40 protein-coding genes (2 of these 40 cut by a window edge) are annotated in these 57,671 nt (G+C 72.1%); 14 read left to right on the forward strand and 26 right to left on the reverse strand.

The genetic code is table 11. From position 1 onward, the window contains the following. The 3 genes from CAP_RS12715 to CAP_RS12725 form a co-directional block, all read right to left on the reverse strand. Nucleotides 1-480 carry the 5' portion of a PM0109 family protein gene (locus CAP_RS12715; protein WP_044240347.1) on the reverse strand. It extends 129 nt beyond the left edge of the window, so only the first 480 of its 609 coding nucleotides appear in the window; its start codon is at nt 478-480; its stop codon lies off the left edge, out of view. 2 nt (nt 481-482) lie between these two features. Then, the gene (locus tag CAP_RS12720; protein ID WP_044240349.1) at nt 483-1,217 is read right to left on the reverse strand and encodes a hypothetical protein; all 735 of its coding nucleotides are present in this window, start codon (nt 1,215-1,217) and stop codon (nt 483-485) included. A 125-nt stretch (nt 1,218-1,342) separates the two neighbouring features. Further along, nucleotides 1,343-1,912 carry a hypothetical protein gene (locus CAP_RS12725; protein ID WP_156040738.1) on the reverse strand — a complete coding sequence of 190 codons (570 nt, stop codon included), beginning with the start codon at nt 1,910-1,912 and terminating at the stop codon, nt 1,343-1,345. Nucleotides 1,913-2,113: 201 nt separating this feature from the next. Here CAP_RS12725 and CAP_RS12730 point away from each other — a divergent pair, with 201 nt between their 5' ends. Together CAP_RS12730 and CAP_RS12735 are read left to right on the forward strand one after the other, a co-directional pair. After that, a complete protein-coding gene (locus CAP_RS12730) occupies nt 2,114-5,020 on the forward strand; it encodes a DUF4175 family protein (protein WP_044240351.1) in 2,907 nt (968 codons plus the stop codon). Beyond that, a complete protein-coding gene (locus tag CAP_RS12735) occupies nt 5,017-6,546 on the forward strand; it encodes a peptidase MA family metallohydrolase (protein ID WP_044240353.1) in 1,530 nt (509 codons plus the stop codon). The genes CAP_RS12730 and CAP_RS12735 overlap by 4 nt, the downstream gene beginning before the upstream one ends. A gap of 79 nt (nt 6,547-6,625) precedes the next feature. Here CAP_RS12735 and CAP_RS12740 read toward each other — a convergent pair whose 3' ends face one another. The 3 genes from CAP_RS12740 to CAP_RS12750 all read right to left on the reverse strand — a co-directional run bounded on the left by CAP_RS12740 (nt 6,626) and on the right by CAP_RS12750 (nt 10,171). Next, complete coding sequence (locus CAP_RS12740) at nt 6,626-8,332, reverse strand: FG-GAP repeat domain-containing protein (protein WP_044240355.1); 1,707 nt, start codon at nt 8,330-8,332, stop codon at nt 6,626-6,628. A 100-nt stretch (nt 8,333-8,432) separates the two neighbouring features. Then, nucleotides 8,433-9,242: a hypothetical protein gene (locus CAP_RS12745; protein WP_231511404.1), complete on the reverse strand. Its 810-nt coding sequence runs from the start codon at nt 9,240-9,242 to the stop codon at nt 8,433-8,435. Next, nucleotides 9,239-10,171 carry an ABC transporter permease subunit gene (locus CAP_RS12750; RefSeq protein WP_044240357.1) on the reverse strand — a complete coding sequence of 311 codons (933 nt, stop codon included), beginning with the start codon at nt 10,169-10,171 and terminating at the stop codon, nt 9,239-9,241. The genes CAP_RS12745 and CAP_RS12750 overlap by 4 nt, the downstream gene beginning before the upstream one ends. 71 nt (nt 10,172-10,242) lie before the next feature. On the opposite strand from CAP_RS12750, the gene CAP_RS44385 reads away from it, so the two are divergent. From CAP_RS44385 to CAP_RS44395, 4 genes are all read left to right on the forward strand, one after another. Further along, entirely contained in the window at nt 10,243-11,130 is an 888-nt protein-coding gene (locus tag CAP_RS44385) for a GNAT family N-acetyltransferase (RefSeq protein ID WP_052374968.1), read from the forward strand. Between the two features lie 116 nt (nt 11,131-11,246). Then, nucleotides 11,247-11,846: a hypothetical protein gene (locus tag CAP_RS12760; protein WP_044240360.1), complete on the forward strand. Its 600-nt coding sequence runs from the start codon at nt 11,247-11,249 to the stop codon at nt 11,844-11,846. A 224-nt stretch (nt 11,847-12,070) separates the two neighbouring features. After that, complete coding sequence (locus CAP_RS44390) at nt 12,071-13,357, forward strand: PAS domain-containing protein (protein ID WP_052374970.1); 1,287 nt, start codon at nt 12,071-12,073, stop codon at nt 13,355-13,357. A gap of 231 nt (nt 13,358-13,588) precedes the next feature. Further along, nucleotides 13,589-14,899 (forward strand): PAS domain-containing protein, encoded by a 1,311-nt coding sequence (locus tag CAP_RS44395; RefSeq protein WP_052374972.1) that lies wholly within the window; start codon nt 13,589-13,591, stop codon nt 14,897-14,899. 18 nt (nt 14,900-14,917) lie between these two features. On the opposite strand, the gene CAP_RS12775 is transcribed toward CAP_RS44395, so the two are convergent. The 9 genes from CAP_RS12775 to CAP_RS44400 all read right to left on the reverse strand — a co-directional run bounded on the left by CAP_RS12775 (nt 14,918) and on the right by CAP_RS44400 (nt 25,398). After that, nucleotides 14,918-15,460 (reverse strand): hypothetical protein, encoded by a 543-nt coding sequence (locus CAP_RS12775; protein WP_156040740.1) that lies wholly within the window; start codon nt 15,458-15,460, stop codon nt 14,918-14,920. Further along, nucleotides 15,450-17,348, reverse strand: a complete 1,899-nt coding sequence (locus CAP_RS12780) for a winged helix-turn-helix transcriptional regulator (protein WP_156040741.1) — start codon at nt 17,346-17,348, stop codon at nt 15,450-15,452. Before CAP_RS12780 ends, CAP_RS12775 begins: the two co-directional genes overlap by 11 nt. 149 nt (nt 17,349-17,497) lie before the next feature. After that, on the reverse strand, nt 17,498-18,007 hold the full coding sequence (locus CAP_RS12785) for a thrombospondin type 3 repeat-containing protein (protein ID WP_044240365.1): 510 nt from the start codon (nt 18,005-18,007) through the stop codon (nt 17,498-17,500). Beyond that, nucleotides 17,994-19,160: a hypothetical protein gene (locus tag CAP_RS12790; RefSeq protein WP_197041144.1), complete on the reverse strand. Its 1,167-nt coding sequence runs from the start codon at nt 19,158-19,160 to the stop codon at nt 17,994-17,996. The genes CAP_RS12785 and CAP_RS12790 overlap by 14 nt, the downstream gene beginning before the upstream one ends. A gap of 70 nt (nt 19,161-19,230) precedes the next feature. Beyond that, on the reverse strand, nt 19,231-20,172 hold the full coding sequence (locus CAP_RS12795) for a hypothetical protein (RefSeq protein WP_044240369.1): 942 nt from the start codon (nt 20,170-20,172) through the stop codon (nt 19,231-19,233). 131 nt (nt 20,173-20,303) lie between these two features. Continuing rightward, nucleotides 20,304-20,846 carry a YceI family protein gene (locus CAP_RS12800; protein WP_197041145.1) on the reverse strand — a complete coding sequence of 181 codons (543 nt, stop codon included), beginning with the start codon at nt 20,844-20,846 and terminating at the stop codon, nt 20,304-20,306. A gap of 250 nt (nt 20,847-21,096) precedes the next feature. Next, entirely contained in the window at nt 21,097-21,915 is an 819-nt protein-coding gene (locus CAP_RS12805; RefSeq protein WP_156040743.1) for a hypothetical protein, read from the reverse strand. 120 nt (nt 21,916-22,035) lie between these two features. Further along, nucleotides 22,036-22,965: a hypothetical protein gene (locus tag CAP_RS12810; protein ID WP_197041146.1), complete on the reverse strand. Its 930-nt coding sequence runs from the start codon at nt 22,963-22,965 to the stop codon at nt 22,036-22,038. 72 nt (nt 22,966-23,037) lie between these two features. After that, entirely contained in the window at nt 23,038-25,398 is a 2,361-nt protein-coding gene (locus CAP_RS44400; protein WP_052374974.1) for an NHL repeat-containing protein, read from the reverse strand. Between CAP_RS44400 and mutM the strand changes: the two genes are divergently transcribed. Further along, nucleotides 25,388-26,473: a bifunctional DNA-formamidopyrimidine glycosylase/DNA-(apurinic or apyrimidinic site) lyase gene (gene mutM / locus CAP_RS12820; protein ID WP_231511406.1), complete on the forward strand. Its 1,086-nt coding sequence runs from the start codon at nt 25,388-25,390 to the stop codon at nt 26,471-26,473. The genes CAP_RS44400 and mutM overlap by 11 nt on opposite strands. Here the strand turns inward: mutM and CAP_RS44405 are convergent. Further along, entirely contained in the window at nt 26,448-28,937 is a 2,490-nt protein-coding gene (locus tag CAP_RS44405) for a serine/threonine-protein kinase (protein WP_052374976.1), read from the reverse strand. The genes mutM and CAP_RS44405 overlap by 26 nt on opposite strands. A gap of 383 nt (nt 28,938-29,320) precedes the next feature. Then, the gene (locus CAP_RS12830; protein ID WP_044240379.1) at nt 29,321-29,935 is read right to left on the reverse strand and encodes a hypothetical protein; all 615 of its coding nucleotides are present in this window, start codon (nt 29,933-29,935) and stop codon (nt 29,321-29,323) included. A gap of 93 nt (nt 29,936-30,028) precedes the next feature. Here CAP_RS12830 and CAP_RS44410 point away from each other — a divergent pair, with 93 nt between their 5' ends. The 4 genes from CAP_RS44410 to CAP_RS44415 all read left to right on the forward strand — a co-directional run bounded on the left by CAP_RS44410 (nt 30,029) and on the right by CAP_RS44415 (nt 35,589). After that, nucleotides 30,029-30,955 (forward strand): formylglycine-generating enzyme family protein, encoded by a 927-nt coding sequence (locus CAP_RS44410; protein WP_197041147.1) that lies wholly within the window; start codon nt 30,029-30,031, stop codon nt 30,953-30,955. 117 nt (nt 30,956-31,072) lie between these two features. After that, entirely contained in the window at nt 31,073-31,855 is a 783-nt protein-coding gene (gene purN / locus CAP_RS12840; protein ID WP_081864832.1) for a phosphoribosylglycinamide formyltransferase, read from the forward strand. Continuing rightward, on the forward strand, nt 31,852-33,477 hold the full coding sequence (locus tag CAP_RS12845) for a hypothetical protein (protein WP_044240582.1): 1,626 nt from the start codon (nt 31,852-31,854) through the stop codon (nt 33,475-33,477). Before purN ends, CAP_RS12845 begins: the two co-directional genes overlap by 4 nt. Nucleotides 33,478-33,546: 69 nt before the next feature. Further along, the gene (locus CAP_RS44415; protein ID WP_052374980.1) at nt 33,547-35,589 is read left to right on the forward strand and encodes a hybrid sensor histidine kinase/response regulator; all 2,043 of its coding nucleotides are present in this window, start codon (nt 33,547-33,549) and stop codon (nt 35,587-35,589) included. Nucleotides 35,590-35,611: 22 nt separating this feature from the next. Here CAP_RS44415 and CAP_RS12855 read toward each other — a convergent pair whose 3' ends face one another. Both CAP_RS12855 and CAP_RS12860 read right to left on the reverse strand, forming a co-directional pair. Beyond that, complete coding sequence (locus tag CAP_RS12855) at nt 35,612-36,751, reverse strand: response regulator (protein ID WP_081864844.1); 1,140 nt, start codon at nt 36,749-36,751, stop codon at nt 35,612-35,614. Between the two features lie 5 nt (nt 36,752-36,756). After that, nucleotides 36,757-38,712 (reverse strand): ATP-binding protein, encoded by a 1,956-nt coding sequence (locus tag CAP_RS12860; protein WP_052374985.1) that lies wholly within the window; start codon nt 38,710-38,712, stop codon nt 36,757-36,759. Nucleotides 38,713-39,148: 436 nt separating this feature from the next. Between CAP_RS12860 and CAP_RS44420 the strand changes: the two genes are divergently transcribed. Further along, nucleotides 39,149-43,309 carry a transglutaminase domain-containing protein gene (locus CAP_RS44420; RefSeq protein ID WP_231511408.1) on the forward strand — a complete coding sequence of 1,387 codons (4,161 nt, stop codon included), beginning with the start codon at nt 39,149-39,151 and terminating at the stop codon, nt 43,307-43,309. 9 nt (nt 43,310-43,318) lie between these two features. Here CAP_RS44420 and CAP_RS12870 read toward each other — a convergent pair whose 3' ends face one another. From CAP_RS12870 to CAP_RS12890, 5 genes are all read right to left on the reverse strand, one after another. Further along, complete coding sequence (locus tag CAP_RS12870) at nt 43,319-45,286, reverse strand: hypothetical protein (protein ID WP_052374988.1); 1,968 nt, start codon at nt 45,284-45,286, stop codon at nt 43,319-43,321. Nucleotides 45,287-45,460: 174 nt separating this feature from the next. Further along, on the reverse strand, nt 45,461-46,681 hold the full coding sequence (locus CAP_RS12875; protein ID WP_231511409.1) for a serine/threonine-protein kinase: 1,221 nt from the start codon (nt 46,679-46,681) through the stop codon (nt 45,461-45,463). Nucleotides 46,682-46,897: 216 nt separating this feature from the next. Next, on the reverse strand, nt 46,898-48,139 hold the full coding sequence (locus tag CAP_RS12880) for a GNAT family N-acetyltransferase (protein ID WP_044240381.1): 1,242 nt from the start codon (nt 48,137-48,139) through the stop codon (nt 46,898-46,900). A gap of 38 nt (nt 48,140-48,177) precedes the next feature. Beyond that, nucleotides 48,178-48,939 (reverse strand): metallophosphoesterase family protein, encoded by a 762-nt coding sequence (locus tag CAP_RS12885; protein WP_231511411.1) that lies wholly within the window; start codon nt 48,937-48,939, stop codon nt 48,178-48,180. Between the two features lie 19 nt (nt 48,940-48,958). Then, on the reverse strand, nt 48,959-50,101 hold the full coding sequence (locus CAP_RS12890; protein ID WP_197041149.1) for a carboxylate--amine ligase: 1,143 nt from the start codon (nt 50,099-50,101) through the stop codon (nt 48,959-48,961). Nucleotides 50,102-50,389: 288 nt separating this feature from the next. Between CAP_RS12890 and CAP_RS12895 the strand changes: the two genes are divergently transcribed. Next, nucleotides 50,390-51,592: an exo-beta-N-acetylmuramidase NamZ family protein gene (locus CAP_RS12895; RefSeq protein ID WP_231511413.1), complete on the forward strand. Its 1,203-nt coding sequence runs from the start codon at nt 50,390-50,392 to the stop codon at nt 51,590-51,592. A 68-nt stretch (nt 51,593-51,660) separates the two neighbouring features. Here the strand turns inward: CAP_RS12895 and CAP_RS12900 are convergent, their stop codons facing one another. Together CAP_RS12900 and CAP_RS12905 are read right to left on the reverse strand one after the other, a co-directional pair. Beyond that, entirely contained in the window at nt 51,661-56,241 is a 4,581-nt protein-coding gene (locus CAP_RS12900; protein WP_044240391.1) for a VIT domain-containing protein, read from the reverse strand. 4 nt (nt 56,242-56,245) lie between these two features. Further along, complete coding sequence (locus tag CAP_RS12905) at nt 56,246-56,833, reverse strand: RNA polymerase sigma factor (protein ID WP_231511415.1); 588 nt, start codon at nt 56,831-56,833, stop codon at nt 56,246-56,248. Nucleotides 56,834-57,007: 174 nt separating this feature from the next. Between CAP_RS12905 and CAP_RS12910 the strand changes: the two genes are divergently transcribed. Next, on the forward strand, nt 57,008-57,671 hold the start of the coding sequence (locus tag CAP_RS12910; protein ID WP_081864836.1) for a S1C family serine protease. 680 nt of this gene lie beyond the right edge of the window; only the first 664 of its 1,344 coding nucleotides appear in the window; it begins with the start codon at nt 57,008-57,010; the stop codon falls past the right edge of the window.

Consider the following 57,671-nt stretch of genomic DNA (forward strand, 5'->3'; position numbering starts at 1 on the left):
GTGGGGACCACCCTGCTCCCAGCCCTGCACGCTCTTCAGGAGCGTCTGCGCGGCTTTCCAGTCGACCCGCTTCGTGTGAGCCGACCACAGCCCGACGTGGATCTCGGTCGCCGAGGCCGACTCGTCCTGGAAGGTGGCCGGATCCGGCTCGCCGTCGTTCACGGTGGTGTAGCCCGTGTCGGCGATGACCTCCACGATCACGCAGCGCGCGTGCCCCTTCGTGCTCTGCTCCCAGGTGCAGCGCACCTGGTAAGCGGGCGTGAGGTCCCACGCCCATATCTCCGGCCTGAAGAACGGTTTGCGGCGCTTCGGCAGGCGGTACACGTTGAGGGGCCCCCAGTCGACGAACGCGAGGCCCTGCGCAGTGACGGCCTCGTCGAAGGTCTGGAGCAGATCGCAGACGCGGCGATGGTAGACCTGCAGGAGGCGGTAGGCGCGGCGCACGTCGGCGAGTGCCGGCGCGAGGTCTTCGGGCTGCATGCTCACGGCAACCTCCAGGCCTGGAGCGCCGCGGCCGTGGTCTTCAGCCGGTACCGATGGGCATACCTGGGCAGAGAGCCGAGTTCCTGGCGGCGGCGGTAGCCCCACGCCGCGAGTGCCGCGAGCATGTCGCGCAGGATGGCGGCGGTGCCCGGCGCGCGCGGGGTGCGGAGGAGGTCGTGGATCGTCTCGACGAGCAGCTCCCAGCGCACGCGCAGGAGGGCCGTGGGCTCGGTCCCGACCGCCTTCGCGAACTCGTCGCGCTGGGATGCGGTGGACGCGGTGGAGAGGAGGTCGTGACCGCCGACCGCCATCATCCAGAGCTGCTTGCCGGCGCGGTCCGGGGCGGCGCGCGCGGCGCGCACCTGCTCGATCCACTGGGCCACGTGTTGACTTCCCGCGTGCTTGGCCTCCACGAGGATCACCAGCTCTCCCCAGGAGATCAGCAGGTCAGGCTCCACGTAGCGGGCGTTCCGCGCCAGCGCGCCAGGCGCGAGCCGGGGCCAGAACGACCAGGTGGTCAGGCCCGCGGGCATCGCCTCGGGGAGGGGAGGGCCGTGCAGCGGCTCGCTCGCGCTCCGGAGCAAGGTCCACGCGATCGCCGGGTCCAGGTACGAGAGGCGCTCTCCCACTGCCGAGACGAGCTGGTCTTCGCGGCGGATCGCGACCTCCGGATCGTCCTCGGCGCGCTCCGCCGGTCCCCCGCGCATCTTGCGGTGAAGCAGTGCCTTGAGCATGCAGGGCGAGCTTATCCGAGCGGTCCCGGTCGACCAACAGCGACCTGCTCCTCAGTAGCGCGCGAGTCCGATGCGCGCGAGTCCGATGCGCGCGAGCCCGGTGCGCGCGAGCCCGGTGCGCGCGTTCATGGGGACGGCGCGGCTTCCGCAGGAAGCGTGAGCAGTCGGAAGGAGCGGAAGAAGCGCTCGGTGCCTGCGTGGAGCGCGTCCCCCGAGGGGCCCACCACGCTCACCTCGAAGAGCCGCTGCCCGTCGACGATGAAGTTCCGGTAGCGGCCCTCGCGCGCGTCCGGCAGGGCGAGGCGCAGCTCCGCCGCGGGGGTGCCGCTCACCTCCACGCGCCGCCGCTCCACGATGCGGGTCCCGGGCGGCGTGCTGATCCAGCGCTCGACCTGCGCGAGCATCTCGGCGCGGCCAGAGGCGTCGAGTGCCTCCGGCAGGTCGAAGCAGGCGATCTCGTACCGGCTCCCGTCCACGTCCTTGCCCCAGGCGACGCGCGCGTAGGTCGGACCTTCCTGCATCCCGCGTTCGCGCACCGGGCCGGGCATCTCCGCGATGGCGCCGCACGCAGTGGGGTGCGCGCGCCACGCGACGGGGCCCGGAGGCTCCGCCTCGCTCCGGGCTGCTGCGGAGCAACCCACCACGAAGGGCAGGGACAGGGAGAAGACGATGCGCGCGTCGAGCGTCGTGGGCACGATCCCGCCGTGGGCCCTGGACCACGGTCCCGGGCCGGAGACCGGACGCACGAGACCATGACGGGCCATGGCCTGCAAGCGAGGTCGCGCGGCCGATCCAGGCAAGCCGCGGGGGGGCACGCCGAGAGCACCGGTCGACGTCGCGCGCGGCCGCTGCTTCCGCTGGATCCCCCAGACGCGCCAGCTACCCTTGCCTCCCGCATGGACCACGCCGCGCACCACCTCGCCCTGGCCCGCCTCCGGGCGCTCTGGGACGCCGAGGTCCGCCCCTCCACGCGCCAGGCGCTCACGGCCCTCGCCGTGGCAGGCCTGCTCGCCGCCGCGCACGTCGCCCGCGCAGGGACCCCGCGCGCCCGGATCCTCGCGGCAGCCGGGCTCGCGGTCCTTTACCTCGGTCTCCTCGTCCGCGCGCTGGTCGTCCGGCGGCGCCGCGCCGATCCCCGGCGCACCGTCCGGAAGGTGGTGGGCACCGTTGATCCGGACCTGGCCGCGTCGACGCTGCGCGCCCTCCGCCTCGCGGAGCGCGCCGTGGTCGACCCCAGCGTGGGCTCGCCCTCTCTCGCGCGGCTGCACCTCGACCGGGCCATCGCCCGCGCGCCCCTCGACCGCATCCGCGCCCGCGCGGCGCGCATCGCCGGCCGCTGGGCCTTCGGGGGCCTCGGGCTCGCGGGCGCCTGCGTCGCCGCGACCGCGCTCGATCCCCTGCGGGTGCTCGAAGGCCTCGACGTCCTCGCGGCCAGGGCGGGCACGGCGCCGGTGCCGCTCACCTGGATCGAGGAGGTCAACGTCCTCGCCACGCCGCCGGAGTACCTGCGCCAAGGCAGCGAGATCCTCTACCCCTTCACGCCCACCCTGCAGCCGCGCGGCGCGGTGGTCGAGGTGCACGGCAAGCCGCTGCACCTCGGGCGCACCCTGGTGCTCACCGACGGGCGCTCCGAGGTACCCTTCGCCGACGACGGCGCCGGGGGCGTGGTCGCGCGCTGGACCCTCGGCGAGTCGGCGACGCTCCGGATCGCGGCGCGGTTCGGGGCGGTGCTCATCCCCCAGGCCGACGAGCAGCGGGTGGGCTCGATCCCCGATGACGCGCCGCGGGTGCTCCTCGTCGGCACGCCGCGCACGGTACGCCTCCTCGACGAGCCGAGCATCTCCCTTCGCTACGAGGTCAGCGACGACCACGGGCTGCGCGAGGTGGACCTCGTCCTGCGCGCCGGCACCCGCGAGGAGCGCCGCGTCCTCTCCCGCCCCGCCGCCGACGCGCTCGCCGACCGCGGCGGCTACGAGCTGCGCAGCAAGGATCCGTTCTTCCGGCGCGTCTACGTGCCCGTGGAGATCCGGGTGGAGGCCCGCGACAACGATCCGGTGACGGGGCCCAAGTGGGGGCGCAGCGAGCCGCTGATCGTCATCCCTCCCCAGGTGGGCGAGCCCGAGGCGCTGCGCTATGCGGCGATGGTCGAAGCGCGCGCGGCCCTCATCGACCTGCTCGCCGAGCGCATGGTGCAGCCTCCGCCGGCCACGACTGGCGCGGGCGCGAAGGGCGGCGCGGGGCACGCCGCGCAGGAGGCGGCCATGCAGGAGAAAGCCGTCGCCGTCATCGCGAAGGCGCTCGGGGGCGACTACGGGGGCCTCAAGGTCCGCGGCCGCGCGGCCACGCTCGTCCGGGGTCAGCTCACCCGCCTCGCCAGGGCGCTCGACGCGGAGCGCCAGAAGCCTGGGCGGGAGACCCACGACGCGCTGCTCGCCGAGACCGAGGGCGCGCTGCTCGCGTTCGACGCCGGCGTCCGTGGGCTCGGGGCCCGCGACTCCCAGCTCGTGGCGCGTCGCCTCGCCGAGGTCGCCGACGAAGCGGCGAACGGGGCGGTCGCGGTGATCGGCGGAGACAAGGCGGCAGGGGCGGCGCGCCTCGATGCCTCCACCCTGGTGCTCGACGGAGGTGGAAAGCAGCTCCTCCGCCTCGGCGATCTCGGCCTCGACCTCGGGGAGCTGATCGCGAACGACCTGCGGCGTATCGCCCGGGCGCGCGCCGCGGAGGACTGGCCGCACACCGAACTCGCCGCGCGGGATCTCGCCGCGCGTCTCCGCAAGCCCGATCCGAGCTTCATGGGCGGCGGGGGCGGGGGCGGCGTCGGTGATGGCCACGGGCACGGCGGCGTCGAGGCCGGGGGACCTGGCACGCCCCAGCCAGGCGAAGGCTCCGAGGCCGACGAGGAGGCCGCGGAGATAGGGCGCGAGCTGGAGGAGCTGGCCCGCGACCACGCGGGTGAGGTGGAAGCCGTGCAGGACTCGCTCGAACAGGCGATGTCCCCCGAGGAGATGCGCGCCCTGCGCGAGGAGGCGCGGCGCCACGCCGAGGCCATCCGCGAGGCCGTGGGCAAGCTGCCGCGCTCCGACGCGCCCCAGACCTCCGCCGAGGGCGCCGCCACGAGCGGCCGAGAGCAGGCCGAGTCGATGGCCGGTGCGCTGGAGCAGGGGGACCTGAACCAGGCCGTGAAGAGCGGAGAGCAGGCCATGGAGGCGCTCAAGGAGGCGCAGCGCCGGGGCGAGAGCGCGGGCGGGATGATCACCGAGGAGCAGGCAGGCCGCGAGGCAGGCCGCGCGGCGGGCACCCTGCAGCAGGAGCTTGCCTGGGCCGAGGAGGCGCTGCAGCGGCTCCGGCAGGCGCAGTCCGAGCAGGCGCGCGAGGCGCTGGAGCGCTCCAGCCAGCGCGAAAAGGGGCTCGCCGAGCGGGCCCGGGACCTCCAGCGCAAGGGCGAGCAGGGTGACAGCAGCATGCCCGAGGAGATGCTGGAGCGCCTCAGCGAGGCCGAGCAGGCGATGCGCGAGGCGGAGCAGGCCCTGCGCGAGGGCGACGGGGAGCGGGGCCTGCAGCGCCAGCGCGAGGCGCAGCGGCTTCTTGAGATGTCCCAGGAGCCCCAGGACGAGAGCCAGAGCGAGGCGCAGCGTGAGTCGAGCGACGGCAAGCGCATGGCCAAGGACGCCGACGTCCCTGGCAAGGACAAGCACCAGGCCCCGGAGGAGTTCCGCAAGCGGGTGCTGGAGGGGCTCGGCAAGCCCAGCGATCCCCGCCTCCGGGAGGCCGTACGGCGTTATGCAGAGGGGTTGTTGAAATGAACGGCAAGCGACGCATCCGGCCCGCGCCTCTCGCGCTCGCAGCGCTGGTCCTGGCCTCCGGGACCGCGTCCGGGAGCCTCCCGCTCGGTGACCTCGATCGCGCGAGCAGGGCGCGTGACGCCATCCTGGAGATGGAACTCGGCGCAGCCCGCGCCGTGCTGGAGGGCGCGGATCCTTCCGATCCCTCCCTCGCGCTCGAACAGGGGCGCCTCTTCATCTACGACGCCGACTGCGACGCGGCGGCGGCCCTCCTCGCCCGGCCCGACCTCGCCGCCACCCGGGAGGGCGCGGCGCTCGGCGACATCGCCCGCGGGTGCGCCCGAGCCACGGCGGCCACGGTGGTCGTCGAGGACCAGCCCCGCGGCATCTGGGTGCGCCTCCAGGACGACGACGACCGCGCCTTCGTCCCGCTCCTCGCCGAGGTCGCCGACCGCGTGCGCGCCGTGCTCGCGAAGGACCTCGGCGTGGAGCTGCCGCGCCCCCTCCGCATCGATCTCGTCCGTGACCAGCACACGCTCGCGGCGCACACCGGCTTGCCCCTGGAAGCGGCGCAGACCACCGGCACGGTCGCCGTCGCCAAGTGGGGCCGGGTGATCATGATCTCCCCGCGCGCCACCTTGCAGGGCTACGGCTGGCTGGACACCCTGGCCCACGAGATGACCCACCTCGCGCTCTCGCGCGGCACCCGCGACAACGCGCCCCTCTGGCTGCAGGAGGGCGTCGCCAAGCGCGAGGAGGTCCGCTGGCGCGCCCCCGACCCCCTCGACGACATTCCCCCGGTCGACGCCGTGGCACTGCTCGGCCTGGAGAAGGGCCTCGGGCGTCCCCTCGACAAGCTGGGGCCCTCGATCGCCATGCTCCCCACCGCGGAGGAGGCGTCGGTCGCCTTCGCGGAGGTGGCGAGCTTCATCCGGTACTGGGCCGCCGAGAACGGCGACGACGCCCTCCCCCAGCTCCTCGTCCGCCTCAAGGAAGCCCACAGCGCCGAGGACGTGGATCGCGCCATCGCCGCGGTCTCCGGGGCCGATCTCGCCGGCTGGGACAAGCGGTGGCGCGGCTGGCTCTCCGCCACGCCGCGCGACGTGCCGCAGGAGCTCTTGCCCTGGGGCAGCGTCCCCAACCGCAAGGAGGTGGCGAAGCGCCTCCGCCTCGGCGAGCTGCTCGACGAGCGAGGCCACCACACGGCCGCGGCCACCCAGCTCGCCCGGGCCCAGGTGCTCGCGCCGCACGAGGCCACGGCGCGCAGCAGCCTCGCCGCCGCGCTCCTCGCGTCCGGCGAGAAGGGCAGCGCGGCGCCCCTCGTCGAGAAGGTGGAGGACGTGCGCAACAGCGTCGGGCGCTGGTGGTCCTTGCACGGCCTGCTCCACGGCGGCGACGGCCCCGAGGCCGATCAGGCCTTCTGGAACGGCGTGGGCCTCAACCCCCTCGACCCCGACATCGCCTGCGAGGAGAAGCCAGCCCCCGCGCTCCCTGCTGACGCGGTGCGCGCTGGCATCTGCGAGACGGCCCGCCGCGCGCCGCGCTGAAGCGCGCAGCCTCCGCACCCGCGCCGCATCCGCACCGCGCGCCCCGCAGAAGGAGCGCGCCTCGCAGAAGGAGGGGGAGCTACTGCGGCGGCGCCGGCACGCACTCTCCCTGCGCGCTGATCTGGGCGTTGGTTCGGAAGGTGTTGAGCAGCTCCCAGCTCTTCTTCATGTGCTGCGGGATGGTCCCGTCCTCGCGCACGTTGGTCACGTGGTACGAGTGCTGGTTCCAGATGCGCCGCGCTGGGATCCAGCGCTCCTCCGCGTCCCGGAGCACCGTCACCGTCGGCCCGTCCGTACCGGCGGGGTAGTTCGACACGTAGATGATCTCCGCAGAGCCGTCGTTGTCCACGTCGGCGACCACCGGGTACTCGATCAGCGTGCCGGACTGGCGGGGCGAGGTGAGCTGGACGCTCCCCGTCTGTCCGTCGAACACGTAGATCTGCGACTCGTCGCCGTAGATCGCCTCGGCCACCCCGTCACCCAGGAAGTCGAAGGCCGTCGCCGTGGCCAGACCGCTCATGTCTTGCACGCTCTGGCTCCACCGGGGCGTCAGTCCGGCCGGGCCCACGCTGTACACCGTGTAGTCGTCGCAGCTCCCCATGGCGACGTCCGCCACCCCGTCACCGTCGAAGTCGTGCACCACCGACGGCTTGCTCCAGCAGTTCGGCGAGGCAGCGCTCCCGGTCGGTCGCACCGGCCCGAACTTCACCGCCCCGTCATGCTCGATCACGCTGATGCCGTTCTGCGTGGTCAGCAGGATCTCCGGCTCGGGATCGGCGTCGAGGTTCGCCACCTGCGGCTGCCCCGGGGTGAACCCCTGAAGCTTCCAGAAGAGCGACCCGTCGGACCGGAACACCTCGTGGCCCAGCACCACTTCGAGCTTCCCGTCGTCGTCGAGATCGGCAGCCGTGGGCGTCACGCACCAGTAGGTGCCGCCGTGCTCGGAGGCATTCGTCGGATCCCCGAACCGCTTGTGGCCCTGGTTGTCGAACACCTCCCAGCCGAACAGGATCTCCGGCGTGCCATCCGCGTCCAGATCGTAGATGGCCGTGGCAGCGCAATACGCGGACGAGAGGGTGGTCCGGTAGCCCCCCAGATCTCCCGTCCACTTCAAGGTCCCGTCGTGCTCGTACGCGACGAGGTGGCCTGCAGTGTCTGCGGTCACCACCTCGGGTAGGCCGTCGCCGTCGATGTCCCCGAAGGAGGGGGAGACGAAGGCATCGACCTCTCCGGGATAGGTGAAGTGGAGCTGCCCTGTGTCACCGCTCAGGAGGTGCATGTTCCCGGTCGCCAGCCCGAGCCCACCATCGAGGTTGTACAGGGTCGTCACCACGACGTCGGGGATGTCGCAGAGATCGATCGCGCCATCGCTGTTGTCGTCCGTGAAGTTGCCGACGAGCGGCGTCGCGTAGCTGCCGGTCATGTTGCCGCTCGGGGCCGCGGGGACCGTCCACGTCCACTGCACCTCGGGCGCGAAGGCGTCGGCTGGCGCCTTGTCCTCGCACGTCGGCACCACGCCGCTCTCGTCGCTCTCGCTGACCGTGCAGACCGACGGAGGCCCGCCGCCAACCCCGACCGTGAGCCCGCCGCCGACCGAGGTGTCTCCCCCGACGCCTGCCCCGCCCACGCCGCCAGCGCCTCCCGTGCTGCCCGTCGGATTGCCCGACCCGCCCTCCGAGGCTGCGGAGCACGCGCCGAGCCCCGCTCCAGACAGCATCCCCACCGCAACCAGGAGCGCGCCCGCCTTGCCCAGCACCCCCGTCCCGCACGCACCCTGCCGCTTCATGGCTCTCGACGCTACGGAGGCCGCACGGAGGCCGCAAGTACCCGGCACCCCTCGCCCCAGGTCATCGCCCCACGACACCCTGCGCGCGTCCTCCTCCCCGTCACGCCTGCCAGATGGCGACGAGCCACGCAGCCACGCCCACAGCGCACAGGAGCACCCCGGCCCGTGCGTTGCTCCACGACACGCTGCCATCGGGCCGTGCGGCCTTCCGCAGAGCCCACACCGCACCCCCGACCCACCCCAGAAACCCCGCGACCAGCACCGCCACCCACGCGGTCCGGGGCGCCTCGTTTCGCGAGAGCGCCGCGAGCTGCTCGCGCTCCACCACGGAAGCCGGCTCGGTCCGCGTCCCCGGCGGGCGCGGCTGGGCCGCCGACAGGCGCGCGATCGCCGTGTTCGCGCGCGCGAGATCCGCAGCGTGCGGCGTCACCAGCCAGCGCGTCTCCAGCGACGCCGTGCGCACGCCGCGCCAGGCGAGCAGCGCGATCTCCGCATTGCCGAGCCCCTCGGCGGCGGTGGCCAGCGCGATCAGCCGCTCGTAGGCCACCCGCACGTGCGGCGCCCCCGGCGCGTACCAGCCGGCGGCGCGCCGCGCGTGCACCGCCGCCTCGTAGGCGTCACCCCGACGCAGCGCCTCCGAACTCGCCGCGATCTCCCGCTCCCCGGACAGCATCACCCACCCCGTCACCGCGGCGATCAGGGCACCCACCCCCAGGACTGCCCGGAGCACGCGCACCAGGTGCTGGAAGCGGCGCTCCGACCGGGGCTCTCTCGCGGTCCCGGTCTTCCCCGCATTTCCGCCCCCTGCCTCGCCGCCCGGCGCTCCCCCTGAAGCGCCTCCCGACGTGCTGTTCGACGTACTGCCTGGCGTGCCGCCTGGCGTGCCACCCGACGTGCTGCCCGACGTCACAAAAAGTCACGCCTCTTGAAGATGAAGGTGGCCACGGCCAGGAGCCCCACCGTCCAGGCCAGGGCGTGGATCCCGGTCCAGCCGAGGTAGGTGGGCAGGTGGACATCGGCCGCCTCGCCCGCGAGCAGCGGCCGCGCTGGCACGTAGATCTGCAGGTTGGGGACCACCTTCGCCACCCCCTTGCCGAGCACGGTGATCCACTCGGGGAAGTACTTGCGCGGCAGCTTCGCGAGGTCGTCCGCGTTGCGTCCGACGAGGAGCATGCCCAGCGTGAGCACCGAGGAGAGGAACGGGGTGGAGAACGACGCGAAGAACGTCGCCCAGGCCGCGATGATCCCCACCTCGAGCAGGGCGAGCCCGCTCCCCACGAGCAGCACCCGCCGCTCACCGGGCGAGACCCCGGACAGCGCGATCCCGAACGCGAGCATCGCCACCGCCCAGGGGATGAACCCGTACGTGCGCAGCGGCGGGATACGCCACGCGGCCACGCCGATCGCGACCACCGCAGCCAGGCCCGCGCCGAGCACCGTCCACAGCGAGGCGCCGCCGATGCCGGCACAGATCAGCAAGAGAAGGCCCACGTCCGCGGCCACGAACACCGCGACCGTGAGCAGCGTGCCCAGGTACTTCCCGACCAGGTACTCGCCCCGGCGGATGGGCCGCGCCAGGATGGGGAAGAGCGTCTTCTGCTCCAGTTCCCGGTGCAGCGAGGTCGCGCCGATGATGATCGCCACCGCGACGCCGAAGACGGAGATCGAGGCGACGCCCAGATCGCTCACCACCCGCGCACTCTGCCGGAGCGTGTAGGCCCCCACGGTGATCGAGTAGAACGCGACCGCGAACGCGACTCCTGCGAGCCCGAGAAGGATGCGGGCACGAACCGACTCCCGGTACGTGTTGAGGGCGATCGCGAGCACACGGCCAAGCATCGGCCGGGACCTTACCATGGCCTGACGCCTCCCGGAGGCCCAGGGCCGGGCCCTTCGGCTACGCTCGGCACATGTCCGCGACCGCGCCCCCTGCGTCCCCTGCGCCCCCCGCGCCTCCAGCACCCATCGCGCCCGCCGCGCTCACCGTGCGCCCCGCGACAGCCGCCGATTACCCGTGCTTCAGCCGCTTCTTCCAGGAGCTCGGTACGGGCGACCCGGTCCCTCCCCCGGAGCGCTGGACCGAGACCATGGCGCCGGCCACCGTCTTCTTCGACGAGCCGGCCGGCCGCGCCGTCGCCTATGCCTACGTCCAGGTCCTCTCGGGGACCGGCTACGTGCGCCACATCGTGGTGGACCCCGACCAGCGCGGTCGCGGCGTGGGCCGCGCGGTCATGGCGGGCGTCGCCTCGCGGCTCGTGGAGGCGGGATGCGGTCGGTGGTGCCTGAACGTCAAGCCCGACAACACGGCAGCCATCCGCCTCTACACCTCCGTCGGCATGGCCCCCGCGCACCTCTCGACGGCCTTTCGCTTCGGCTGGGACCTCGTCCCGCGGCTACCGCGCGGCGCGCGCCCGATGCCAGAGCGCTCCGTGACCCCCGCCGACGACGCGGCCATCGAGGCCACCTTCGCCATGCCCGCAGGTCAGATCGCCGAGACCCGCCGCAATGCGAGGAACGTCTTGCTCTCGCTCGTCGATCCCCACCGCGAAGGCACGCCTCCCCTCGCCTTCGCGTCCTTCGATCCCCACTTCCCCGGCGCCTTCCCGTTCCGGGTGCTCGACCCGACCCTCGCCGCGCCCTTGCTCGACGCCATCCATCCCCACGCGCTCCCCGATCCCCCCTACATGCAGATCGTCTCCGAGGATGCCGCGCTCACCGCCGCGCTCGCCGCCGCGGGCGCCACCGTGCGTCTGGAGATCCTCCACATGCGGGGCAAACTGCCCCTGCCCGGCGCCTGATCCGCGCCTCTTGCAAACGCAACGTCCGCTTCGGTCATCGAAGTCAGGGAGGGTCGCGCTCGCGGCGTGCGATGCCTCCAACCTGTCCGATCCAAGGGCAACAGGGAGACAAGCGCATGGGTTTTCTCGACAAGCTGCTGGGGACTGACGACAGCGCCGCACAGACGAGGCGCGCCCCCGTTCCCGCGCGCGGCGCTGCACCGCCGGGCGACGCCAGCGCACAGGCCATCGAACGCTACCGCTACCTCCTGCGCACGGCTCCGCCCGACGCCATCGAGCAGGCGCACGAGGAGGCCTTCGCGCGCCTGTCACCCGAGCAACGGCAGCAGGTGCTGCAGGAGATGAGCCAGCACATCGACCCGTCCGAGCGCCCTGCGAGCGACGATCCCCGCGCCCTCGCGCGCGCCGCGACCCGCGCGGAGGTGCGGCAGCCGGGGTTCATGGAGGGCACCTTCGGCGGACGGGCCGGAGGCGCCCTGGGCATGGGCTCCGGCCTGGGAGGTACCCTGTTCGCGGGCATCGCGGGCAGCTTCATCGGCAGCTCCATCGCCCACTCGCTCTTCGGGGGTATGCACGACCTCGATGGGGCCGACGGGGCCAGCGCCGGCCCGATGGATGACCCGCACGATGTGGAGGCGTCCCAGGTCGACGACGGAGATCTGGGCGGGGACTTCGGCGGGGACTTCGGCGGGGACTTCGGCGACATCGACATTTGAGTCTCGACGAGGGGACTCGCGTCCGCTCGCCTCGCCGCGAGTGAACCCCGACGGGGACCCACTCCCCGCGAACCGCTCGCGCGTGACACTCCGCACGTCTCCATTTTTTCGATCGGTCGCTCCTCCACCCATGCTCTTGTGAGGGTCTTGCCGTACCTGGAGAGGTCCCGCGGCAGAGCCACAGGCTCGCGCGACCAGGTGGCGGCGTTGCGGAGGAACGAAGGATGGGAAGTCGTCATGAAGCCCAGCAGGGCGCGAGCCTGGAAGCGCTCGCGCTCGAGATCTCTGGCGACGGCCTGTGGGAGCTGTCCGAACTGACCCTCGATGCGCCCCTGCGCGACGATGCGCCCGCGTACTACGCGCCTCGCTTCTGCGAGATGCTGGGATACACGGAGGAGAATTTCCCGCGCGTCGCCGGGAGCTGGACCGCCGCCGTCGTGCCGGAGGATCAGGAGACGTTCCGCAGAGCACGTGAGGCGCGCATCGCGCAGCAAGGGGTGTCCACCACCCTCACGTACCGCGTCCTCACCCGGCAAGGCGAGGTGCGCTGGTGGCAGGAGGTCGGGCGCGTGCTCCCCGGAGAGCAGCCTGGATCGCTGCGCGCCGTGGGCGTCGTCCGCGACGTCACCAGGGCCGAGCGCAAGAGAGAGCACGACGAGCGCCACTGGAAGCTGCTCGAGTACTGCGCGGCGGTCCAGCACGTCGGCGGCTGGCAGATCGACATGGAGGAGCCCGACCTGGGCATCTGGCTCGACGAGACCTACCGGATCCACGAGGCAGAGATTGGCCGGAAGTTCAACATGGAGGAGTCCGTGAACTTCTACGCGCCCGAGCACCGGCCGCTGATCGGCGCGGCCTACGAGGCGTGCGTGCGCGGCACGCCCTATGCCATCGAGCTCGACATCATCACCTGCAAGGGCAACCGGCGCCACGTGGAGGCCACCGGGCACCCGCAGTACAAGGACGGCAAGCTCGTCAACATCCATGGCTCTTTCCGGGACATCACCGAGGTGAAGCGCCGCGAGGACGAGCTGCGGCGCCAGCTCGCGGTGATCACGGAGCAGCAGCGCGACATCCAGGCGCTCTCGACGCCCATCATCCAGATCTGGGACGACATCATCACCTTGCCCCTGATCGGCAACATCAGCGCCAACCGGGCGGCGCAGATCATGGACCGGCTCCTCTCCGAGGTGGTCCGCGTCGGGGCCCGCTTCGCGATCCTCGACCTCACCGGCGTCGATACCGTCGACACCACCACCGCCGATCAGCTCTGCCGCATCACCCGCGCCGTGGACCTCCTCGGCGCCAAGGTCCTGCTCTGCGGCCTCAACCCTGCCGTCGCCCAGACCATGACCGCGCTCGGCATCGAACTGCCCGCGTCCTCCACCTTCCGCAACCTGCAGGACGCGCTGCGCACGTGTCTCCGCGCCCTGTCCGTGTCCCTGCCTGGTGCGCCCCGTGGCGACGCTCGGGGCGCATCACGCGACCGACCGCGGCGTTCTCTTCGGTGAGGCTCTCCACCATTCATGAAGCCACACGATCTGCCTCCGTAACCTCGACCACCGTGAGCACGCGCGGGTGGTTTTCCCGCTTTCATGCTGCACATTTCTCTGGGCCGCAGACCGCGCACATGTGGTCTGTTGAAGGCTTGGCGTGCGCCCCCTACGTGGGGTCCGTGCCACCAGGCACAGAGGGTTCCCTGGACCACAGCGTGGCAGGAGGAGCCAAGGAAGAGGAAAAGCATGGGCAGCACTCAGGGGATCCACCAGAGCCCGGCGCGCGCCTGGATCGCGCTCGAGATCGCTGGTGAAGGGCTGTGGGAGATCCCTGCGCTGGACACCGAGACGACCTTCGATCCGACATGTACCGCGCACTTCACCCCGCGCTTCTGCGAGATGCTCGGCCACGCCGAAGCCGGTCTCCCCGAGCGCTTCGGTGCCTGGCTGCAGGCCGTCCTGCCGGAGGACCGCGAGCACTTCCTGCAAGCCCACCGGGCGCGCCTCGCGCAGCCGGGCACGAGCACCACGGTCGAGTACCGCGTGCAGACCAGCTTGGGCGAGATCCGCTGGTGGCAAGAGATCGGGCGGGTGATCGCCGGGGACGAGCCCGGCACGCAGAGCGAGGTGGGCGTCGTCCGCGACGTCACCGAGGCGAAGCACCGCGAGTCCGAGCAGGCGCACCGCTACCAGCTTCTTGAGTACACCCAGGAGCTCGCACGCGTCGGCGGATGGGAGCTCGACATGAGCACCAGCAAGCTCACCTGGCTCACCGAGACGGCGCGCATCCACGAGGTGTCCCCCGACTACGTGCCCAACGTCGAGGAGGGCATCAACTTCTACGCGCCGGAGCACGTCCCCGTGATCGCCGACGCCGTCGCGCGCTGCCAGCGCGGCGAGGAGTACGACGTCGAACTCGACATCATCACCGCCAAGGGCAACCGGGTGAACGTGCAGGCGACCGGGCGCCCCCACATCGAGGACGGCAAGGTCACCCGGCTCTACGGCGCGTTCCGGGACATCAGCGAGACCAAGCGGCGCGAGGAGGAGCTGCGCCGCCAGCTCGCGGTGATCACCCAGCAGCAGCGCGCGATCCTCGACCTGTCCACGCCCATCCTACAGCTCTGGGACAACGTCATCACCCTGCCCTTGATCGGCACCATTGACACCGGCCGCGCCGCCCAGATCATGGACCGCCTGCTGTCCGAGGTGGTGCGTGTCGGGGCCCGCTTCGCGATCCTCGACCTCACAGGCGTCGACACCGTCGACACCACCACCGCCGACCAGCTCTTCCGCATCAGCCGCGCCGTCGATCTCCTCGGGGCCAAGGTGCTGCTCTGCGGCCTCACCCCGCCCGTCGCCCAGACCATGACCGCACTCGGGATCGACCTGTCGGTCTTCTCCACCTACCGCAACCTGCAGGAAGCTCTGCGCTTCTGTCTCCAGGACCTCGCGCCGCGCTCCCGAACTTCCACAGGCTCCCCGCGCTCCCCAGGCTCCGCGGCGCCACGCCTCCCGGCGCGAAGCTTCGCCGCTCCGCCTCGGGAGCGGAGCTGAGCGCCACTCCCGAGCGGCTCAGGGCAGGTCGAACTCGAAGATGCCGATCGGGTCGACGGAGAACACGTCCGTCACCCGCAGCCGCTGGGTGATGTCCTCCGCGGCGAGGCCTTGCGCCTGCATCAGCGCCTCCGCCCTGGCGCGGTCCACGACGAGGCCGGGGAGGTTCTCGGTGCACACCATGCGCGTGCCCTCCACCGTGCACGTGCCGTCCCCGTGCACCCCGGCCGAGACCGGAAACGACGTCGCGCCCGCGGGGAACTGGCCCACAAGCTCCACCTCCTGGCCGAGGCCCACGAGCCAGGTCGGGAAGAGGTACTCGATCTTCACGGTGTCCCCCTCCTCCCGGCTGAACTCCGCGACCTCGACCGGGTACGACGCCCAGGACTCCAGCTCCTCCGGGACCGGCACCCGGTAGAGGGTGTTGGTGACGTTCGACGACTCCGCCTCGTCGCCGTCGTCGTCGTCGTCCCGGTCCTCACCCCCGCCGCTGCCGCAACCGGCGACGCACACCATCCACAGCGCGGCGAGGACCCACGAACACCTGCGATCAGCTTTCATCAGCGTTGCTCCCGATCCCGTATCTCGTGTTCTTGCCCTTCCCCGAGCGCCGGACGACGCCCTGGTCGACGAGCTGGCGCAGCCGCCGGAGCGCCGTCATCTCCGAGACCCCGAGCCGCGTGGCGAGCTCCGTGCTCGACGCGGGGCCCTCGCGGGCGAGCAGGGCGACGATCGCGTCACGCTCCGGTACCTGCGCGTCGGACGGCGCGGGTGAGATCGTGGCTCGGGGGGGCGGCGCGGCGCCCTCGCCAGCGGCCTGCAGGTCGGCCCCCGGGACGCGCTCTGGGGTCGCTCCCACCTCGGCGGGCTTGCTGCACGAGAGCGTGCTCGACAGCTCCACCAGGGTGACGCCTGCCGCGAGCTGGTAGCCGCCCGAGACCGCCTCGATCCAGTGCCCGCGCACCCCGAGCAGCGCCCGGAGCCGGCTCACCGCCGTGTGGATGACCGGATCGTGCGCGTCGGGGCGGTAAGCGCCGATCCCCCACACCAGCCGGAGCAGGTCCTCCTTGCTGTGCCGCTCGCCGCCGCCGAGCGCCCGCAGGAAGGTGCGGGTGCCGTCCGACACGTCGCTCACCACCGTCACGTTGCCGTGGTCCTCCACGACGAGGCGCCGGTCGAGCAGCATCAAACGCCTGCCTGGCGCGAACCCCAGGCAGAGCGGCAAGAGCCCCCAGTGCCCGGTCGCGATCACCCGCGAGCCGAGCTCCGGCGAGCCCCGCAGGCACGCCGCATAGAGCGCGCCGAGCCGGTCCTCTTCGAGCACCTCGGCGCCGAGCTGTGCCGGGGGGCTCGACTCCGCGCGCCCCTCGCGCAGCCACACCCGCGAGATCCCCGAGCGGCGGTGCAGCGCCCGGAGCCGCGCCTCGATCCGCGCCCGCTCCTCGGCGTCGTCGGTCGCCAGGATCTCCATGCAGGACACGTCGAGCTCCAGGGCGATGTCCTCATGCGCCCCCACCAGCGCGCGCGCCTCGCTCACGAACGGCGCCATGCTCGGCGCCCCGTAGCGGAGCCGCGCCACGTTGGCGCAGGCGAGCAGGAAGCGGATCCTCGCCCGCACGTCGCCCCCGTCCGGAAGCTGCTCGGTCCCGAGCCGCTCAAGCAGCCCCCAGGCCACGTCCCCCTCGCCCGCCAGCGCGTACTGCGAGGCCATCTCGATGCAGAGCGAGCGCTTCGAGTACGAGTCGTCGGGCCGCGTCCTCGCCTGCAGGTCGTTCAGCATGGCGATGGCCTCGCGCCCTTGCACCACCCCGAAGCGCGCCCGGTAGATGCCCAGCGCGAAATCGAGCGCCGTCGCGTTTCCTGCGAGATCGAGCGCCCCGGCGAGCGTGCGCGCCGTCTCCAGGAGCGAGAGCCCCTCCTGCACCGCCCCGAGCTGGACGAGCACGTGCCCGCGCAGGTCCGTCGCCAGGAACCGCCCGTAGGGGAACGCGGCCACGAAGGCGTACTCCAGCGCGCGGAGGGCGTGGCGCGCCGCCTGGCGCAGCCTCCCCGTGAAGTAGCGGTAGCAGCCCATCCCCTGCAGCACGTAGAAGCGCGAGAGCGGCCCGCCGTGGCGCGACGCCGCGCGCAGGTTGAGCGAGACCTCCCGCTTCGCCTCCTCCAGCCGCCCTGCCCTGCAGTACGCCACTGCGAGGAAGAAGCGCGCAGCGACGAGGGTCGGGTCTCCCTCGGGCACGTCCTTGCGCCGCCTGCGGCCCGAGAAGAGCGCCCGCGCCTCTTCGAGCCGCCCCACGAAGGCCAGCGCGCCCACGAGGAACGGCAGGTCCGAGGAGAGCTCCGCCTCGTGGGGGCCGTCGATGTGCTCGCGCACGATGTCGGCGTAGCGCCCTGCATAGAAGCGCTGGGCCAGCGACTGAGCCCGCGCATGCCTTGCCTTGCTGGGAGCCATGACGCCCGAGTCCCGGAACTCTAGCACCTCGTTCCCGACGCGCGTCTGTGTCCTTCGCGCTTCTTCCGCGCCTTCTTCCACGCTTCCTTCGCGCGCCGATGCGCTCGGCCTGCCCGTCCTCACCGGGCTGCTGGGCAGGCCGGGCGCGATCACCGCGACACGCGCGCGTCCTTCCGGGAGGCCGATCGTCGAACGAACGCAGCAAGCGCCGCGAGGGCGAGGAGCGCGCTCGTGCCCCCCAGCGCCGGGGTGCTCTGGCTCCCGGGCGAGGCGACGCTGCAGCCGTACTCGGGCGCGAGGGGTGCCGTGCCGCCCGCCGCCACGTTGGGATCTTCGCCGCTCCGCAGCTCGTCGAGATCGGTCACGCCGTCGCCGTCGCTGTCCTTTTCTTCCCCGTCGAGCGCCTGGAGCGCGAGCGACAGGGAGCCTTCGTCGTAGGCCACGAGCCCGCGGCTGAGCATGCTCACCCCGAAGGGCGTGGTCACCGTCCCGACCTTGGTCGCGCCCACGTGGCAGAGCACGCAGTCCGGCGCGGCGTCGAGGCCGAGGTTGGTGGCGATGACGCCAGGGAAGTTCGGCGTCGCGGAGGCGGGCGCTGCCGCGAACGAGACCAGGCCTACGAGCGCTGCGCCCGCGATCCACTTCTCAAAGGAAAACATGAATCTGCCCCAGGATGGAGGTCACGCCGGCGCGGGCCTCGCCGACCGGCACGTTGCGGTAGTTGAAATCGAACCGGAGGTCCGCGTGAGGTGCGAAGAACCACTGGGCGCCTGCCCACGCGCCGAACGAGGTCCCGCTCTCGGAGAAGTTCGCGTTGAGCAGCTCCCCCGCCCCGATCACATGCACGCCCTGGATCGGCTCCACGTCGACCTGGAGCATCCCCGTCGCGCCGGGCTCCAGGGAGGCGTCCTTCGGCGAGCGCAGCACGAAGTCACCCTCGGCCATCAGGACCACCGGCTTCACCGGCGCGTAGCGCGCGAAGAGGCCGTGCGCGTGACGGAACATCGGCGCCCCTGCCGCGAGGTCGCGCTCGGTGAAGGTGACCAAGCTCGACACGCCGAGGGCCAGCGACTGCCCGAACGCCCGCTCCACGTAGGCCGAGTAGCCGCGCTCGCGCAGCTCCGGCGGCGAGAGCTGGAGGTTGCCGATGATGGCCATCGCCTCCATCCGCCACGCTTCCTCCACGTACGCGAAGGCCACTCCGTGCTGCTGGGCCGCGTTGATGTCGGTGAGCGTCGTCGAGCGGGTCCACATGGTGTGCTCGATGATGCGCAGCCCGTAGGGTAGGTTCATGCGGCCCGCGCGCAGCGTGAACTGCTCGCTCTCTCCGAGCACCACGCCGGCCCAGTGCTGCCGCGACACCAGCCGGTTGAACTCGCCGTGGGTCACCGAGGCGCCGAGCGCGCCCTCGTGCACGTAGCCGAGCGAGACCGAGGCCCGGAAGCGGTCGATCATCAGCCCTGCCGCGACGTCCGCCTGCATGAGGATGTACCGGTTCACGCTCGGCGCAGGGGAGGGCGGCTGCACGTGCAGGAACAGGCTGCGCGCGTCGGCCTGGAGGAGCAGCTCCTCCGGCAGGGGCACGGCGCCGAACATGAAGCCGCCGAGCTTCGAGGGGTCCTCGTCCGCCGGCGGCGTCCCGTAACGCGTGCGCAGCAGGATCTCGCTCTGCGCGCGGCCGTACATGGTCATCAACCCGGCGCCCGACGGATCGATGTGGCACGTGGCGCAGCTCGTGTAGTCGTGGCGGATCATCCACGGGTAGGCCCACGCCCGCTCCCCCACGAGCAGGACCACGAGCGGCAGCATCACCGCGAGGAGGAGTCGGGGGAGACGACAGAGGCGGGACGGCCGCCTCCCGCGATGTCGAAGAGGTCTGGGCTCAGGGGAGATAGATTCGTCCAGGCGCACCGTTTTTTCCCTGCTCGGTGTGACAACCGTTGCAATCACCGCTCGACTGCGGCGTGTTCATCACGCGCTCTCTCCCGTTCGCGACCACCTTGGCCTTGATCGGGAAGCTCACGGGACCCTCGTCGCCGGGGAGGTAGAAGTTTCCCGTCGGCTGCAGAGGCAAGGAGAACGTCCGGTTCTGCGCGTCCGTGATGACGACGCGCGCGTCGGTGGTGTTTCCGTCGACTCCATAGCAAAGGTCCGGCTCGTGGAGCGTCGGATACACCGTGCCTCCCAGCAAGACGAAATCTTCGTCGTCCTCGTCCTCGTCGAACTCACCGCTCTCGGTGTGGCACGCGATGCAGGCGCGCCCCGGGTTCATCCACGGCCCCTCCTCGTCGAGTTCCCCCCCGCCGGGGCGCGGGTTGTCGTCACCCATCCGCCACTGCCGCTCGCTCGTGCAGACCGTGGCCACCGGCCCCGGGTTGCCTGACCCGCCACAGTCACCGCGCGGCGTTCCCGCCTCGATCCAGGCCCTGAGCACCTCCACCTCGGCCACGGGCACCGTCGGACCACTCCCTGGCGGCATCGGTGCTTCGGTCGACACCATGCGCTCCACGGACAGCTCCGCCACGCTCCGCGCCGGGTCCGAGGCCGCGCCCGCCGTGAGATCCTCGTAGGTCAGGAGCGACATGGGTGCGGACGGTTCGGCGCCGTGGCAGCCCTGACAGTACGTCGCCAGCACCGCGCTCACGTCGCACGGCAGACCACCGTCGACCACCGCCCCGTTCCCCGTCGACCCGGAGGGCGTGGGCGCGCCAGCCCCCCCACCGGAGGGACCTTCACCCGGATCCTCACCGGGCGGCATGAAGCAGCCGGCCGCAGCGGCCAGCGCGAGGACGAACGGAAGCACCACGCGCGGAAACGAGTCCATCGGCGTTCTCTCGGATCGGTTGTGGGGAAGCGTCAGAAAGCGAGAAGGACGGCAGTCCAAGGAAAGCGCGCGCGGCGCACGTCAGCGCGCCTCACACGCACTTCACGCACGTGAGGCGCACCGTGGGGATCTCACTGATCGGCGGTGTTGAAGGTCACCGCGACATCGACGTCGGGCTTGACGGACAGGCCCATGTAGCTCGGCTTCTCGATGCCGAACTCCGTCATGTTGACGCGCACGGTGCCGGACACCGCGTGCCCGGTGCCGCTCTTCTTCGCCTCGTACTTGAACTTCACCGGCTTGGTCTGCCCGTGCAGCTTGAGCTGACCCGTCGCCTCGCCCGCGCCCACGGCGGGGTAGCCGATCGCCGACTTGGCCACGGTCAGCTCCGCGTTCGGGTACTTGCTGGTCTCCAGGTACTTGTCGCGCATGTGGTCGTTGCGCAGCCCGATGCCCGTGTCGAGCTTGGCGAGCGGGACCACGATCGTCACGCTGTCGGCCGTGTCGCTGGCGCGTACCTCGCTCGACTTGCCCACGATGCTCAGCCCCGCGGGCCCGGTGGCCTTGAACTCCACGCTGGAAGTGCCAGTCGCCGAGAGCTTCGCGTGGGCGGTGAACGCGACCCCCGCGGTGAGGGCCGAAGCAACGAGACCAACATAAAGCGAACGGTTCATGACCAACTCTCCGTGCGGGGTGACGGCCAACCCCTCGTCAGCCGTCGTGAGGATCATTTGCGACAGGATTCCCCCCAGTTCCAGTAACGCGCTCTGACGCGCGTGTTGGGAATCCGGAAGGCTCCCTGATGAGGAGTGCGGACGGTAGAATATCCGTTAATTCACGCCGGTGACGCACGATGTGGGGACGCCCCCGTGGAGAACGTGCTCCTCCGATGTCCGGCTCTGGACATCGCGCCCCGGTCTCTGCTCAGCCTGTGACCGCCCGGAGCGCTGCCTCAAGCTTGTCCGCGACCGACGCAACCTCCTCCGGAGCCGCCCTCAGGGACTTCGCAGCGCTGGCGTCGGCCTGGGAGCCCTCCTCGATGAGCAACGCCGCATACCGACGGCCGAGATCCGGGGTTTTCCGCAGCACCTCCACCACGTCGATGGACAGCTCCGGGTTGTCGCGCGCAGCACTCAGCAGGTGCTCCACACGCGCCGCCCGTTCTTCGCCAGTGGCGTCTTCTTCCACTTCCGCGGTCGCCGCCTTCGCGCTCCCCGCCTTCGCAGCGCCGGCCTTCGCGCTCCCCGCCTTCGCGCTCCCCACCTTCGCGGCACCTGCCGTCGCAGGCATGCGCGCCCGACGCGGCTTCGGTGCAGCCGGCGTCGCGCCGAACCCCTCTGCGCCTTCCTTCTCCGCGAGGTTCTCCAGCGCATGCTCGGAGGGCACCAGCGGGTAGTCATTGAACATCACCAGCGCCTCCCCCGTCCGCTCCAGGAGATAGCGCAGCACGGAGACCTGCAGCGCGTCGACGTCGAGATCCCCGGGGCGCTCCAGGGTCATCACCGAGCGGCACGCCTCGACCCGGGCGGCGACCGCCGCAGAGAGCTTCGTGCGGTAGCGCGCGTAGCCTTCCTTCACCTCGTCGAGGCTCCGCAGCTCTCCCCCGGCGAGCACCTCCGCGACCTCGTCGTCGCACCCGGGGTGCTCTTCGAGGAAGGCCTCCACCGCGCGCTCGCACTCGGCCTCGAGATCGCGCATCGCTTGCGGAGCGAGGGGGCTGTAGATCCACCACGTGGCGCTCATGGCCGCGTGATACCCGATGTCGGTAGCTCGGACAACCTCGCGCCCGCCGACGCTCACGCACCCCGCGCGCACCTCGCGTTCACTGCACACGCCGCGCACGCCGCGCACGCCGCACGCGCTTCACGGCCCCTGGCCTCCGCTGCGCAGCAGCAACAGATCCTGCTGCGGCCGCACCTCCTCCGCGCCGCCGTCCACGCGCTTGATCCGCACCTTCCGGTCCTTCTCGGGACCGAGCACCGTGCTGCGCACCCACGCGCTCCCCTCGCGCCCGAGCACCACCGTCCCTGCCGGGATCGCATCGATCGTCCGCGCGGCACGGACCCACAGCGCCGACCGAGGCTCCTCCGAGGGAGGTGACGCCTCGGGCGTGAACCCGGCGAGCGCCCCTCGTCCCCGCTGCACACGCACCGTGTCGCCGGTGACGGCCTCGATCCGCACCGGGACTGTCCCTCCGCTCCCCTGCGGCAGCGCGAGCATGTCTCCCGCCAGGACCGGGGCGTCCACCGGCAGTGGCACGTCGATGCCCTGCTCGATCGCGTCGCTCGCGCGCTGCACGATCACCAGCGAGCGCTGGTCGACCACCGGCTCGATGGCCTCGGCCTCAAGCACCCGCACCTGCACGTTGCGCTCCGGCGCCAGGCCCAGCACCTCGGCGCGCGACCACGCCCCCGCGTGGTTCACCAGCACCACGTCTCCCTTCGCGGTGCCGCCTTGGAAGTACACGCTCGTCCGCGCGTTCAACGACTTGCGCGCGAGCGGCGCCGGCGCGCTCTCGCCGCACCCCACGCCGAGCACCCGACCGTCCGGCACGAGCCCGAGCACGTTGACGTTGCACGAGTCACGGCCCATGCGCATCGCCAGCTTGTCGCCGAGCGCGAGGGGCATGCTGCTCTCCACGGGCACCGTGTACGCCCCCCCCTCGGCCACCCGCAGGAACATCACCGTGCCGAAGATGCTGCTCGCCAGCACCAGGATCGCCCCTCCGATGAGCAACGGTCGGCTACGGACCTGGGGCACTTTCTGGAGAGACGGATCGGGGCCTGGCTGCACGGGGCTGGAGTGTAGTGGGGAGATCGCCGGAGCGCGACTGCTGCTGGTGAGGGTGCTTCACGGGGTGATCCTTCACGGCGCGAGCTTCGCCACGAAGGCGTCCCAGCTCCCCGCGCTATCGAGCGCCCCGCCCCCGAAGTTCAGGCTGCCCTGGAAGCGGCCGCTCACCACCAGGTTCCCCGCCGGGTCGAAGGCCACCGCGCGCCCCCACTGACCCCCCGTCGCGTCGCCGTAGCGCTGGCTCCAGAGGTGCGCGCCCGTGGCGCTGAGCTTCGCCACGAACACGTCGACGCCCCCGGCCGAGGTGAGCGTCCCGCCCCCGAAGTCCGCCGACCCCAGGAGGCGGCCCGTGAGCGCCACGTTGCCGTTCGGGTCCACGTCGAGGCCGTAGCCGAGTTGCTCCTGCGCGTTGCCGAACCGCTTGCTCCACTGGTGCGCCCCGGTGCCGTCGAACTTCGCCACGAACACGTCCTGGGAGCCGCCGGCCGGGAGCACCCCGCCGCCGAAATCCAGCGCGCCCACCACGTACCCCGAGGCGATCACGTTGCCCACAGCGTCGACCCGCACCCGGTGGCCGATGTTCGAGCCCGTCCCCACGAACGCCTTGCTCCACAGGTGGTTCCCGCTCTGGCCGAGCTTCAGGAGGAAGATGTCCTCGCCGCTCTGCGAGGTCAGCGTCCCTCCGCCGAAATCGAGGCTCCCGTTGAAGAAGCCGAGGATCACCGCAGCCCCCGTCGCGTCCACTGCGACCCCGCGGGCGCCCTGGAACATGGCGTCGCCGTAGCGCCGGCCCCACTGCGGCATGCCGGAAGCATTGAGCCTCCCCACGAAAATGTCGTTGCCCCCGGCCGCGTCGAGCTGCGTCCCCGCGAACGAGAACGACGCCGCCGCGGTGCCCACGACCGTCAGGTTTCCCTGGGCGTCGAGCGCCACCCCGAGCCCCTCATCGTCCGCGCCGGGGCCGCCGAAAGAGCTGCCCCACATCGCGTCTCCGGTCGCTGCGTTGAGGGTCGCCACGAAGCCGTCCAGGCCTCCGGTGCTCGTCAGCATCTGCCCATTGCCGAGGTCGACGGTGCTCACGAACGACCCGGCGATCACCACCTGCCCTCCCGGCGCGATGGCGACGTCGTACGCATGGTCGCTCCCCGCGCTCCCGAGGCGCCTGCTCCAGAGGTGCGCGCCGCTCGGCGAGAACTTGGCGACGAAGACGTCGGTGGTGGTCGCCAGCGCGCTCGTGAGCGTCCCGCCCCCGAGGTCGATGGTGCCTGCGAAGTCTCCGACCAGGTACACGTTCCCGGCCGCGTCCGTGACCACGTCCGTCGCGTCCTGGTCCGCGGTGTCTCCTCCGCGCCGCGACCACACCGGCGCGCCGCACCCGACCGACGAGCCGTCGCAGTTCTCGTCGGCCGCCGTCATGCAGTCCTCGGCCTGCGGCACCACCTCGCCCGTGCAGGGTCCCCACCCCTGCACCGAGCAGGTCCGCATCCCCGCCATGCAGATCCCGACGCCCGCCGTCCCCGCAGGGCCGCTGTAACAGCTCTCCGTCGACCCCGGCACGCAGCCGCCGCACCCCGCGTCCGGCTCGTTGATCTGCCCGTCGCAGTCCTCGTCTCCCGGCGCCTGGCACGACTCCGCCTGCGGCACCACCTCGCCGATGCACGGTCCGTACGCCGTGCCCTGCGCGTTGCACGCCCGGACCCCGCCCACGCAGTTGCCGACGTTCTGCGTCCCCGCAGGGCCGCTGTAGCAGGGCGCCGTGGTGTTGGGTGCGCACACGCAGCCCGCTCCCGACTCGTTGATCTGCCCGTCGCAGTCGTCATCGACCACGGTGAGGCACGTCTCCGGCTGCGGCACCACCTCGCCCATGCAGGGCCCGTACGACGTCCCGCCCGGCGCGCAGGTCTGGGTGCCCGCGTGGCAGGCGCCGATCCCGTCGGTGCCCGCCGGTCCCGAGTAGCAGGCCATGATCTGCCCGGGCACGCAGAGGCACCCGTTACCGTCCTCGTTCACCTGGCCATCGCAGTCGTCGTCGCCGGGTGTCGTGCACGTCTCCGGCTGCGGCACCACCTCGCCCAAGCAGGGCCCGAACCCGCTGCCGTCGGCGCTGCAGGTCCGCACCCCGGCCTTGCAGAGGCCCGTGGTCCCGGTGCCAGGGGGACCCGAGTAGCAGAATTCGGTTTCCCCCGGCGCACACGCCGGCCCGCCGCCCTGCCCGCTCCCGCCAGCGCCGCCCTGCCCCGCGCCGCCCAGGCCGCCACCGGCGCCGCCCAGGCCGCCGCCCGCACCGCCCGTGCCGGCATTCCCTCCGACGTTCTCGCCGCCCGCGCCGCCCGCGCCCCCGCTGCCTCCGGTCCCCGAGGCGGCGCCGCTCCCCGTGCTGCCCGGATCACCGCTGGGCATGCCGTCGTTGGAGCAGCCAGAGATGGCCAGCAAGGAAACCGCCGCTGCGAGCACGGAAGGTGTGGTGCGCGCGGTGCTCAGGGAACGCCGCGGGTGCCGGGTGCGTGCGAAGGCAGGCAAGATCATGGTGTCGCAGGGAAGCTGCGCGGATGGACGGCGTCAACGGGGGTCACGGCCCTTCGGCGCTTGCTCGGGGTGCCTCTGGCTGCTTCGCTCTGCGCGGGAGGACGACGTGCCTGAGCTACCGGAGGTCGAGCACACCGCGCGCGCGCTCGCGCACTGGCTCACGGGGCAGCGCATCGAGGGGGCGGAGGCCGACCCGACCCGGATGCTGCGCGGGCAGAGTCCCCGCGCCTTCGCCCGCATGCTGAAGGGCCGGACGCTCGACCGCGTGGAGCGGCGCGGCAAGGCCATGCTCCTCACCTTCGACGCCGACGCGGGCCTGCTCTCGCATCTCGGCATGACGGGCCGCTGGCTCCGCCGTCTCCCCGGCGAGCCCCCTCCGCGCCACAGCCGCGCCAGGATCTACCTCCCGCAGGGCGTGGTGCTCCACAACGACGACCCGCGCATGTTCGGCCGTCTCCTCGTCGCCCCTGCCTCCACCCTCCCCGCGCTGCCCGACCTCCTCGCGCTCGGCCCCGACCCGCTGCGCGACGGCGTGGACGCTTCCGCGCTCGGCCAGGCCTTCGCGCGCACCACGCGCCCCGTGAAGGTCGCGCTCATGGATCCCACGGTCATCGCCGGCGTCGGCAACATCCAGGCGACCGAGGCGCTGTTCCGCGCCGGCGTGCACCCGGCCCGGCCCGCGCACGGCCTCGCCCCCGACGAGGTGGCGGCGGTGGCTGCCGGGATCGAGGCCTCCATCACCCACACCCTCGCCTCGCTCGCCGCGCAGCCGGAGGTCGCGTACCTGGGGAGCGGCCTCGCTCCCGAGAACCCCTTCCTGGTCTACGACCGCGCCGGCACGCCTTGCCCGCGCTGCAGCACGACGCTCGACAAGATGACCCTGGGCGGGAGGACCAGCGCCTACTGCCCGCGCTGCCAGCCGCGCTGTCAGCCCAGGCGCGCCCGGCGAAGGCGCGCTACTTCGCCTTCAGCCGGTCCTTGAGCCGCTGGATCGCGTCGTCCACGGTCTGGCTCTGGGTGAAGCAAGCGCGCACCATCGTCTCCATCACCAGCAGGGTGCGCGCGTCGCCCTCCGCGACGGCGCGGTCAAGCAGGTCGAGCTTCTCGTTGCACGGCACGTCGCGCAGCGCGAAGGCGGTCCGCACCGCCGGGCTCGCGACCGCGGCGACCTCCGGACTGCGCAGCTTCTCGGCGGCGCGCAGCGCCGGGCCCGAGCGCCCTCGGGTCTCGATGAGGCGGTAGAGCACGTCGGGGCCGCCGGTCCCGAAGCTCCTGGCGAGTGCCTCGAACACCGGCTCGGCGCGCGGGTTGGTCCCCGGCGGCGCGGCCACAGCGACCGCGATGACGCGCGCTGCGTCGGCCATGACGGCGCTGTCGAGCGCGCCGGGGTCGCGCTTCGCCAGGTCGAGCAGCATGTCGGCAGCCTCGTCCCAGCTCCGCTTCTTCACGGCCTCCTGCAGGGCCTCGCGCACGGCCGGGTCCGGCGCGCCTGCGGGCGCTGCGGGCGTGGCCGACGCGGCGGCCGACGTGCTTGAAGCGGCTTCCGGAGAGGGCGGCCGCGCCGAGCCGAGCGCGCGCGCACTCGGGGTCACGATCCGCATGTTTTCGAGAGACTTCTGCCTGGGCTTGAGCTTCTCCGAGAGGGCCTCGGTCCGCGACGGCGGTCTGTCCGCGTCATCGCCCCGGGTGACCACCCACACGCAGAAGATCCCGAGGATGGCTCCCCCGAACACCAGCGCCGCGAGGTTGCCCTGCGGTTTGCGGCGTGCATCGCCGGGCTTCTTGGCTGCCCCCGCGCTGCCCTTCCCGCCGCCCGCGCCTGCTGCCCGGGGAGCGTCGAGATCCGGGGTGAGCGCCGGGCGCGAGCTGAAGGGTTCCGACGGCGGCGGCGGCTCCGAAGACGGCGGCTCCGAAGGCGGCGGCGTGCGCTCGGCGATGACCTGGCGCTTTCCTCCCGCGTCCTGCGAGGGCGCCTCCGCCTCCGCCTCCGCCTTCGGAGCCGCCGCCGACGACGACTCCGAGGTGCGCACGCCCTCAGGAGACGCGCCAGCCCTGGGCGAGGGTTCCCCGCTGGAGACTGGCTCCGCGGAAGTGCGCTCGGCGGACATCGGCTGGTCCGACACGGGCTCGGCGCTCACCCGCTCCGCGGACACCCGCTCGATGGGGTTCGGCTCCGCAGACACGCGCTCCGCAGACACGCGCTCCGCAGACACGCGCTCCGCAGACACGCGCTCCGCAGACACCCGCCCGTCGAGGTCCGAGGAGGCGGGCTTCGACGCGGCGCCCTCCGGCGCTCCGGGCTCCTCGGAGCTGCGCAGCCCCGACGACGTCACCCGCTGCGAGGGCGACAGCGCAGAGGGCGCCGTCGTGCCGGAGTCCGCCGCGATCTCGGGCACCGCGGGAGGTGGCGGCACGCTCGCCTTCGCCGCGGAGCCGGGCGGCGGGCGCGTCGAGGAAGACACCGGCCGTGGCAAGGACAGCGAGGCCTCCTCGCACGCCTCGTCGAGCGCCTCCAGCAGCGCCTCCGCCGAGGAGAAGCGCGCATCGGGCAGCTTCTGGATCAGACGGCGCGCCACGGCCTCCAGCGCGACCGGCACCTGCGTCCCCGGCGCGCGCTCCGCGATGGGCGGCGCTTGCAGGGTCGACATCCTGGTGAAGAGCTGCACCGGGTCGTCGGCCGTGAAGGGATGGCACCCCGCCAGCATCTCGTAGAGGATGATCCCCAGCGCGAACAGGTCCGAGCGCGCGTCCACCGCCTCCATCCCGAACGCGGCCTCGGGCGCCAGGTACGCCATGGTCCCGAACACGACGCCGGCGCCCGTGAGCCGCTCGATCGTCGAGGGCTGCTCGGTGTGCAAAAGCTCGGCGGCCACCGCGCTCAGGCGCTCCATGCGCACCTTCGCGAACCCCCAGTCGATGAGCTTCACGAGGTCGCTCTGCGCCTCGACCACCATCACGTTGCGGGGCTTGAGGTCGCGGTGGACGATGTCCATCGCGTGCGCGGCCCCGAGCGCCGCCGCGAGCTGCCGCGCGATGTGCGCCGCGCGCGCCGGCGCGAGCGGCCCCCGGCGGATCAGGTCGTGCAGCGTGATCCCGCGGACGTACTCCGCGACGAGGTAGAATAGCCCGTCCTCGGTCTCGCCGAAGTCGGTCGCAGTCGCCACGTTGGGGTGCTGGATGTGCGCTCCGGCCACCGCCTCGCGCTCGAAGCGCTTCACCAGCTCCGGGAGGCCCTCGGTGTCCGGGTGCAGGATCTTGATGGCGACCCGCTTGCGCATGCGCACGTGCTCGCCCCGGTACACGGCGCCCATGCCGCCCATCGCGATCACCTCGTCGATGCGGTAGCGCTGGGAGATGACCCGGCCGATGAGCGCGTGGGTCCGGCGCAGGGCCGCCTCGTCGGACTTGTCCGTAGGCTTCAGCTCGGCCATCGCGATGGCCGGCACCCTACCCCGGTCCTCGGGAAAGCGGGACGCCGAATCGTGCCGGCGAGGCAATCCCGGGATCTCCCGGATCAGGAACGGACCCCGACCGTTGGCATCACGGACCCCGACCGTTGGCATCGCGGACCCCAACCGTTGGCATCGCGGACCCCAACCGTTGGCATCGCGGACCCCGACCGTTGGCATCGCGGACCCCAACCGGTGGGGTACCGGACCCCAACGGTTGGGGTCGCGAACTCCAAGCCTGTTCCGTGGAGACCCCTCCCGATGGCCTCCGGAGCTTCAAAGGCGGACCTCACCACCCCGAACGGTCATGGTCGCCAGTGCCCCCACACCCCTCCCAGCCCTCGCCCTCCCTCTTCGCGGACGCTCCCGTCACCCGGTGTTCACGGTCGCAGCGCCTCCAGCGGACCTGCCTGTGCTTCGAGGTGGCGCTGCTCCTCGCCGAGCCAGTCGAGGAACGCGGCATCCCAGGGCGGGCCTTCGGGCCAGCCGGCCGCGATGCGGACCGCGAGCGCCTCGTCCCAGCGCGTGTAGAGCGTGTGCAGCGCTGCATGGGCACGGCGTGCGGCGGTCACGGCAGCGACGACAGCCTCGTCCCCGGAGGCGGTGGAGGCCTCGCCCTGCACGTCCTCGCGGGGAGGCGCGCGTTCCTGGAAGGTGTCTTCGCAGACGTAGTAGTTGCACGTGGCGGGGCGGAGGGTGTGGTCGATGGTGCAGCCCTCGGCGCCGTGGAACACGCACTTGTTCTGGCGCCGATCGGTGGGGCGCTCGCGGCGCCGCACCCGGAGGATGCGCAGGCCCGACGCGGTGGGCTGGAGATGACCCGCAGCGATCCGGGCGAGGAGAAAATCGCGGCCGCCCAGGGCGACGATGCGGCCGATGTCGGACCAGTCGACGGGGGGCGGGCTGAAACAGCAGCCGGCGCTCCCCTGCGGACAGCGGGCGCAGAGCGGAGAGAGAAGCCGGGTGTGGGCGCCGAGGAGCTCCAGGTGGATCATGAGGATCTGCGCCGAGGTGCGGACCGCGACCCTACCACCACGCCGAGACGTCCTGTCGCGCCGAGACGTGGCAGGATGCCGACCACGGAGGCGATGCAACGCAGTCTGGGCAGAGGGTGGGCGCTGCTTGCGAGGGTGGGCGTGGTGGGCGCCGTGGCCGTGGTGGGCGCGGTGGGCGCCGTGGCCGCACTCGTCGGATGCGCGGGGAGTGGCCCTGGTGGCGCAGCGGGCGGGGCACCGGCCGTGGTGCTGGAGATCGCCCCGGTGACCACGCCCACGCTGAGGGAGGTGGACACGACCCCGCCGACGGAAGGGGACGCCGCGCAGATACGCGCCCTGCACGGCATGGTCCGTATCAAGGGTGGGAGCTTCACCATGGGCTTCTCGGGGTGCGATGCGGACGAAGCGCCCGAGCACGAGGTCAAGGTGGGCGCGTTCTGGATGGACGTGACCGAGGTGACGGCCGAGGCCTACGCGCAGTGCGTGGACGCGGGCACGTGCACGGAAGGGGTGGCCACGTCGGGGATCCCCGGGCAGAGCCCCTCGGAAGGAGCAATGCAGTGCAACGCGGGGCGCGCGGAGAGGGCGCGGCACCCCATGAACTGCGTGACGTGGAGGCAGGCGGAGGCGTACTGCAAGGCGCAGGGCAAGCGGCTGCCCTCCGAGGAGGAGTGGGAGTTCGCGGCGCGCGGCGTGAAGGGGCGCATGTTCCCGTGGGGCGACACCTTCGACGGGGAAAAGCTCTGCTGGAACCGCGCCGAGGGGACCTGTCCGGTGGGCGATTTCCCGGAGGGCGTCACACCCGAGGGGCTGCTCGACATGGCCGGAAACGTGTGGGAGTGGACCACGAGCGCGTACTGCAGCTACGACGACCCTGGTTGCTCCGACGAGACGTTCGTGGACCGCGGCGGCGCGTGGGCGAGCGACGACGAGCGGCTGGTGCACGCGGCGCACCGTGGGCGAGGCAACGACGAGGTGTGGGCGAGCTACATCGGGTTCCGCTGCGTGCGGACGCCTTGATCCCCGCCGCCCCGGAGGTGTGAGAACCGGCGGAAGAGCGGGCGAAAGAACGGCGGCGGCGGGGAAAAAGGCAGAAAAGCGCGTGCGCCCTGGCGTGGGCGTAGTATCTGGGCGGGCATGCCGCAGCTCGACCTCGGGGTCCTCGTGTCGGGACGTGGGTCCAACCTGCAGGCCATCCTCGACGCGGTTGCCGAGGGGCGGCTGGAAGCGCGGGTGCGGCTGGTGATCTCGAACCAGGAGGGCGCGCCGGCCCTCGAACGCGCCGCGCGCGCCGGGGTGCCGACGCAGGTGGTGTCGCACCGGGCCTTCCCGGATCGGGAGAGCTTCGACGCGGCGCTCGTCGCAGCGCTGCGCGAGGCGGGCGTGTCGTGGGTGGTGCTGGCGGGGTTCATGCGGCTGCTCACGCCGACGTTCCTCGCCGCGTTCCCGGACCGGGTGGTGAACATCCACCCCGCGCTCTCGCCCGCGTTCCCGGGGGTGGATGCGCAGCAGCAGGCGCTCGACCATGGGGTGAAGCTCACCGGGTGCACGGTGCACCTCGTGGACGCGGGGACGGACACCGGGCCCATCCTCGCCCAGGCGGTGGCGCCGGTGCTCGACGGCGACGATCGGGACACGCTCGCGGCGCGGCTCATCACCCTGGAGCACACCCTGCTCGTGAAGACGCTCGGGTGGATCAGCGAGGGCAGGCTCCGGCTCCGGCCGGCGACCCGCCCGGGAGCGCGGGTGAAGGCGCGGCTCCTCGGGGTCACGCCGGTGCTGGGGATCGCGGGAATCGCGGGAATCGCGGGAATCGCGGGGAGCGAGGGACTGGCGGAGGGCGAGGCGTCCGCGTCTGGCGCGCCCGAGGAAGAGCCGGGGGCCGAGGGCGACGCGCGCGAGTGGGAGCAGGTGCCGTGATCCACCGGCACTACGACGTCATCGTGATCGGGCGCTCCATCGGCGCGCTCACGGCCGCGGCGCTGCTCGCGCGCCGCGACTTCACGGTGATGGTCGTGGGCCACGGGGAGAAGCCGCCGACGTACACCATGGATGCGCGCGTGCTCCGGCGGCGGGCGTTCACGATGCTCGCCGAGCCCTCGCCCGCGTGGCGCAAGGTGATGGTGGAGCTCGCGCAGTCGCAGACGTGGAAGCGCCGGGTGGTCCCGGCGTCGCCGATGCTGCAGGCGCTGGCGCCGCGCCTCCGGCTCGACATCCCTCCGGACATGGCCCTCTTCGGGCGGGAGATCGACCGGGAGCTGCCGGAGCTGCGGCGGGTGATCGACGAGCTGTACGGCGACCTCGCCCAGGTGAACAGCGCCGCGGACGAGGCGTTCGAGCGGGACGCGGTGTGGCCGCCGGGCACGTTCTGGGAGCGGCGGGAGACGGGGCGGTACGCGGCGATGCTGCCCTACGCACACGCGGAGCCGGACGCCGACCTGATGGTGGAGTTCCCGCGCGGGCACCTCTACCGGGCCATCGTCACCTGGTCGGTGCGGTTCGCGACCGATCTGTCGGCGATGCCGCCGCCCTTCGCGGTGGCGCGGCTGCACGGGGCATGGACCCGGGGGGTGATGACGCTGCCGCGCGGCGAGGAGGAGCTCGAGGAGTTCCTGATCGAGCGCATCCAGGCGCACGGGGGGGTGTGCCTGCTCGACGAGCGGGCCGCGGGGATCCACGTGCGGCGCGGGGCCGCGGCAGGGGTCTTGCTCGACGGGGCGGAGCAGCCGACGAGCGCCGGGCACGTGATCACCGACCTCGACGGCGAGGACATGGCGTCCCTGTCCGGAGGCGAGGGGATCCACAAGCGGGCGCTCCGGGAATGGCCCCGGATCACCTCGTCGGTGGGGCGGTTCGTGGTGTCGATGGTGGTGCGCAACGAGGGGCTGCCGGCGCCGCTCGGGCCGGAGGCGTTCGTGCTCCCGGGGCCCGGCGGAGGGCTCGCGCGCCCCGGCGCGGCGCGGCCCACGGGGGAGGCGCGCGCGGCGTCGCGGCCCCCTCCGGCAGGACCTGGCGGCGCGCGCGGGGCAGGGCGCACGGGGCCGGTGAGACCGACCATCCACCTCCAGCGCTCCCCGTCGACGACCTCACCGGACGAGTCGCTGCTCGTGGCCGAGGTGCTCCTGCCCGACCGGGGGCAGCTCGGGCTGCGGGACGCGCGGCAGGTGGTGCTCGATGCGGTCTCCGCGGAGCTGCCGTTCCTGGAGCGGCACCTCCGCCTCGTGGACTCGGCGCACGACGGGCTGCCCGCGTGGGTGTACGAAGACGGGCGGCGGCGGCTCCTCGATCGGGGTACCCTGAAGGGGCTGGAGCCGATGGTGCGGCAGCTCGAGGTGGACCCGCCGGGCTACCTGGGCCTTTCAGGAGAGCCGATCCGGGGCCCCATCGAGAGGACGCTGCTCGTGGGGCGGACGGTGCTGCCGGCCCTCGGTCAGGAGGGACAGCTCCTGGCCGCCTGGGGCGCGGCCCGGCTGGTGACGCGCACCGACCGGCGACGGGAACGGATGCGGCGCGACATGTGGAGCAAGGTCGAGATCGGATGATCCGAGCACTGACGGGGGAAACACACAATCCGGCGCGGCTCAGCTCCGCGGGAGACTATCATGCGCCCCATGCGCTCCCATGAACCCCTGGAACCAGCGGAGGCGTTCCGACGGCTCCAGCAGGTCGTGGACAGCATTCCACATGCCGCCGTGTTCGCCCAGGTGATCCACCCGGACGGCACGATGCGCTACGAGCATGCTAGCGAGGGATTCGAGCGGCTGTTCGGCGTCGCCCCCGAGGAGCTGCTCGCCGACCCGACCACGCTCGACGCGCTGATCCTGCCCGACGACCTCCCCCGAGCGCGGCTGCTCACGAAGGCGGCGACCGCCGGGCAAGGCCTCATCGACTGCGAGCTGCGGGTGCGCAGCAGGACCGGGGTCGTGAGGTGGGTGCGCATCCGGGCGGCGACCGGCCCTCTGCCCGACGGCAGCACCCGCGTGAGCGGCATCATGGCCGACGAGTCCGACCGCAAGCAGACCGAGGTGCAGCGAGAGCAGGTCGACCAGGCGCGCCGCTCGTCGGAGGAGGCGCTCGTCGCGGCCCAGTCGATCGCGAAGCTCGGCGGGTTCCGCTACCACGTGCCCACCCGCACCGTGGTGTGGACCGACGAGATGCACCGGATCCTCGGCCGGGACCTGCGCCAGGAGCCGCCGTCCTTCGACGAGCTGGTCAAGGGGGTGCACCCCGAGGACCGGCCGCGCTTCGTGGAGGCGCTCGATCGGTGCGCGCGCGACGGCGCGCCCTACGCGCTGGAGTACCGCGCGGTGCGGCCCGACGGGAGCGTGCTGTACATCTCCGGCAGGGGGACCGCGCGCCAGGACGAGACCGGGCAGACCGTGGAGATCTTCGGGACGGTCCAGGACATCACCGAGCGGGTGGTGGAGGAGCAGGCACGCGTCAAGGTGGAGGAGCGCCTCCTGCAAGCCCAGAAGCTGGAGAGCCTGGGGCTGCTCGCGGGGGGCGTCGCGCACGACTTCAACAACCTGCTGACCGGGGTGCTCACGGAGGCAAGCCTCGCCCTCGACGATCTGCCCCAGAACTCACCCGCGCAGGCGCCACTGCGCACGATCGAGGCCTCGGCGCGGCGGATGAGCGAGATGACGAAGCAGCTCCTGACCTACGCGGGCGGCGGCCCGTTCGCGGCAGAGCGGCTCGATCCGACGCGGCTCGTCAGCGACATGGTGGACGCGCTCCGCCGCAGCGTGGCGCGCGACGTGCGGCTCATGGTCGACATGCCGCGGCAGCGCGGGCTGGACGGGGCCCCGCTGAGCAGCCGGGGGGCACCCTGCATCGAGGCTGATCCGGGGCAGCTCCGCCAGGTGGTCATGAACCTGGTGCAGAACGCCTCCGAGGCGATACAGGGCCGGAGCGGCGACGTGCGCATCCGCGCCTGGATGGAGGAGTCGGCGCCGATCAGCAGCGGGAGCGGGCGGCAGACGTCACGCCCCGGGGGCGCCGGCTCCTGGGTGCTGGAGGTGGCCGACACCGGCTGCGGCATGGACGCGGAGACCCGCCGGCGCGTCTTCGATCCGTTCTTCACCACCAAGGGTCGCGGCCGAGGCCTCGGTCTGTCGACGGTGCAGGGCATCGTGCGGCGGCTCTGGGGCCAGGTGGAGGTGGAGAGCGAGCCTGATCGGGGCACCACCATCCGGCTGCGGGTGCCGCTCGTACCCGGCATGGCCTCCGTGCCCGTGCCCCGCGATCCGCCCTCGCGGGCCCCGATCCAGCGGCTGCGCATCCTGGTCGTCGACGACGAGGAGGCCGTGCGGATCACGCTCTCGCGCGTGCTCGGGAGGCGCGGGCACACCGTGGCCATGGCCGCCGACGGCGAGGAAGCCGTGGAGGTGTTCCGGAACGCGCGCGGCGACTTCGACCTCGTGCTGCTCGACATCAGCATGCCCCGCAAGAACGGCTACGAGGCGCTCGAAGCGCTGCGCGGCGTGCGACCGACGGTGCGGGTGGTGATGATGAGCGGCTACTCCGAGGCGCACCTCACCAGCGCCGGGATCAAGGGCTCCCAGGAGACGCCCTACGACGGGTTCCTGGAGAAGCCGTTCGCGGTGGAGTCGATCGACCGGGTGCTCGGAGAAGCGCTGCGCACCCGGCGGTGAGGGAGGCGCGGGGGGCGTCAACTCACCGCGACGGGGGGGTCACGGCGAGTTCGGGCGGGATGGCGTAGGCGGCCTCGGCGTCCTGCTTGCCCTTGAGCAGCACTGTCATCGGCTCGGCGCTCTCGGGGCGGCCGGCGGCGACGAAGGTGCGGGCGTCCATGAGGATGCCGCCGGGCGCGGCTTCGGCCTGGAGGCGGGAGGCGACGTTCACGCGGTCGCCGATGAGGGTGAACTCGCGGCGACCGCGGGAGCCGAGGCTGGCGAGGACCACGGGGCCGGTGGCGATGCCGAGCCGGGTGGGGAAGCTGGGGCGGCCGGAGGCGCGCATGCGGGCGTTGAAGGCCTCGACCTCGCGCTGGATGTCGTGGGCGGCGAGCACGGCGGCGTGGGCGTCCTTGAAGAAGGAGAGCACGCCGTCGCCGAGGTACTTGTCCACCTGGCCGCCGCGGCGGTGGATGGCCTGGGTCAAGGTGGCGAGGTAGAGGCTGAGATCGGCGAGCAGGGGGGCCGGGTCCATCTGCTCGGAGATGCGCACGAAGCCGGCGACGTCGCTGATGAGGATGGTGAGCACCTCGCGGGTCGGCGCGGGCGGGGCGTCGGGAGAGGCGCTCGCGGCGATGCTCTCCCAGGCGCGGTCGGAGAGGTACTCGCGCAGGGCGGCGTGGAGCTGCTGGATCTCCAGGTAGCGCTGGGAGAGCTCCTGACGCTGGCGCGACAGCTCGCGGCGCTGGCGGTGCAGGAGGAGCTGGGTGCCGACGCGGGCGAGGACCTCCTGCACGTGGAAGGGCTTGGTCACGTAGTCCACGGCCCCGGCGTCGAAGGCGGCGACCTTGTCGTCGAGCTCGGCGAGGACGCTGATGAAGATCACCGGGACGTCGGCGGTGCGGCGGTCGGCCTTGAGGCGGCGGCACACCTCGTAGCCGTCCATCTCGGGCATGTTGACGTCGAGGAGGATGATGTCGGGCGGGGAAGCCGCGGCGGCGGTGAGCGCCATGGCGCCGGTGATGGCGGCGCGCACCTCGTAGCCCTCGGCGCTGAGCACCGACGAGAGGAGGGCGAGGTTCTCGGGCTTGTCGTCGACGATGAGCACCTCGCCCTGGGAGACGGACGAGAGGCTGGGGCGCCGCCAGGAGAGCGGCGGGGTGGAGTCGTGGCGGCTCATGTCGCTCACGACCCGGTGCCTCTGGCATGCATGGAGAGGGCCTCGGCGGAGATGGAGATCGGCGCCAGATCGGCAGGACCGAGGAGGGCGAGGATGCGGTCGAAACGGTAGTGGCGCACGAGGTCCATGAGCGACTCGGCGAGGGCGGGGTCTTGCACGCGGATCATGTCGAGCATGAGCAGCACGGCCTTGCGATCGAGCCGGGTCGCGGCGTCGTGAAGCTCGGCGCGCCACTCGGCGGGGAGCGCGTCGGCGGCGACGCGGAGCTGGTCTTCGGTGGCGGGGGGCGGGGGCGGCAGGCTCTGTCGGGGCTCTTCGTAGAGGAAGGTAACGCCGAGGTGCTGGGTGAGCTGGTCGTGGATCTCGTGGTCGCGGTAGGGCTTGCGGAGGAAGTCGTTGCAGCCGACGGCGAGCACCTGGGCGCGGTTGTGCTCGAAGGCGCTGGCGGTCATGCCCACGACCACGGTGGCGCGGCCCCGGTCGGTGGCCTTGATGCGGCGGGTGGCCTCGTAGCCGTCGAGGAGGGGCATGCGCATGTCCATGAAGATCATGTGCGGCTCCCACATCTCGAACTGGGCCATGGCGCCGAGGCCGTTGGTCGCGCCGCGGACCTCGAAGCCGAGGCCGGTGAGGAGGCGAATGAGGAGGTGGCGGCTCTGCCAGCCGTCGTCGACGACGAGGATGCGGCAGGTAGCCTGGCCAGGGGCGAGGCCGATCACGGTCCGGGGGGCGCGGGTGGCGCGCACCGCGGCGGCGCTGGACAGGGCGGCGCGGATGTCGAAGCGGAAGGTCGTGCCCTTGCCGACGGTGCTCTCCACCTGGATGTCGCCGCCCATGAGGTTCACGAACTGGCGGCTGATGGCGAGGCCGAGGCCCGTGCCCTCGCCGAGGTCGCGGCCACTCTGAGACTGGGAGAAGGCCTGGAAGAGGGTGTCGATCTCCTGGGGGGCGATGCCGGGGCCGGTGTCGGTGACCTCGAAATGGAGCCGCACGTGGTCGAGGGTGCCAGGGTCGGTGGGGCGCGTCGCGGCGTGGGCGCGGAGCACGACGCGGCCGCGGGAGGTAAACTTGAGGGCGTTGCCGAGGAGGTTGATCAGCACCTGGCGGAGCTTGCCCTCGTCGGAGCGGACGCAGCGCGGGAGGGTGGGATCGCGGTGGACGTCGAGGGTGAGGCCCTTCTTGCGGGCCTGCACCGCGAACATCTCCTCGACGCTGCCGAGCAGGCGGTGGAGGTCGAAGTCGGCCTCGTTGAGGGTGGCGCGGCCGGCCTCGATGCGCGCCATCTCGAGGATGTCGTTGATCAGGCCGAGCAGGTGCTCGCCCGCCTTGCTGATGACGAGGAGGTTCTCGCGGTGCTGCTCGCTCAGGGCGCGGTCGCGTTCGAGGAGCTGGGCGAAGCCGAGGATGGAGTTGAGGGGGGTGCGCAGCTCGTGGCTCATGTTGGCGAGGTAGGCGCTCTTGGCGCGGCTCGCGGCCTCGGCCTGGGTGCGGGCGCGCTGGGCCTCCTCGGTGGCGCGGCTCTGGGCAGCGAGGGCCTCGATCAAGGTCTGCTCGCGGCCCGCGCGATCCTGGGGCTCGCCGCCGTCACGGGCGAGGAGCAGGGTGCCCGCGCGGGTGCCCTCGCCGAGGGACACCGGCGTCGCCGAGAGGCGCAGGGTGCGCTCGCCATGGCGGAGGGTCAGCTCGGAGAGGCCGCGCTCGGGGAGGCCGCGCTCGGGGAGGCCGCGCTCGGAGAGGCCGCGCTCGGAGAGGCCGCGCTCGGAGAGACCACGGAGGAGAGGTTCGAGCTGGGTTGCCGCGGTAGGGGCGAGGGGCTCGCCGGCGCGCAGGCCGAGAGCGCGCTCCATGGCGGCGTTGGCGAGCAGCACGGCGCCATCGCAGGTGACCACGGCGACGCCGTCGGAGGAGGCATCGACGGCGAGGGCGAGCGCGGCACCCAGGGGAGATCGGTTCTCATCCATCCGCGCCAGGATGGCCGCGACAGGGCCGGCTCCCCCGGGGGCCGGGGGTGGCACGGCGCTGGGAGGGGCTGGGGTGGATCCGGTCACGGGATGATGTGGGGGTGCAAAGGAATAGCCTACATGACTCTGGACCTCCGGAGGGGGACGCGTGCGGATGAGGTGCTGGCGCGGGGCGGCACGTGGTGACGCGGAGCGCCGCAGGTCGCCCGGCGGCGATGGGGGCGCATGGGGGCGTATTGAGGGCGCATGCTCCGGTTGTCCGTTCGTCCTTGCAGGGTCGAGGCTCGCCGCGCGGTGGTGGCCGCGCTATGGCGTGAGGGCCGGAGGCGACCCGAGATTCATGGTTCCCTGCTCCCGGGCGATCCCGCCCACCGACGTTCGCGTGTGCTCGATTCACCCTGGGCGAAGGCGGCCGCTGGCCGGTGCCTTCGCGCTGGTGCTGACCCTGGCCGCGGGGGGGTCGTACGCGCAGACGCCACCCCTGAAACCGGCGCCCGCCGGCAAGCCGAGCCCCGCCGCCAAGCCCGCAGTGCCGGTAGCGCCGGTAGCGCCGCCAGCGCCGACGGCAAGCGACACGCAGGCGCCGGGAGGCAAGCCGACGTCGGGCGACACGCAGGCTGGAGGCGGCAAACCGGCGGCGGGTGGTCTGCGGATCCCTGGCGGAAAGACAGCCGGGGAGGGCAAGGAAGTGCCCGGAGGCAAGCCTGCAGCGACGGGAGGACCGACGCTCGGCGGTGAGCCGCCCACCGGGACGCCTCTCAACGGTCCGCCGACGCCGGGGCCGCGTCCGCAACCGCGGCGGCCGGTAATGCTGACGGCGCGGTGGGTGGGTGCAACGCCGGAAGAGATGGTGGGGCACGCGCTCAACCGGGCGCGGCGCGGCGAAGACGATGCCCTGGCAGGGATGCTCATCGCGGCGGCCCTCGATGAGCGCGCCGCGTTCGGGAGGGCGCGAGAGGGGCTCGCGGCAATCGGGGCCTCGGACGCGCCGCTCGCCGACGAGGCCCGGTGGCTCGCGCGGCTGCTCGCCCCGGAGCCCCCGCAGCCGGTCTGGGCGGGGGCGCGCAAGGTGGTGTTCGATGCGCCGGCCGACGCGGGCGGCCTGGTGAAGTCGTGGGCCGTGCTCGGACCCTTCCAGGACAACAGCGGCGGCGGGCTCGCGCGGCGCGAGGGGCCCGAGGCGCCCGGCGCGTCGTTCGCGGACGCTGGCGCGCGCTACTCGTGGGGCGTGTACGACGTGGCGTGGCGGAGGGCGCTGCCGGCGTCGGCCACGGCGCGCGGGGTGCCGCTCGACCTGTACGTACACCCGCGGGCGGAGAGCTGCTCGTACCTGGCGTCGCGGGTGACGGTGCCGGCGTCGCTGGATCGGAAGCCCTTCCTGGTGCACGTGGGCGCGAGCGGCGCGGTGCGCCTGATCTGGGACGGGGCGGAGGTGGCGTCGAGCGAGGCGCTGCACCGGGGGCTGGTGCTGGACCGGCTGGCAGCGCAGATCGCCGCGCCCGCCGGGGAGCACCTGCTGGCGCTGAAGGTGTGCACGGGGTCGGTGGCCGACGACGGTCGGGTGAGGGCGCGCTTCACGGACACGAAGCGCAAGCCGCTGGCGCTGGCGACGTCGTCGGACCTGTCGAAGCTGCGTCTCTCCGTGGCGGGAGAACAGCCGCCCCCGCTGCCCGCCGGGGTGACGCGGGTGCGCACGGCGCTGGAGGCGGCGCTCGATGCAGGAGAGGCGCCCACGGCCGAGCAGATGCTGCTCGGCGCGGTCGCGAGGACGCTCGGCGCGGGAGACGATCAGCGCTCGCCGCGGGCGCCGGGGCTCCTCGACGTGGTGGCGCGCGCGAAGGAGGTGTCACCCGACGCGCTGGCGCTGGTGGGGTGGATCTCGCCGTTCGGCGCGAACCGGAGCGGGTGGCTGGAGCAGGCGCGGGTGCGGGGGCTCGCGGAGAAGGACCGTGCGGCGGCGTCGTTCGCGCAGCGGCGGCTCGCAGCGGCGCACCTCGGCGCGCAGCTCACCGAGTGGGGGATGGCGGCGCTGCGGGAGGACCCGCTCCGCTCGGCGCGCGACGTGGAGGCGCGGCTGATGCGGGCGATCGCCAAGCGGCAGCTCGGCGGCGGAATGTCCCGCGCCGCGCTCGACGAGCTGGTGAAGATCGCGGACGAGCTGGGGGACCGGGCGCCGGTCAGCGTATGGACGGAGATCTACGACGCGGCGCGGAGCCTGCCCGACCTGAGGCTGCGGGCAGCGCAGCGCCTCGCGGGGGTCCGGGCGGGTGCACGGGACGCGACGTACGTGCGCACGTTCGCGTCGCTGGACGGCGCGTCGCTGGAGAAGGCAGCAGCCGCGGTGCTGGCGGAGCAGACCTCGGCGGAGGACGTGATCCAGATCGGCCGCGCGCTCTACCAGGCTGGCCGCTATGCGTGGGCGCGCGAGGTGTTCTACTGGGCGACCCAGGTGGCGCCGAACCGACCGGAGGCGTTCCAGGGGCTGTCCGAGGCCCGCAACGCGGCGCGGGCGATGGGGCTCGGGGGAGACCCGGTGGACGAGGGGGAGCGGGCCACGGTGGCCCTCGCGCGGGCGCGGGACCTGACGCCTGGCGATCCCACGCTGAAAGCACAGCTCGCGTTCCGCCTCGGCGAGGTCGCGGCCGACGCGCGCGGCGCGAGCGCCGGGCGCGGGCAGCAGCACATGCCCGACGAGCAGTTCCTCGCCGCGCCGGATGTCTTCCTGCAGCGCGCCAAGGGCAACCCCGCGCAGAAGGGCGAGGTGTTCGACCGGCAGCTCCACTGGACGCGCGTGGTGACGTACCACCCGGACAAGCGGGTGTCGCAGCTCATGCAGTACGCGCGCGAGATCGTGATCGAGCCGCGCACGGAGCAGGACCTGTACGAGAGCGGGATCCCGGCAGAGGGGGAGCAGACAGAGCTGCTCTTCGCGCGGGTACACCACAAGGACGGCTCGGTCTCGCAGGCGGCGGAGCAGAGCGCGGGCGGGGCGCGGCCGTTCATCCGGTGGGAGAAGCTCGAAGAGGGCGACGTGGTGGAGGTGGCGGTGCGCTCCTGGACGGGGGGGCCGGTGGGACGCCGCGGGGACGCGCCGTTCTACTTCCTCGACTACGTGGGCTCCACGGACACGCACCCCATCCTCTACAACGAGGTGGTCATCGACAGCCCGAAGGCTTCGCCGCTCGCCGTCGACGTGCTCAACGGCAAGGCCGACCGGGTGCTCACCAGCGAGAAGGCGGGGCGCACCATCACCCGCTACATCTGGGACAACCCGCCGGAGATCCCGGAGGAGCCCTTCGCGCCCAGGATGTCCGAGGTGCTTCCGGTGGTGGTCGGGTCGACCTTCAACGGGTGGAACGATTTCCGGGAGTGGTACCGCTCCGCGGTGACGGGGTTCACGGAGCCCGACGAGCAGGTGCGCCGGCTGGCCGAGGAGCTGACGGCGGGGAAGAAGACGCCGGAGGACAAGATCCGGGCGCTCTTCAACTTCGTGGCCGACGACATCCGTTACGTGAACTTCGTGTCCGGGGAGTGGTGGCTGCCGAACCGGCCGCAGCAGCTCCTCGCGCGTCGCCAGGGGGACTGCGACGACAAGGCGATGCTGCTCATCACCTTGCTCAAGTCCATCGGCATCGAGGCCACGGAGGTGCTGGTGCAGACGCGCCACACGGCCATGCCGTCGGTCCTGCGGAGCGAGAAGGCGGCCATCCCGGTGTTCGATCACGGGATCGCCTACCTGCCGGGCAAGGACGGGAAGCCGGGGCTGTGGCTCGACGCGACGAGCCCGCAGAGCCGCCTCGGGCCGCTGCCGTCCATGGACGCGCGGACGCTGGCGCTCTTCGTGTCGGAGGGGCCGGCGAAGATCGTGGAGACGCCGGCCAGCTCCCCGGCCGATCACGGGGTGGAGGCGGACTGGACGATCCGGGTATCGCCCACGGGCGCCGGAGACCTCACGGCGAAGGAGCGCCACCTGGGCGACGCGGCGTTCGAGCTGCGGAACTACCTGGCCGAGGCAGACGCGCGGGCGCAGTGGGTGGAGCAGTTCCTGGCGGCGGGGTGGTTCCCGACAGTGGACGTCAAGTCGAAGGTCGACTTCGAGGGAGACCTGCCGAACGGACTGGCGACGCTCGGGTACGAGGCGCACTCCGAGGGCCTGGGGCGGCTGGAGGGCGACGAGCTGGCGGTGCCCATCGCGGGGACGATGACGCTCACCTCGCAGCTCGCGCCGCTGCCGAAGCGGAAGCTGCCGGTGGTGCTGCCGCCGAACGTGGCGCCGGCACACCGGACGTGGACGATGACGGTGGTTGCGCCGCTGGGCTACCGCTTCGCGGAGCTGCCGCCCGGGGGCGAGGAGAACGGCGGCGAGTTCGGGCGAGCGTCGCTGTCGTTCACGAAGGGGAAGGGGCCGAACTCGGTGGTGGTGAAGCGGAGCTTCGTCGCCGACCTGTCAACGATCCCGGTGGAGAAGTACGGGGCGTGGCGGGCGTGGCTGCAGCGCGTGGATGGGCTGATGCACCGGATGGTGCGTCTGACCCCGGAGCGCGCCGCGGCTGGCGTGGCGGCGGGCGCTGCGGTCACCGCGCCGAAGAAGCGGTGAGCCGAGGCGTCACTCCGGATCGCAGGGGCCGTCGCAGAAGTTCTCGATGGTCCCTTCGGGCTGGAAGAAGGCGTCGAGCTGCATCTTGATGCGGGGGTTGCGCCGCACGCCCTCGTGCACGTCGTTCTCCTCGTCCTCGGTGGGCACCCGAGACTCGATGCCGGGCTCCTTGTCGAGCTTGAAGTCGACGATGACCATGGCGTCGTCTGCCGGCGCGCTCACGGTCTCGAGGCCGTACACGGTCCGCGCGCTGGGCGTGAGGAGCGGGATGCCCATGGCGCGCGCGTTGACGTGGCTGGCGAGGTTGTTCACCGAGTGGTCCCCGACGCCGATCTGAAAGAGGAGGTGCCGGTCGGTCGGTGAGCCCGGGTAGGGGTCGCCGAGGACGTGGCCGGCGTAGGTGATGGGGTCCATCCGATCCCAGGTGTGCTGGCTGAGCATCATCACCTTCTGAAGGGTGAGCGGCCCCTCGATCACCGTGGAGAGCAGGCCGAGGAGCTGCTGGTAGCTCGCGGAGCGCGACATCATCAGCGAGTAGGGTCCGCCGCCGACGCTGAGCGCCGCCCGGTCCAGGGCGGGTGAGAGCGCGAGGAGGGTGACGCCGAAGATCGCGCCCTGGCTGATGCCGTAATAGTAGAGGTGCTCCTGATCGAAGAGCGGCCTGTCGAAGCGCCGCAGCTCCTCCAGGTCGGCGAGCGGTCCCTGGAGGGCGAGCGAGAGGGCCATCATGTTGACCATGGCCTGGTGCAGGCGGTCGACGAACCGGAACATCGATCCGACGTCCGAGAGGATGTCGGCCGCGGCCGCGATCGCGTCGGGCTCGCTCATGCCCCACCAGTCGACGGAGGCGGTGACGTAGCGCTGCTCGTTGGAGAAGCCGCGCATGAAGCCGTAGTTGGTCTCCTCGCGCAGGCCGAAGAAGCCGTGCCCGTACTGGAGGATGCGCGCGGGCTCGAAGGTCGCGTCCGCAGGCATGGCGCTGCGGGGGACCTGGACGAGGAAGGGCACCTCGACCTCGCCGTTCATCGCGGGGAGGCCGTCATCGCCGCGGTGGATCGCGGCGCCGGTGTCCTCGCTCTCCAGGTACAGCGGGACGCGCAGCGTGCCTTCGAGGCGGAGGGCGACCTCGGGGTCCTCGGGGTCCTCGACGGCGGAGGTCACCGTGATGGCGGGAGGCGTCTGGGCCATGCGCTGCAGGGCGTCCTCGCGGATGGCGAGCATGTCGCGGGTGAGCCAGTCCTCGGAGCCGACCGTGAAGTCCCAGGCGAGCTGCAGGCCTGCGCGGGAGACGCCCGCCGCTTCGAGCACCGGGAAGATGGATTGCTCGTAGCGGGTGGCGAGCGCGCTGAGGGCGGGCTCGGAGCCGGCCGAGGCGTCGCGGATGCGGTCGAAGCCGGAGGGCGGCGCGATGGGCTTGTCGTCGAGGTCGGTGAGGCCCTGGAAGGCGACGATGTAGCGGTGCCCGTTCTGGAGCTTGCCGTAGGGGCGCACGACGAGGCCCTGCGCGGCGACGTCGTCGGTGCTGCGATCGAGTTCGGCCCAGTGGGGAACGAGCGCGCCCGTGTCGGCGTCGATGAGCAGGGTGGTGCTGCCGGGGCGGAGCGCCGCTTCCGGGTCGTCGGTGTGGAAGGTGAGGCGCTCGGCGTTCACGCCCCCCGGGAACGACGCCACGATGGGCTGGTGGTGGGAGAAGCCGTCGACGGGGTGGCGCTCCAGGAAATCGAAGGGGCGACCGTTCTTGTCGTGGGGCTTCGCCGCCTCGGTGAGGACGACCCGGCGACCGGTGGGCGTGGTCGGGTCCTCGGTGAGAAAGAAGTCGGAGGGATACGGGAGGAGGCAGTCGCTCTCGTAGGCGATGGGGTTGCACCCTTCGGGGATGGCCAGTGTCGCGGGCGGGGTCGTGTCGTCGCCGCCGCAGCCGGCGGTGAAGAGCGCGAGGAGGAGCGCGAGGCGGGGGCGGCGCGAGGCTTTGATCATGAGCGGTTCTCGGCGCGAGGGTAACACGAGGACCGCAGAGGGCTGCGCCCGGCTCGCCCTGCATCCTCGGCGCGATGCTCCCTGCTGGCCACGGGGGTAGCGACCATCGGGAGCGCAGGGGCCGACAGGCCCCTGTTCCAGGGTACGCAGTACCTGTTCCAGGGTACGCAGTACTTACTTCTGGCGCGGGGAGAGGACGTTGAGGGAGGGCTGGGAGAGCCAGTGGACGCCGAGGGACATGCCGGCGGCGTCGAAGGTGACGCCGCGGGCGAGGGCCCACTCGGCGAGGGCGCGCCCGAGGGATGCCATGTTCGGCCAGCGGTCCTGGGGGGCCTTGGCGAGACCGCGCTCCACGATGCTCCAGAGTTCGGGCTCGTCCTGGAACTGCTCCGGCCGCCGCAGCCGGGTGTTGAGGACATCGAAGATCACGGTGGCGCTGTTCGGGCCCGCGAAGGGGCGCGTGCCGCTCACCAGCTCGTAGAGCACGGTGCAGAGGCCCCAGATGTCGGTGCGCTCGTCGGGGTCGGTGCCGCCACGGATCTGCTCGGGTGCCATGTACACGGGGCTGCCGAGCATCATGCCGTGCGTGGTGAGACGGGTGGCCCAGATGGCCGCGGAGACGCCGGCGACGCCGAAGTCGATGAGCTTGGGCACCACGCTCGCGCCTTGCTCGACGAGCATGATGTTCGCCGGCTTGACGTCGCGGTGCACGACCCCCTCGCGGTGCGCCGCGGCGAGCGCGCCGGCGACGGGCAGCACGAGCTGCACCGCCTCGGTGAACGGAAAGGTGCCCAGCTCGGTGAGGCGCTCGGAGAGGGACTGCCCCTGGAGCAGCTCCATCACCAGGAAGGGATCCCCCGCGAGGGTCACGCCGAAGTCGTGGACGCGGACGGCCGAGGGGTGGGCCACCCGCGCTGCGGCGCGCGCTTCCTTCAGCAGCCGCTCGGCGGCGTGCTGCACCTCGGCCTCGCGGCGGATGAGCTTGAGGGCCACGTCGAGGTCCAGGCTGATGCTGCGGGCGCGCCACACGGCGCCCATGCCGCCGTGACCGATCTGGTCGACGAGGCGATACCGCTGCGCGAGCACGTCCCCTGCTGCATAGACGCCGAACACCACCGCGGGCGTCGGGCTGGCGGGTGAGGAGGCCGTGTCGTTGATGCGCGCCGACGGGGGCGGCGTCTCGCTGCGCTCGCGCGCGATGGTCGCAGCGTCAGGGTCGAAGTGGCGCGAGAGGCTCGGTGGTGGGGGTTGTGGGGGGGGGGGCGGCGCTGGGGGCGGGACGCTGTCGGCGCGGTCACGACCCCGGTCGAAGATCATCCGGTAGCTCGTGGGCGTCCGGTCTGGCCCGCTCGAAGGTGAGGAGGACTCTGGAGGTGGTGTTCGACGGCGGCTCATCGACGAGGGACGGTGGCTTTGCGGCACGTGGCTTGACGGAGCAGAGAGTTCGCGCTCGCGGAAAACCATCTTGCCAGAGTACCACTCGCAAAGGTCACGCCGCGTGGACCGCCAGGGCGCAGATCTCGGGGTCAGGCAGTCCTGACGCAGGGCGCCTCGATGGGTCTGGCCCCTGGCCCACACGCACGCACGTGCGGCACGTGCAGCCTCGTGACCTCAGGGTGAGACCGCGTCGCGAGTCTTCGAAGCCTCACCCCCGCTGGAGGGCGAGGTCGGTCCGGGTGGCGTGCGCCCTTGCCCCAAGGTCGGACCCGCGAAGGCCCTGCGCAGGAGGCGCGCTTGATCCAGGGCGAGATCGGCGACGCGCCGCACCGTGTCTGTGAGTGACGGACGCGTCGCATAGAGCTGGACCAGGGGACGTACGGCCAGGGAGAGTTCCATCTTGTAGCGCGAGGTGCCGGCGAGGAAGTCGTACTCCTTGTGTCCCGCGGCGATGGCGTCACGGATGGCGAGCGCTTGAAGCGCGATACCGGCGCGCAGCTTCTCGGGCAGGTCGGTCCGGCGGCCTCCCTGGTAGAAGCAGACGCGCCCCTGCCAGACGATGTTGTAGATCGCGGCGATGGGCTCGCCTCGCGCTTCGAGCCACGACAGCTCCAGCGCACCTCGTTCGAGGAGGGCCGGCATGACCTCGGCGTGGAAGGCACGGAAGCGCGGCGACGCGAAGGCCCCTGGCTTGCCGTCGGAGGACCAGCGCCCCTCGTGCAGCCGGATCAAGGTGTCGGTCGCCGCAGGCAGCTCTTCAGGGCGGGTGACGCGCGAAAGGCGGAGCGGGGCGCCTGCCCAGGCTTCGAGGTCACGGAGAGAACGGCGCACGAGGTAACGGCGTGACGATGGGAGTGCCGCGAGGTAGGCGTCCCAGGTGGCTGGCAGCGGGATGAGCGGGCACGCGCCGGTCATCTCCAGCAGCGCGTCCGCGCCTCGCGCGCGGAGCTCTCGCGCGAGGAGCACGGGGAGCAGATCGTCACCGCGCATGGCAGGCATGCGCAGCTCGTCCCAGGCGCCGAGCAGACCGCTGCTGGTGGTGAGCAGCTCCGCGAGCTCACGCGCGATGGCGGGTTCGGCGCCGCGCTCGACGACCACCCCGAGGTAGTCGGAGCCAGTCTCGTCGGCCTCCTCTTCGCCGGAGCCACAGAGTTCGAGGGCACGCAGGGATAGGCCGAGGCGGTGGCGTCGCGACCGCTCGCAGAACGGCGCGAGCCCGACCAGGCGCTGCCCCTCCCAGAACAGCACCGCGCGCAGCTCTCTTCCGTCGAGAGGGCCGAAGACGCGCCACCACGGGAGCAGCCACGAGGGCGAAAGCGTCGGCTCGCTCAGCGCGCTGCGCGCGAGCAAGTCCTCCCAGGCGCCGCGCACAGCGACGAGTCCCGCGGTCTCGATCACGATCTGAACGCGCAGCATGCTCCTCCGTGAGGGCTGAGTGGAGAGAGGTGGAACCGTCACATGCGGAGCGCGCCGAGAGCGCGCTCGACGCCCACCTGCATGATCCGCTTGCCTCGCCGGATGGCGCGCGCGGCTTCGTAGACCCGCTCGTCGGCCCACCCCATGCGGTAGCCGGCTTGCTGGGCACGACGCTCGGCGATGGCGTGGTTGTAGGGGATGCGGTGGTAGGAGATCTCGCGGCGATCGGTGTCGAGCACCGCGAACTCGGCGTGGCTGTCGCCGCGTCGCGCGGCGTCGACCGAGCCAGGGTTCGCGAAGAAGACCCGGCGGCGGCTCTGGAGCGGGATGTCTTCGCCGAGCTCCAGCGAGACCACCTCACCGTCCTTGGCGGCGTAGAGGACGGGGGCGTGCGTGTGGCCGAAGAGGCAGATCCAGGCTTCGGGCGCGAGCCGCCGCATCATCGGGAGGTTCTCCTCGATCTTCTGCTCGTCGCGCATGTACTCGCACACGTCCGAGAAGCTGCCGTGCACGAGGATCACGCCTCCATCGACGACGCGCACCCGGGGGAGCTGGAGCAAGTAGAGGAGTGTCGGTGGAGTGACGGTCTGCCGCGTGCGGCGCAGGGCGAACGCCGCCTTGTCGCTGCAGCGCTCGGTCCCGATCTCCCCGGCGGCGATGAGATCGTGGTTTCCGACGATGGCCAGCGCCTCGCGCGCTTCGAGGAGGCGCACGCACCGGTTGGGGTCGGCGTTGTAGCCGACCAGATCCCCGAGGCAGAGCAGCTTGTCGACGCCGCGCGCGTCGAGGAACGCGAGCACCGTCCGCAGAGCTTCGAAGTTACCGTGAATGTCCGATACGATCCCGTAGCGCCCCATAGTTCACCTTCCGCGCCACCGCGCTGCTTGCCCACCTTGCGAAGGGGGCGGGGTCTCTCCAAGCAAACGCTTCGTATACCGTACCAGGGCGGGCCACCGAGAGCAGCCACGCACCCAGCGTCAGGCCCTCATCGCGCTGCTCGCGAAAGGCGAGCCAGTCACGGTAAAAATTGAGCCAGCGGCGTCGCGCCTCGGGGCGCAGGGACGTCTCCGGACGACGTCCATGTACGAGCAGGTCGTAGGCGATGACGGGAAGGTTCACGCCCGACGCCGCGCCCACGTAGTGCCACAGCGTGTAGCGCGCGTTGATCTCCAGGACGTAGAGCATGCCCGTGTGCGCGTCGCGGATGAGGTCGATCTTGAACGGCCCCTTGAGGCCGAGCCGCGCCGTGACGTCCTTCCCCATCGCGTCCACCTCATCGTCGTGGGCCACCTCGATGAGCGAGCTCTCTCCCGCGAAGGCGGGGAAAGTGCGCACCTTGCGGCCACAGAAGGAGGCGAGCAGGTTGCCGTCCGTGTCGGCGAACCCGTGGAAGGAGAGCAGATCGCTCGTGGCGCCCTCGATGTGCTCCTGGATGAGCAGCTCACCCCGCAGCCGCGCGAACGAGGGATGGTCGAGCAGGTCTCGGCGCGTCGCGAAGACGCGCGCCTTGGCGTGCCCGCCGAACAGCTCTCGCTGGATGTCCTTCCAGGCGGTCTTGCGCCTCGGCTTGATGAGCAAGGGCTCACGCATGGATGCCAGCGCGGAGAGGTCCTCGCTCGGGTCGAGCGTGCGCGGGGCGCGGACGCCTGCGGCGACGCACAGCCGGGAGAACCGCTCCTTGTCGAGGAGAGACCAGGCAAGCTCCTCGTCGTTGAGCACGAACAGGAAGCGGTCGGCGAGCTCTTTGCGGTGGTGGTAGATGAGGTCGAGATCCTTGTCGCTGCCGTACACGAGCAGGGCACGCCGGCCGAGCGCCGCGCAGAGCCGGTCCCCCAGGGCGATCAGCGCGGCAGCTCCCTGATCGCGCTCGGCAGGGAGCACGGTCGTCGCCTGGACGTAGCGAGAGTGCCGGGAGATGTCGTCCGGGTCGCGGGTCGCGAGGATCACCGGGATCCCGGCCATTCCGTGAGGTCGAATCAGCGTCAGGTCGCCGAGGACCACGACCGGTGGCCGTGACGGTGAGAACCCTTCCAGGGAAAAATCTGCCCTCTCCATGCCGTGGTGCGGGCAGATTGCAGCCACCGTGCCCAGCGGATGAGGGTCCAGACTGCACACTGATGGCGGCGATCCGTGATCGACGAGGCATCGGACATGGGCTCGGCCAGAAGGCCGGTAACTTGGACGGCCGTCGCGCTCCGGGGTACGTGTGCTGGCGTGCACGTAGGTCTCGATCGACTCCCTGATCTCGCCTTGCTCGACCGACTCAAGGCAGCACGTGTCGGCGTCCTCGCCCATCCCGCGAGCGTGGACCGCCGGCTGATCCACATCGCCGAGGTGCTGGCGGCACACGGCGTCCGTCCGCGCATCTTCTTCGGCCCCGAGCATGGCTACGGCGGTGAGGCGCAGGACATGGACGTCGTCTCCGGAGGCGTGGATCCCCGGACGGGCGCCCGCGTGGTGAGCCTGTACGGAGACCGCTTCGAGGACCTGACGCCCCGGCAGGCAGATCTCGCGGAGATCGACGTACTCCTCGTGGATCTCGCCGACGTCGGGTGCCGCCACTACACGTTCGTGTGGACGGCGCTCCTCGCGGTGCGCGCGGCACAGCGGGCGGGCGTGGCGGTGATCCTGCTCGATCGACCGAACCCCATCGGGGGCACCGTGGACACGGTGGAGGGTGCGATCCAGGAGAAAGGCTTCCTCTCGTTCGTGGGCCTGGAGCCCGTGCCCATCCGTCACGCGCTCACGGTGGGAGAAATCGTCGCGCTCTTCGGGCGTCGCGAGGGCGTGTCCGTGGCCCACATCAACGCCGACGACGCGCTGGTGGGGCCGACCGACGCGGCCCTGACCGTGGTGCCCTCGCTCGGCTGGAAGCGCGGCGCGCTCGCAGACGCGTGGGATCGCCCCTTCGTGATGACCTCACCCAACATGCCGAGCGCGGAGACGGCGCTGGTGTATCCGGGAGGGTGCCTCATCGAGGGGACGAACCTGTCCGAGGGGCGCGGGACGACGCGGCCCTTCGAGCTGGTGGGAGCACCATGGGTGGATGGGCGCGCGCTCTCTGCGGACCTGCTCGCGACGGGTCTCCCGGGGTTCGTGGCGCGACCGCTCACCTTCTGCCCGACCACCCGGAAGCATGCCGGCCAGATCTGCGGGGGCGTGCAGATCCACGTCACCGATCCTGGCGCGTTCCGACCGGTCGCCACCTATGTGGCCCTGATCGCGCTGGCGCGCCGGCAGAACCCGGAGCGGTTCCAGTTCCGCACGGAGCGCTACGAGTACGTGGACGACATCCCTGCGCTCGACCTGCTGATGGGTTCGGCCCGGGCGCGGCAAGGTATGGAGGCGGGAGAAGACCCGGGCGGACTGGCGAGGGAGATCTCCAGGGTCGACCCGGCGTGGACCGAGATCATGCACGAGGCGCAGGCCGCGCTCGGGTCAGCCACGACCTGAGTTGCGCCCGAAGAGGGGAAGGATGTGGGGGGAACCGCGAGGGGGAGGAGCCCCCCTCTCGCAGCGTCTCAGAAGCCACCACGCCAGGGGCTGAACACCCTGTCTTCGACAGGGACGAGGCGGGAGGTGAAGAACATCTTCATCGTCCCCAGCTCGGAGCGCGCGCTCGCGAGGGTGAAGGGGATCTTCCGCGTCTCGCCGGGGAGCTTCAGGGTGACGTCGCCCCGCACGATCTCCCCCGTCGTGTCGCGTCCAGCCGCGCGGCTCACCTCGACCACGTAGCTGCCCTTGGGCAGGTTGAGCAGCGCGAGCGTCTCGCGGTGGAGGCTCGTCGCGTCCTGCGCCGTGACCGTCACCCGGGGGGAGGGTGAGCCCATCCAGGAGATGCGGCGGCCCTGCTCGTCGATGAGGGCGACGTCGATGTCGGCCGCACCGGTCCACTCGGCCACGAGCTGAACGTCGCCGCGCAACGTCAGTGCCCCCGGGGTGGTGGTGCTGGAGGAGACCAGCCGCTCGACCTGCTCCCGCACCTTGGGATCCAGGTCGGCGCGGATCTGGTCGGCCAGGGCGAGCATCCCCTGGGCCCGCGCGCACTGCAGCGCGGTGGAGACCACCTTGGCGTCGCCGGGGAGGAGGTCGGCGAGCGCCAGGCGGTGCCTGCACGCAAAGGCCGGTGCACCTGCCATGTCGTGGAGATCGGCCAGGCGGGTCTGGATGGCGCGGTCGCCGGGCCGCACATCGGCGAGCCCACCGAGGATGCGCGCTGCGCGGTCGCGCTCCCCCTGCCGCGCTGCGAGGTCGGCGCGGGCGATCAGCGCGTCGGGGTCGAGCGCGTCCCGCCCGCTCCAGCGCGAGGTCAGCTCCTGCGCCTCGCCGAGACGGCCGCTCACCGCGTACAGCGCGTAGAGGCCCACCGTCTTGTCGCGGCTGTTGGGGGCCGCGGAAAGCTCGCTCTCGGCCGCGAAGAGGCGGCTCGCGTTCTGCGAGACCAGGGTGTTCACGGCCTCGAAGCTGCCCTTGCGGTCGAAGACCCGCCGCATGGGGACGAACGCGCGGTCACGCGGCGGCGTCGTGGGCGGGTTCCACTCACGACCGCGGCGGCCCCACCCCGAGGAGGACTTCTTCTCGGCAGACAGATCCCCGGGCGGCCCCGACGTCGCCGTGGGCGCAGGCGGCGGCGCAGGGCGTGGCGCGCTGCGCGTCATCGGCCCGCTCGATGAACGGAAGGCGCCGCCCTGAGGCTCGCTGGCAGGCGCGCTTCCCTCCATCTCGAAGGCGTCGTCGATCCGCTGCTCCTTCGCCTTGGCGGGAGACTGAGCCGCGGCGCCCTTGCCGAGCGCGGTCTCCTCTGCGGCTTCGTCGGGAAGCTCGCCATCGGCGTCGGCGCTCGCGCTCTCGGCGGTCACCTCGCCGGTGAAGGCCGGGGCGATGCCGCTCCGGTCCAGGCCGAAGGCCTTGAACATCGCCTCGCTCTCCAGCACGAGCAGCGAGGTGTAGCGGCTCGCCACGTTGAACCGCCTGGACAGCTCGATCACCGTGGGCTTCTGCGCCTCGCTCCCGATCCGCTCGAGTTCGGCGATCTTGGCCGCCGCATACAGGCGAGGGACGAAGGCATTGCCGGCGCTGGTGCTCGGGGCGATGGAGACCGGGTAGCTCTGCTCGAACTTCTCCCCGCTCACCTTGCCGCGCAGGCGGATCGTGCCGTTCACGTCGGCGCCTGGGCTCATCCGCGCGAGGATGAAGGTCTCGCTGCCGGCGCGGATCGGGTCGAGGCGCGCCGGGGTGACCTGGGTCAGGCCCGACGGCAGCTCCACCTCGGGATCGCGCAGGACGAGTCCATACGCTGCGCCGAGCACGTCGAGCGCCGCCGTGGAGACCCGCTGACCGGGCACGTAGGGGACCACCACCCCGCCCCCACCGCGCGCCAGCGCGAGCAGCGAACTCGTGTCGGCATCCGCGCCGAGCGCGACCGCCACGACGGCCGCATCGCCCTCGGGAAGCGCCGCCCGGACCGCGGCCTCCAGGTGCGCCCCGCGCGTCGGGCCCACGGTGGGGGTGCCGTCGCCGAGATAGACGATGCGCAGCTCCTTGTCGCCGGCGGAGCCTGCCGCCGCGCGCGCGGCGATCATCGCTGCCGCCAGATCGCTGCCACCGTCGGGCTCGATGCGGCCGAGGAAGCGCTCCACCTCCCCCGCGGCTGCGGCGCCGGGCGCCATCGGGCGCGAGGTGCCGGCGCTGTCATCCATGGCGCGGCACACGGTGTCGCAGGCGAGCAGCACGAACTCGTCCCGCCGATCCATCTCCTTCACGATCGACGACGCCAGCCGGGTCGCGCGCGCGAAGCGCTCGCCCACCATGGAGCGGCTGGAGTCGACCACCACCACGTGCCGCCGCTCGCGCGCCTCGCTCCAGCGAGGGAGCTTGGGCCTGACCGCGATCGCGACGTAGGGCGAGGCGTCGCGCACCGTCACCTGCGCGGCCTCGATCGCGGCCCTCTCGTCGGCGCTCTTCGCCTTGCTCGCAGCCTCCACCAGCGCCGCATCCGACCCGGCCGGCGCGTCCGAGCGGTAGGCCCACGCCGTCACCTCCTTGGTGCGATCGGGGAGCGCATACTCGAGCGTCAGATCACCCGACGGTGTGAAGCCTTGCGCCGAGAAGCCGCGCCGATCCAGGGCGCTGTCGGTGCCCGAGGGCGTGAGGTCGTACCCGCGCGCGTTCACGCCGAACTCCTTGTCGTGCCCGAGCACCTGCACATCGAGCGAGAAGTCGCCGACGCGGGTGGTGCCGTTGTCGTCGTGCGCGAGCGGGTAGGTATAGCGCCGCACGCCGCCCGATTGCTCGACGAGCTGGGTGTAGGTGAGCACGACCCGCCGCGAGCCGCGCTTCGGGATGGGGAAGATGCGCAGCTCGAACCGCCCGCCCCGCTGCCACTCGAGCAGCGCCGGATCGCGCCACGGACCCGGTACCCAGACGATCTCCTCGCGGGGCTTCGGCGCCTTGGGGGCCGCGTTCTGGATCACGCCACGCCAGATGGCCGCGCCGCGGTCGCGATCCACGAACGCCCCCTCCATCAGCTTGCCGTCGACCTCCAGCGCCAGCCGCTCGATCTGCGCCCCCGGCGGGAGCGGGAACCGGAAGATGCCCTCCAGCTCCTCGTCCGTGTCGTTGGTGAAGGTCTCGTCGACCTCGGTGCGGGCCACCACGTCGACGATGCGCGCCTTGACGGCGTGCTTCGAGAGCCTCACGGCGCCGTGCCGCTCCTCGGTGGACCCCGGCTTGCGCGCCCGGAGCTCGCCGAGGCCGCGGAGCACGGGCGCGTCGACCTCCTCCGAGGAGCGATCGCTCCACTCCATCACGTCCGACAGCGAGCTCGCGCTCGCCACTTGCGGCGCGCCATCGCGCGCCACCGTCGCCTCCTCGCCGGCGCGCACCTCCACGGACGACCCGCGGCTGCCGCTCACCCGCACGCTCCCGCGCGCCACCTCCACCGACGACCGCGCGTCGCTCGCGGTGATGGCGAGCTTGGTCCCCAGCACCTCGACCTCGCCCTGCGGGATCAGAAAGCGCGCCGGCTTCGAGCCCTCGGCCCGCGCCACGTCGGCGACGACCATCCCCGCCTCGACGCGGGCGGTCCGGTCCGAGCCTTCCCCGATCCACACCCGCGACCCGCGATCGAGGGCGAGCTGGGTGCCATCGCCGAGCGCGAAGTGAGCGCGCGTGCGCGCGTCCGTGCGCAGCGTCACGGGCAGCGAGAGAGCCGCTCCCTCGGCGAGCGGCGCGCACGCCCCGGCCTTGTCGCAAGCCTCCAGACCTCCGGCCTTGTCGGCCGAGGCCCGCTTGATGCCCTCGACCTTCCCCGACCACGGCTCCGCGCTGGCGACCTCCGCCTCGCCGTGAGGCGCCCGCCCCTTCAACCAGAAGCCGACACCCGCCGCGGCAGCCGCGGCCACGAGCGCCGCGGCCACGAACGAGGTGCGCTTGAAGAGCGGCACCACCTTGCCTTCACGCGGTGCCGTCGTCGACGCCGGCGCACGCGCGGGTCCAGCCCCACCCTCGTTCGTGTCGTGCAGCGTCGCGACGGGACGTACTGCCTCGCGCGCAGCGCCGTTCCGCTGCGTGTCCAGCACGTGCTGGCTCGCCGCCGAGACTGCGGGTTCTCGCACGCCCGAAGCCCCCGTGTCCCGAGGGGCCTCGTCCCGTGCAGGAGGCTGCGTCACGACGGCGTGCTGCGCCGGAGCGCCCTGCGTCGTGACGAGAGGCTCCCCCGGCTCCGTGCGCGAAGCTACCGGCGAGCGCGATGCACCTGCTGCGCCTTCCCCCACGGACGCGCCTGACGCGCCTGACGCACCCGACGCACCCGACGCATCGGATGCACCTGACGCATCTGACGCATCTGGCACGTCGGACGGCCTCGCGGCGTGGAGGCGCGAGACGAGCGCTTCCACGAACCCGTCTGCAGGTCGGAAGTCTGCGCCCGCACGGGCGACGGCCTCCGCAGCCTGCATCGCCTCGTGCCGGAGATCGCGGCAGACGTCGCACTCGGCGACATGGTCGAACAGCGCGGCAGGTGCCGTCCCGTCCAGCACCTCCGACAGCCGCTCCTCCACCTCACCGCAAAGAACAGCCGACCCCTTTTCGTCGCTCGCCATGGCTCTACTCCTCGCCCAGCTCTGCACGCAGTTTCGCCAGCGCACGGCTCACGCGCTTGCGCGCTGCCGCTTCGTCCACCCCGCAGGCGATGGACAGTTCCTTGAAAGACAGCCCGCCCTCGAAGCGGAGCACCACCGCCTCGCGCTCGCTCGGCTTCAGCTTCGCCAGCGCGGCGCGCGCGCGTTCGGCGCGCTCCTTCTCCAGCGCGAGCTCGCCCGCGTCGGGCCTCGGGCGCGTGTCGTGGACCAGCCGGAGCCTGGACTCCCGCCGCGTCTTCATCTCGGCATGACGCCCGCAGAGACGACGCGCGATCCCGAAGAGCCAGGCGCGCACGCTCCCCTCGGCCCGGTACTGGGGAAACGCGTCGTAAGCCGCGAGCAGTGTCTCCTGCACCATCTCCTCGGCCTCCGCCTGGGACCCTGTAAAGGCCATGCAGAGCTTCCCGAGCGCCATCGCGTGAGCCCGGGCACAGTGCGTGAGCGCCTGCCGGTAATCTCCCGCTCCGATGAGCGCCTCGATCGAGCGCCCCTCTTCATCCTCAGACCCCACCAGCGCCAGTCCAGCCGCCATACCCGCCTTCTCGCTGGCCATGTGTCCTCGTCCCCCCGATTCGTGACCGCTTTTTTTCGCCCGACGTCGTTTTCGTCACCGTCCGTGGACGTCCGCGTCGCCCGACTCCCCGCCCATCTTTCAACGTACACTGGTCCGCCCTTTGCAATTGGCCCCGACCGCAGCAAACTCCGGATCCGCGACGAGGAGCCGCCCATGATCGAGATCACCCCTTCGAGCCTTGCGCCCATCGCCACTCCCGGCCCCGTGGTTGACAGGCCTGCTGTGAAGCATCGTCAACGCCGGCTCCTGGCGTGCCTCACGCTCGGCCTGTGTGGCCTCCTCGTCACACCGCGGGCGATGGCCCAGGACGACCCCGATCAGGAGGCATCTCAGGACGAGGCGGAGGAGGAGCGGGCGCCGGCGCCGCCCCCCCGACCCACCAGCAAGAAGAAGAAGGCGCCCCCTCCCCTCCCTCCGCCCCCCGCTGCCGACGCGCAGGAGCCCGGAGAGGAAGCTGCAGAGGACACCCGGGAAGCGACCGCCAAGGCCGGGAAGGACGCGAAGCCGAAGGCGCCCAAGGCCCCCACGCTGGAGGAGCGGGCGCTGCGGGGGGTGGTGGTGATCGCGCGCGGAGATCAGGTGCTCGGCATGGGCAGCGTGCTCGCGGGCGACGGGCGCATCCTCACGGCGCTCTCGACGCTCGGACCGGGCAACCACCTGGAAGTGCGCTACGCCGATGGCACGCAGGCGCGGGTCAAGCTCGGGCACCATGACCGGGTGTGGGACCTCGCGTTGCTCATCCCGCAGAGCGGCAAGTGGAAGGAGGGGCTCACGGCATCCGCGCGGGATCCGGTGCGCAAGGACGCCGAGATCCGCT

The sequence above is a fragment of the Chondromyces apiculatus DSM 436 genome (assembly GCF_000601485.1).
In the GTDB taxonomy this organism is placed as follows: Bacteria; Myxococcota_A; Polyangia; order Polyangiales; family Polyangiaceae; genus Chondromyces; species Chondromyces apiculatus.

Coding starts and splice junctions, on each gene's coding strand:
- CAP_RS12785 (WP_044240365.1), bottom strand. CDS start 18,007: ATGTTTTCCTTTGAGAAGTGGATCGCGGGCGCAGCGCTCGTAGGCCTG.
- CAP_RS12860 (WP_052374985.1), bottom strand. CDS start 38,712: ATGGATGAGAACCGATCTCCCCTGGGTGCCGCGCTCGCCCTCGCCGTC.
- CAP_RS12775 (WP_156040740.1), bottom strand. CDS start 15,460: ATGAAAGCTGATCGCAGGTGTTCGTGGGTCCTCGCCGCGCTGTGGATG.
- CAP_RS12795 (WP_044240369.1), bottom strand. CDS start 20,172: ATGGACTCGTTTCCGCGCGTGGTGCTTCCGTTCGTCCTCGCGCTGGCC.
- CAP_RS12730 (WP_044240351.1), top strand. CDS start 2,114: ATGGACCACGCCGCGCACCACCTCGCCCTGGCCCGCCTCCGGGCGCTC.
- CAP_RS12750 (WP_044240357.1), bottom strand. CDS start 10,171: ATGCTTGGCCGTGTGCTCGCGATCGCCCTCAACACGTACCGGGAGTCG.
- purN (WP_081864832.1), top strand. CDS start 31,073: ATGCCGCAGCTCGACCTCGGGGTCCTCGTGTCGGGACGTGGGTCCAAC.
- CAP_RS12760 (WP_044240360.1), top strand. CDS start 11,247: ATGGGTTTTCTCGACAAGCTGCTGGGGACTGACGACAGCGCCGCACAG.
- CAP_RS12800 (WP_197041145.1), bottom strand. CDS start 20,846: ATGAACCGTTCGCTTTATGTTGGTCTCGTTGCTTCGGCCCTCACCGCG.
- CAP_RS12880 (WP_044240381.1), bottom strand. CDS start 48,139: ATGCTGCGCGTTCAGATCGTGATCGAGACCGCGGGACTCGTCGCTGTG.
- CAP_RS12780 (WP_156040741.1), bottom strand. CDS start 17,348: ATGGCTCCCAGCAAGGCAAGGCATGCGCGGGCTCAGTCGCTGGCCCAG.
- CAP_RS12875 (WP_231511409.1), bottom strand. CDS start 46,681: ATGAGCCGCCGTCGAACACCACCTCCAGAGTCCTCCTCACCTTCGAGC.
- CAP_RS44390 (WP_052374970.1), top strand. CDS start 12,071: ATGGGAAGTCGTCATGAAGCCCAGCAGGGCGCGAGCCTGGAAGCGCTC.
- mutM (WP_231511406.1), top strand. CDS start 25,388: ATGGCCAGCAAGGAAACCGCCGCTGCGAGCACGGAAGGTGTGGTGCGC.
- CAP_RS44385 (WP_052374968.1), top strand. CDS start 10,243: ATGTCCGCGACCGCGCCCCCTGCGTCCCCTGCGCCCCCCGCGCCTCCA.
- CAP_RS12890 (WP_197041149.1), bottom strand. CDS start 50,101: ATGGCCGGGATCCCGGTGATCCTCGCGACCCGCGACCCGGACGACATC.
- CAP_RS44395 (WP_052374972.1), top strand. CDS start 13,589: ATGGGCAGCACTCAGGGGATCCACCAGAGCCCGGCGCGCGCCTGGATC.
- CAP_RS12855 (WP_081864844.1), bottom strand. CDS start 36,751: ATGAGCCGCCACGACTCCACCCCGCCGCTCTCCTGGCGGCGCCCCAGC.
- CAP_RS12900 (WP_044240391.1), bottom strand. CDS start 56,241: ATGGCGAGCGACGAAAAGGGGTCGGCTGTTCTTTGCGGTGAGGTGGAG.
- CAP_RS12735 (WP_044240353.1), top strand. CDS start 5,017: ATGAACGGCAAGCGACGCATCCGGCCCGCGCCTCTCGCGCTCGCAGCG.
- CAP_RS44410 (WP_197041147.1), top strand. CDS start 30,029: ATGCAACGCAGTCTGGGCAGAGGGTGGGCGCTGCTTGCGAGGGTGGGC.
- CAP_RS12905 (WP_231511415.1), bottom strand. CDS start 56,833: ATGGCCAGCGAGAAGGCGGGTATGGCGGCTGGACTGGCGCTGGTGGGG.
- CAP_RS44415 (WP_052374980.1), top strand. CDS start 33,547: ATGCGCTCCCATGAACCCCTGGAACCAGCGGAGGCGTTCCGACGGCTC.
- CAP_RS12740 (WP_044240355.1), bottom strand. CDS start 8,332: ATGAAGCGGCAGGGTGCGTGCGGGACGGGGGTGCTGGGCAAGGCGGGC.
- CAP_RS12870 (WP_052374988.1), bottom strand. CDS start 45,286: ATGATCAAAGCCTCGCGCCGCCCCCGCCTCGCGCTCCTCCTCGCGCTC.
- CAP_RS12720 (WP_044240349.1), bottom strand. CDS start 1,217: ATGCTCAAGGCACTGCTTCACCGCAAGATGCGCGGGGGACCGGCGGAG.
- CAP_RS12830 (WP_044240379.1), bottom strand. CDS start 29,935: ATGATCCACCTGGAGCTCCTCGGCGCCCACACCCGGCTTCTCTCTCCG.
- CAP_RS12805 (WP_156040743.1), bottom strand. CDS start 21,915: ATGAGCGCCACGTGGTGGATCTACAGCCCCCTCGCTCCGCAAGCGATG.